The following is a 56,334-nucleotide window of genomic DNA, read 5'->3' on the forward strand; positions in this document are numbered from 1 at the left end:
GTGAGCCGCGTGGCCGGTGCGGCGGTGGTACTGGGCGGGGTCGGGGCCGTGCCGCTGGGACTGCTGATGCGGTCGCTGCTGACGACGGATCCGCTGCCGCTGCCCGCGCCGCTGTGGCTGCCGCTCGCGGCAGCCGTGGCCGCCGCGGTGTTCGTCGCCGGGGCCGCACGTCCGGTCTCGCTGCTCGCCGCCCGGTCGATCACCGGGATGCGGCCCGCCGCCGCGCTGAGTGCGGCGCGCGCACCCGAGCCGGGTGAGCCGGGCCGGCTGCGCACCGGTGCGGGCATGCTGCTGGCCGTGGGCGGGGTCGGTTCGGCGGTCGCGGCAATGGCGCAGGGCGGTCAGGCGGCCGCGGTGGCCGCGTCGGGTGCGGCGACGTCGCTGGTCATCGCGGTGGCGTTGCTCGGGCCGTGGATCGCGCGGGCGGCGACGCGGGTGCTGGGTGCGCCGCTGCGGCGGGCGGGCGGTGTCTCCGGGTTCCTGGCGGCGAAGTCGGCCGCTGCCCACAACCGGCGGCTGGGCGCGGCGATCACACCGATCGTGCTGGTGGTCGCGTTCGTCTGCGTCCAGCTGACGGCGGGGGCGACGCTGGAACGGGCCGCCGACCGGCAGGCGGCGGCCGCGCTGCGGGCGGACCTGGTGGTTACGGCTCCGGTGGGGCTGCCCGCGGACGCGGCGGCCGCGGTGCGCAGGGCGCCGGGCGTGGCGGCTGCGACAGGTGTGCTGCGGTCGTCGGTCCTGCTCGCGCACCACGAGATGGGCGACCCGAAGCTGGACCGCTACCCGGTGCTGGGTGTGACGGCGGGCGAGCTGGGCGGCACGGTCGATCCGGGCGTCGCATCGGGTGACCTGGCCGCCCTGACGGGGCGCTCCACCGTCGCGGTCGGCAGGGACCGGGCGGACGATCTCGGCGTCGGCATCGGCGACCGGGTGCGGTTGCGGCTCGGTGACGGTACGGAGAGGGGGCTGCGGGTCGTGGCGGTGTACGAACGGGCCCTGGGGCTCGGCGAGTTCATGCTGCCGCGCGAGGCGCTGACCGGGCATGTGTCGGCGGAGCGCGATGCCCGCGTCCTGGTCCGCTCGGAGGCCGGGTCGGCTGCGGCCTCGGTACGCCGCGCGGTCGCCCCGTACGCCGGTGCGGAGGTCCGGGCCGCGACGGCGGACGACGTACGGATCGCGCCGTCGTCGTCGGAGAAGGACGACGCGCTGATCGTCATCGGGGTCGGGGTGATCGGCGGGTTCGCGCTGCTGGCGGTGGTGAGCACGCTGACCCTGATCACAGTGGGCCGCCGGCGGGAGTTCCGCCTGCTGCGACTGGTGGGGGCCGGGCGCAGGCAGGTGACGCGGATGCTGTTCCTGGAGACGGGGCTGGTGGCCGTGGCGGGCCTGACGATCGGCACGGCGGTGGCGGCTGTCCCTCTGATGGCGTTCGCGGTGTCGGCCGCGGGGACGGCGCCGTACCTGGAGCCGGTGCGGTACGGCGTGCTCGCGGGGGCGGTGCTGATGGCTGCGATGGCGGGCCTGGTGATCCCGGGGGCGTCCGGGGGCCGCGTCAGGAGGCGGTGAGGGTGCGGTGGGCGGCCGGGGGCCGCTGTGTCCTCAAGCGCCGGACGGGCTGAAGGATGTCTACAGCACCCGCCCCGCCGCCGCCCGCAACGCGTCGAGCACCGGACGGATCAGGGGATGCCCCTCCGCCCCCTGCCGTACCGCGGCGAACACCCGCCGGGTCGGTGCGCTGCCCTCCACCGGGCGTACCACCACCCCCGCGAGTTCCATCCCCCGCAGCGCCGACCTCGGCACCAGTGCCACCCCGGCCCCCGCTCCGGCGAGTGCCACCACCGCGCGGAAGTCGTCCGAGGAGTGCTCCAGTCTCGGCTGGAAGCCGGCGAATTCGCAGGAGAGCACGACCACGTCGTGGCACGGGTTGCCGGGGTACGGGCCGATCCACGGGTCCTTCTCCAGGTCCGCGATCGCCACCTGGCCCTGGCCGGCCAGCCGGTGCCCCACCGGCAGCACGGCGTCGAACGGCTCCGAGTACAGCGGCACCCGGGTCAGCCGCCGGTCGTCCTCGCCGGGCGCGCCACGGTATTCGACGGCGACCGCCACATCGACCTGCCGGTCGAGCACCATCGGTACGCTCGCGTCGCCCTCCGCGTCCTGCACCCGGACCCGGATGCCGGGCGCGGTCAGCGTCAGTTCGGCGATGGCGGGGGCGAGCACGAGCCCGATGCCGGTGGCGAACGCGGCGACCGTGACCGTACCGGCGTCTCCCGCCCCGTACGCGGCAAGCTCCGCCTCGGCCCGTTCCAGCTGGGCCAGCACCGCATTGGTGTGGGTCAGCAGGATCTCGCCGGCCGAGGTGAGCCGTACGCCGCGGGCGCTGCGGTCGACCAGCCGGTGGCCGGTCTCCTGTTCCAGGGCTGCGAGCTGCTGGGAGACGGCGGACGGCGTCAGATAGAGCGCGGCGGCTGCCGCAGTCACGGTGCGGTGGTCGGCCACCGCACGGAGAATACGCAGCCGCCGTGCATCGATCATGTGATCCATTGTCCCAGGCCCCGAGGGGTGTACGGGACCTGGGACCGCCCCGCTCGTGGAGCTACTCGCCGAGCGCGGCCCGCGCGTCGACGAACGCGTCCACCGCACGGTTCACGTCGTCCGTGGAGTGCGCGGCCGACAGCTGGACGCGGATGCGCGCCGCGCCCTGGGGGACGACCGGGTACGAGAACCCGATCACGTACACACCGCGCTCCAGGAGCAGCTCCGCCATCCGGCCTGCCTTCGCCGCGTCCCCGATCATCACGGGGGCGATGGCGTGGTCGCCGGGCAGGATGTCGAAGCCTTCCTCGGTCATCCGGTTACGGAAGAGCGCGGTGTTGGCGTTGAGTCGCTCGCGCAGGTCACCGGCGGACTCCAGCAGGTCGATGACCTTCAGCGAGGCCGCCGCGATGACCGGGGCGAGGGAGTTGGAGAAGAGGTACGGACGGGACCGCTGACGCAGCAGTGCGACGATCTCGGCGCGGGCCGCGACGTAGCCGCCGGAGGCACCGCCGAGCGCCTTGCCGAGCGTGCCGGTGATGATGTCGACGCGGTCCATGACGTCGTGCAGTTCGGGCGTGCCGCGGCCGCCGGGGCCCACGAAGCCGACGGCGTGCGAGTCGTCGACCATGACCATGGCGTCGTACCGGTCGGCCAGGTCGCAGATCTCGCGGAGCGGGGCGACGTACCCGTCCATGGAGAACACGCCGTCGGTGACGACGAGCCGGCGCCGTGCCCCGGACGCCTCCTTGAGCTGCTGCTCCAGGTCGTCCATGTCGCGGTTGGCGTAGCGGAACCGCTTGGCCTTGGAGAGGCGGATGCCGTCGATGATGGAGGCGTGGTTGAGGGCGTCGGAGATGACCGCGTCCTCCGGACCGAGGACGGTCTCGAACACGCCGCCGTTGGCGTCGAAGCAGGAGGAGTAGAGGATCGTGTCCTCCTGGCCGAGGAACGACGAGAGCCGCTGCTCCAGCTCCTTGTGGACCTCCTGCGTGCCGCAGATGAAGCGGACCGAGGCCATCCCGTAGCCCCAGCGGTCCAGTGCCTCGTGGGCGGCGGTGATCACCTCGGGGTGGTCGGCGAGGCCCAGGTAGTTGTTGGCGCAGAAGTTGAGCACCTCACCGGGGCGGCCACCGGCGGTGACGGCGACGGTCGCGGACTGCGGGGTGCCGATCACGCGCTCGGGCTTGTGGAGTCCGGCGGCCTTGATCTCGTCGAGGGTCGTGCGCATGTCGTCGCGTACGGAGTCGAACATGAGGGGTGTCTCCTGGTGTGTACGGGCCGGTACGAGGTCGGTCAGACGGTCCAGTCGAGGATGACCTTGCCGCCGCGGCCGCTGGCCGCGTCGTCGAAGGCCGCCTCGAAGTCGCGATAGCCGTACCGTCCGGTGACGACGGGGGCGAGGTCGAGGCCGCCCTCCAGCAGGACGGACATGGCGTACCACGTCTCGTACATCTCGCGGCCGTAGATGCCCTTGATCGTGATCATCGAGGTGACGACGCGGGACCAGTCGACGGCGAACCCCTCGGACGGCAGTCCGAGCATGGCGATCCGTCCGCCGTGCGTCATGTTCGCGATCATGTCGCGCATGGCCTCGGGGCGGCCGGACATCTCCAGGCCGATGTCGAAGCCCTCGCGCAGGCCGAGGTGGCGCTGGCCGTCGGCGATGGTCTCCTCGGCGACGTTGAGGGCGAGGCTGACGCCGACCTTCCGGGCGAGTTCGAGCCGGGCCTCGCTGACGTCGGTGATGACGACGTTGCGGGCGCCCGCGTGCTTGGCGACGGCCGCGGCCATGATGCCGATCGGGCCGGCGCCGGTGATCAGGACGTCCTCGCCGACCAGCGGGAAGGACAGCGCGGTGTGCACGGCGTTGCCGAACGGGTCGAAGATCGCGGCGATGTCGAGGTCGACGGGGACCCGGTGCACCCACACGTTGGAGGCGGGCAGCGCGACGTACTCGGCGAACGCCCCGTCCCGGCCGACGCCGAGCCCGAGGGTGGAGCGGCAGAGGTGGCGGCGTCCGGCCAGACAGTTGCGGCACTTCCCGCAGACCAGGTGGCCTTCGCCGCTGACCAGGTCGCCCACGGTGATGTCGACGACGTCGGCACCGATCGCGGCGACCTCGCCGACGAACTCGTGACCGAGGACGAGCGGCGTCTTCACGGCCTGCTGCGCCCAGCCGTCGTAGTTGCGGATGTGCAGGTCGGTTCCGCAGATGCCGGTGCGGAGGACCTTGATCAGCACGTCCGAAGGGCCGATCTCCGGCTCGGGAACGTCCATCAGCCAGAGTCCGGGCTCGGCCTTCTGCTTCACGAGTGCCTTCACGGCTGCGGCTCCCTGTACGTGGTGCGAGGTGAACGCCCCGGGCCGGGGGCAGCCTCGTAGGGAGCCTGCGGCCCGGGGAAGATGAGAGGGACGGCATGGGGGCAGCACGCACGGTGATCGGCTGCCGCGCACCATCCTCCGCCGTCACGGAGAAATCTGCCGTACCCCGCGCCCCAGGTCCATCGAGGTTTTCTTAAGCGCAGCCGCAGCTCCGCTTCATGCCCGCACCGGACGGAGGGGCCGGCCGCCCTTCGGTACGGGCGACCGGCCCCTGGAACCGAGCGTGCGATCGGTCGCCGATCTCCTGCGGCGGGGTGTCCCGGCCCGGCACCTCATGGGGCGCGAGGATCCGGTCGCCCCCCGGTTACGGCTTGGTCCATCCGGTGGATGCGTACCAGATGATCCGGTTCAGCTGCGCCGGTTTCACCTGGTCCTCGCGCGGGTGCGAGGAGCCCGTGGTCTTCGCCTGGATCGTGCTCCACGCCTCCCACTGCGCGGCGAACGGCACCGGTGGCCTTCCCCGCGGCGAAGTTGATGAGCCTGGTGGGCGGCATGGTCGCGGGTGCGGACAGTATCGAGGACATGGACCGGCTGCGGACGGCGGGCTGTCGCGCCTGCTCACCGGGGTGCGGGCCCCGCCGCGCCGCCGGGGGCACGTGCCCCGGTTGTACGCCTCGCCGGCATCACCGCCGCTGGAGCAGCCGAAAGGTTGAGAGGAACTCACCCTCCCTCTGGGGTGTTGAGGAGTGCCAGCCCGAGGGGGGTGAGGCTGTGAAGCACGGAGTTTCGGTGACGGAGGGAGTGGATCAGTCCGGCTTCGCGAAGAATGGTTGCGTGTTCGCTTGCGCTCGCGGTTGCGATACCTGCGCGAGCGGCCAATTCCTTGGTGGAACAGCCTTGGTGCTCTGCGATTGCGGTGAGCACCGTAGTACGCGTGCGGCCCAGCAGCGTCGACACACCGGGGGAGCGAGCCTGGCCGGGAACGGAAGCAGGGGTGGTGAGCTCACGGACGCGCTGGTCCTGGCAGGCGGGATAGCTCACCGAAACGGGCTGGCCGTCGGTGACGATGGCGCGTGTGCAGAACATCGATGGAATGAACAAGAAGCCTTCCCCTTCCAGGTAGATGTCACGATCGGCTCCGTTCACCATCCGGACTTCCAGAACTGGCGGGTTCCACCGCATCCACTGGGGGTTGGCCTGGGTCAGCAGCTCCTCGACACCACCGGTGAGCAACTGCTGCAGACGCAGAGTTCGATCGACCGCCAGGCGTTCCATGAACTGGGCCAAGTGCGGAGCAAGCAGGCATGTATGGAGATGGCCGAGTCCTGTGCAGAGCTCAGCAAACAAAGATGCATCGTCTGCCAGGCGGCGAGTCCACTCGGGGAGGGAAGGGTGATGACGCGCTGTTTCCAGCAGACTCGCCCTCACTCGCTCGCGAGGTGTGCTGCGTACCTGTTCCAAAAGGTCTTCGACAGTGCCCACTTTGGTGGGGCTGAGGAAGCCTGGCGAATATCCCACAGCAGGCATGAGGGTCAGGACCATGCGCGCTTGGGCAGACAGCTGCGCGCGAGCATGGTGCCGCCAGGCGTCGAGTCGGGCGGGCCGGCTGCGGCTCTGCAGGGCTCGCGCTGCAAGTTCCAGCTCGTGCAGCGGCCTCGGCCACACGAGTCCGGGCCAGATCCTGAACCGTGAAGTGTATGCGGTAGACCATGACAGCCTGAGGCGATCCTTCCGGAATGTCGTTCTTCGGTCCAGGCCGAATCACATCGAGTTCGTAGCGTTCGCAGGTGATGCTGAGCCCGCAGTCAGCAGGAGTCGACGGCGCACGGGTACCTGAGCAGCCACGAGTTGGTCATGCAGTCGAATGACCGACGCAACCCTGGGCCCGGCACACGGTCGACACACGCACTCCCATGTGGTGGCGACGGAGGACGCCCGACAAAGTACGCGCTCTTGCTTTTTCACCTCACTCGAGGGGTCTCCTTGCGCAGCATTCCCATGCCCCGACCAGGGGCAGGCCGCGCCGCGACGCCGCTCTGGTGGAGATCACCGACACGGTCGGCCTCGTCGGCCGGCCGCAGGGGCCACGGATCGTCGTGCGCCCCGAGCCGGCGTACCCCACGTACGCCAAGGATCTGAAGTCGAGCCGAAAAAACACCATAACGAGATCAGGCCTCATTTGGTGCAACCTGACGATGTGTAACACATCGGAAAAAATGGTTGCCATGCCCATAAAGGAATCAGTATGCCCTCCATACCCGCCCGCAGACGGGCGGCGCTGGCTATCGGTGTCGTGCTGGCCGTCTTCACGGCCCAGCAGGCGGTGTCTGCCACCGCAGCACCGGGGACCAACACACCGGACCGGTCCTCCGCCAGCACTGCGACACATCAGCCGACCTCACGTGCCGTCACCTTGCTGACCGGCGACAGAGTCACCGTCAACACTGCTGCCGACGGCAGGGTCACCCGCTCCGTACAGGGCGCGGACGGTCAGCTCACCGGCGCCACGACCCACAAGGTCGGCAAGGACACCTACGTGTACCCGGACGCCGCCCTTCCGTACATCGCCGCCGGAAAGCTGGACCGCGAGCTCTTCAACGTCACCAAGCTGCTGGCGGACGGCTACGGGGACGAGCAGAGCAGCAGCCTGCCCCTGATCGTCACCTACACCGACGCTGCCGTCCGCGCGCGGACCCAGGCCGTGCCGTCCGGCGCCACCAGGACCCGCACCCTGAGCAGCATTCAGGGCGCGGCGCTGTCGGAGCACCGGACGAAAGCCGCCGACTTCTGGTCCTCGCTCACCGGCGGGACCGCGGCGGCCGGCGGTCGCAGCGCAGGGACCAAGCCCCAGCTGCGCAACGGGATCGCGAAGGTCTGGCTGGACGGGAAGGTCAAGGCCGACCTGTCCGACACCACCGCGCAGATCGGTGCACCGCAGGTATGGGCAAGCGGTGACACCGGACAGGGTGTCGACGTGGCCGTGCTGGACACCGGTGTGGACACCCGCCACCCCGACATGGTCGGCCAGGTGACCGCAAGCACAAGCTTCGTGCCCGACCAGGACATCGAGGACCACAACGGTCACGGCACTCACGTCGCCTCGACCATCGCCGGCACCGGCGCCGCCTCCGACGGCAAGGAGAAGGGCGTCGCGCCCGGCGCGCGCCTGCACATCGGCAAGGTGCTGGACAACGACGGCAGCGGCCAGGCGTCCTGGGTGCTGGCCGGTATGGAGTGGGCCGCCCGCGACCAGCACGCCAAGGTCATCAGCATGAGCCTGGGCGCCGGGCCCAGCGACGGCCACGACCCGATGAGCGAGGCCGTCAACCAGCTCAGCGCCGAAACCGGCGCGCTGTTCACCATCGCGGCCGGCAACGGCGGCCCGCACACCGTCTCGACGCCCAGCGTCGCCGACGCCGCGCTGTCGGTCGGCGCGGTGGACACCTCCGACCGGCTCGCCGAGTTCTCCAGCACCGGCCCGCGCCAGGGCGACGCCGGGCTGAAGCCGGAGCTGACCGCACCGGGCGTCGACGTCCTGGCGGCCCGCTCGCAGTACGCCGTCGACGGCGAGGGCTACTACCAGACGCTGAGCGGGACCTCGATGGCCACCCCGCATGTCGCCGGCGCCGCCGCACTGCTCGCCCAGGCCCACCCGGACTGGACCGGGCAGCAGCTCAAGGACGGCCTGGTCAGCACCACCAAGGAAACCTCCGAGTACTCCCCGTACGAGGGCGGCAGCGGCCGCCTCGACGTCGCCGCCGCCGTCAAGGGCACGGTGTTCGCCACAGCCGGCGTCTTCGGCGGCTACCGCGACGCCACGGCGCCGGCCGACGAAAAGACCGAGAAGAAGGTGACCTACACCAACACCGCGGACACTCCGGTCACTCTCAATGTGGCGGTCCAGGCCCCCGGTGCGGCCGCCGGCGCGTTCTCGCTGTCCGCACAGCAGGTCACCGTCCCCGCGCACGGCAGTAGTACGGTCACCCTGACCACCAAGTTCGACCTGGTGAAGGCCGACACCGTCACCTCGGGGCAGATCCTCGCCACCGACGTGGCCGGCGCGTCACTGGCCCACACCATCATCGGGGCCTACAAGATGGGCTCGCGCTACACCCTCACGCTCCACGGCAAGGACCGTGAAGGCCGCCCGATGGGCGGCGAGGTGTGGGTGCTGGGCCAAGGCCTCGCGATGCCGCTGGTCCTGGACGATTCGGGCACCGGTACGGTCTCCCTGCCTGCCGGCGCGTACTTCGTGAGCCTGGAGAGCGATGTCCGGGGCTCTCACGGGCCGCACTCCCGGGGCAAGGCCATCCTGTCCGCTCCCGAGGTCGTCCTCGACAAGAACACCGCGGTGGACCTGGACGCCTCCAAGGCCAAGCAGATCTCTGTCCGGACCCCGCAGCAGACCACCCTCGCCGAGACCCGCATCGACCTCTTCCGGGGGTTCGACAACGGAAGCTCGTTGACCATGGGGCGGTGGCCCAATGCCATGTACGACAGCGTCTGGGCCCTGCCCACCAAGCCGGTCACCGTGGGCACCTTCGAGTTCGGGTCCAACTGGCGCCTGACCGAGCCGGCCCTGACGGTCACGTCCCGTACGCGCGCCATGGACGACCTGCGTGTCCAGCGCGGACGCACCCCGCTCAGCGAGGGCACGCGCCGGTACAAGGCCGTCTACGCCGGTGACGGCGGCCCCGCCGCCTACGCCGGCCTCGACGCCAGGGGCAAGGTCGTCGTGGTCCGCCGCAGCGATGCTGTCGGGTCGGCTGAGCAGGCCGAGGCGGCAGCCAAGGCCGGCGCGAAGGTGCTGCTCGTCGTCAACGACGGCGATGGACGTCTGGAACCGTGGGGCTCCGACCTCGACAACCCCTGGTCCCAAGCGGGGAACCCGCCTCCCCTGACCGTGGCCACGCTGACCGCGGACGAGGGCGACGAGCTGATCGGCCAGATCAAGCAGGGCCGCGGGACGGCGCTCCAGGTGACCTCCCACCCGACCACGGACTACCTCTACGACATCTCCCACCACGTGGCCGCCATTCCGGCGGACCCGACCTACCGGCCGCGGCCCCGTGACCTCGCCCGGGTGAATGTCTCCTTCCGCAACAACCGGCCCGCGCGCGGCATGGAGTTCCGTTCCGCTGTCTGGCGGGGCGACTACGGATACAACATGTTGCCCACCCCCACCCAGGGCGAGCGCACCGACTGGGTGTCCAGCGACACGGAGTGGGCCGAGTTCGCCGATGTCAACCAGCAGCTTCAGATCACCAGTGACGTCCTGAAGCGGTACCCGACCGGCAAGACCTCCCACCTGCAGTACTTCGCACCGATCCAGCGCCCTCGGTTGAACGGTTCCCACCGACCGTTCCGAGTGGATGACAAGGTGTATGCGCAGATCCTGGGCTGGGGCGACTCGGATGCCGGACACGTCGGCACGACGTACAACAACGCCGATGTCCAGAACAAGGTGAAGCTCTACCAGGGAGACACCCTGATCAGGGCCTCCGACACCGACACCCTGGGCAGCTTCCGGTTCCCCCTCGTCCTGGCTCCAGAGAAGTTGCGCTACCGCTTGCTGTCGGAGAACGCCCGGGGCACCTGGACGAACGACTACTCGACCACCACCAGGACCGAGTGGGGCTTCACCTCCGGGCGGACCGCCGCCGGCACCTTCGACGTCCTGCCGCTGATCCAGCTCGACTACGCGGTCGAGGGCATGAACATCTCCGGCAAGACAGGTCGCCACGCCGGCATCACCGTCACTCCCTCGCACCTCCCGGGCGCCCCCAGCTCCGACACCATCGGAAAGGTGCGCGTGGACGTCTCCTACGACGACGGCGCCACGTGGCACCACGCCGCGCTGACCCACACCGCCCGGGGCTGGAGCACCCAACTGAACGCCCCCGCCAAGGCGCGGTACGTGACGCTGCGCACCAGCGCCGGTGACACCGAGGGCAACAGTGTCATCCAGAGCATCACCCGGGCCTTCGGCCTGAAGTGAGTGCCCGCCCGGTCAGCCCTCGCTGACCGGCACGGGGGGCGGGGCCGCATCCAGCGGCCTCGCTCCTCTTCGTTGTTGTTGCCCGTTCAGAACTTCCGCAGAAATGCCCTGATGGCCGACGCGAGCTGCTGCGGCTGATCCTCCGGGATGAGCGTGCGGCTGTCTGCGATCTCGATGAGCTCGCCCTTGGGCAGCAACTCGGCGAGCCTGCGTCCGTGCTCGGGCGGCATGACCTTGTCCTCGGCCGCCCAGACGACGAGCGCGGGCCGGTCGAAGTCACGCAACTTCTCGGCCCACCGGAGCAGTTCGGTCCTGGGCGGCACCCCGAGCACGTACCTGCGCAGATCGCGGCGGATCTCCGCCGAGGTCCACAGCGGCCGGAACCACGCGTCCATCACACGGTCAGGCACGGGCCGCTTGCTCATCCGCCCCCAGGTCATCGGCAGCCGCCGCATCGGCTTGAACCTGAGCAGGGCGAACGCGAGGTTCAGCCCGCCCGGCACCTTGGCGGAGGCGTACAGCTGGGAGCCGGGCAGACCGGGCGGGAAGTTGTCGAACGCCTCGCAGGAGGTGATGACGAGCTTCCCGATCCGCTGGTCACGCCCGTCGGCGACGAGGGCCTGAGCCCCGCCCCAGTCGTTCATGACGAGAGTGACATCGGTGAGATCGAGCGCATCGAGGAACTCCGCGACCAGCCGGGCAACGCCGAGGACCGACAGGTCGGCGTCCGGCTTCATGGGGCTGCGGTGACCGCCGAGCGGCAAGGTCGGAACCACACACCGGTAGTCGGGGCGCAGATCGGCGACGACGTGCCGCCACAGCGAACCGTCCATGGCGACGCCATGCAGCAGGACGACGACGGGGCCGTCCCCACCGGTGTCCTGGTACGCCACCGGACCGGCGGAGAGCTGGACTTCCGAGGCCGACGACGGGGTTGATTGGGAGTGTTCGGTCACGGGGCGTGCACTCTCCTCGGTCGCCTGAGGGCAGGGGTGGCGCGCAGTCGACCCTACGCCGGTGGGACCGGTCAGTGAAGCAGGTCCAGCTCGGCACGGACCGTTTTCCCCGGCGGTACGCGGTCCACCACCGCCCACCGGTCGGCCAGCGCCTCCACCAGGATCAGCCCGTGCCCGCTACCGGAACCGGGAGGCGGCGTCACCAGCTCCCCCGGCCCCGGTGGGCGCCGCTCGCCCCGGGCGTCCGTGACCTCGATCCGCAGGACGCCGAGCGTGCGCCGGTCGCCCGGAACATGGACGAGCCTCAACTCGAAGTCCCGGCCCGGCACCCGGCCGTGCGTCACCGCGTTCGCCGCCAGCTCGGCGACGATCAGCGCGGCGGTCTCGGACGCGTCACCGCCGTACGGGATGCCCCACTCGTTCAGCTGGTGCAGAGCAAGCTGCCGGGCGAGCCGGGCTCCTCGGGGCGTGGAACTGAATCGCTGCACGAACACACGCACGGTGAACGGCGCTTGCGGGGACGCGAGTGCTTCCATGCGCCCACCCTGACGGCCGGGAGGACGGTCCCACCAGGTCAGAAACTCGTACGCTGAGTCGGCGTACGAGTACAGAGTGTGGACAGTACGCGTAACAGCCCGTGACCATGGGCGCGTTGCAAACCGGTACGGGCGGGCACGGGAGGTGGCCGGAACATGGCGGACGGCGCGGGTGGCACGGGCGGCACGACGGGCGCGGACGGGGAGCCGGAGCCCTCGGACACTCTGAAGGCGTTCGGCGAGGTGGTCAAGGTCTTCCGTAAACGGGCACGGCTCACGCAGGAGGAGTTCGCCCCGAGGGTGCGGTACTCGGTGCCGACGGTCGCCTCGATCGAACAGGGGCGCCGGTTCCCACCGCCCGCGTTCGTGGACCGGGCGGAGGACGTGCTGGACGCGTTCGGCGTGATCAGGGCTGCGGCGAAGCACTTGTCGCGGCGGCGGGGGCTGGCGAAGTGGTTCCACCATTGGGCGCAGCTGGAGGCGGAGGCGGCCAGCCTGTACACGTACGAGTGCCGGTTGATTCCGGGTCTGTTGCAGACCGAGGCATACGCACGGGCGCTGTTCAGGGACCAACTTCCACCGTTGGGTGACGAACAGATCGAGGCTCGGATGATTGCCCGGGTCGAACGAATGGCGCTGCTGACGGAGCGGCCGAACACCGCGTACAGCTTCATCCTCGAAGAGCACCTGTTCCTGCGCCGTGCAGGCGGAATCGAGGTCACCCTAGAGCTCATCAACCACATTTTCCTGCTGGCTCAACTCCGCAACATCGAGGTTCAGATCATGCCGCTCGAGCAGGAGCGTCACGCGGGACTGCACGGACCTATGCAGCTCTTGGAGACCCCGGAACACAAGTGGTTCGGCTATGGCGAGGGACAGGAGAGCGGCCACTTCCATACCGACCCAGCAGTCGTCAGCACGCTCCAGATGCGATATGCCAGGATGCGTTCACAGGCTCTCTCCCTGGAGGACTCCATGAGCCTGTTGGAGCGGATGCGAGGAGCAGCATGAGCACCACAGACCTGGCCTGGTTCAAGAGCAGCTACAGCAGCGGGTCGGGCGACTCCTGCGTAGAGGTGGCCGCCTCCCCCGACACCGTCCACGTCAGGGACTCCAAGATCGAAGAGGGCCCCCAGCTCGCCCTCTCCCCCACCGCCTGGACCGGCTTCGTCGCGTACGCCGTCCAGCGCTGACCACGTACCGGAGTTGAGCGCACCCGTCGGGCCGACGCGAGAGATGCCGCCGGACTGAACATCTCCGCGCACGTTATCGAGATCACGTTTCGGCAGCGTGCCTGCGGGAGCCGCGCACCTTGATAGCGTCGCTCACGCGATTGCGGACCGCTCCCCGCCGGGGTCGTCGCCGTGCCCGTACAGCCGGCCTCTGACGACGGCCGACGAGGGCGGGGTGTGCTGGCGCACGGGGACGTACGCGGCAAGGACGAAGAGGGCCGGCCCATGAGCCTCGCGCAGTTGCACTACACCTCTGCCTCTGCGGGGGACGACGGGGTCGGGGCACGGTTCACTGCGGTCGGTGGCGGCATCCCCACGCCGGTGCTGACCGAGGCGGAGAAGCTGCTCGGTTACGAGCCTCCGGCCGGGGCTCCGTATCATCCAACGAACGCCGAACTCCGTTCCTTTCCCGAGACGTTCAGCTTCAGCGAGCTGTCCGACGGCAGCCATCTGCTCAGCCGCACCGTGGCTCTCGGGGGTTCCGGCGTCGGTCGCTTCCACGCGCATGCGGTGCATCTGCCGGCCGGCACGCGCCTGCCGGGCGACGCGCTCCCGATCACGGCGTGGCGGTCGCCGAGCTGGGCATCGACCACGCCGGACAGCGGCACACCGGACCGCATATCCGCCCTGCCCGCCTCCGCCGCCTTCGGGCAGGAGGCACTCAACGACTTCGCGGTCTCCCGCAGCCCCTGGCTCGCGACGGTCTTCGCCGATCTGCGCCGTGTGAGCGAGAAACCGTCGTCGGCGCAGCTCATCCTTGTGGAGCGGCAGAGCGCGGACGTGGCCCGATGGATCGCGCTGGCCGGAGCCGTACTCCCGCCGGAGCACGCCCAGCGTCTGACGTTCACCACGTACACCCGCCGCCCGGCGCACTCACCGCACCAGGTCATCGGCGTACTGCCGGACGACGCACACGAGCTGACCGATCCCGGCTATCGCGTACACACCTGCGCCGGCCGCGCTCCTGAGAGTCCGGTGGACGACGCCTGGGCGGAGACCGTCGCGCGGGTCTGGCGCAACCGCGCACCGCACCTGTTCCGGGCAGCGGCCACGCTGCCGGGCGAACCCTTCGCCGCCGGACCAATCGCCTTCACCGCACTGCACGCGGGCATCACGCTCGGTCCCAACGGGCGGTCCGCAGCGGCTGATTGGGCCGCCCAGCGACCGTACGCGCTGGACGAACAGCAGATGCACCGGCTGACCATCGCGCTCACAGCGCCGGCCGACGACCGTACCGCCTCCGAATCGGCGTCCGTGGCCCGGCTGCTGGCAGCACTCGAAGGACGTGCCCCTGCCGCCACCACCGAACCGCTCGCCGAACTGCTGATGACGGAGGCGGTACGGCGCAGCGACGCCGCGCTCGCGCTCCCGCCGCGCTCGGCGTTCGCCGACCCCGCCGCGGTGAAGCAGTTGGCCGACGTGCTCGGCCCGGACCTGCTCGCCGAGCTGACCGCGGAAGCGACGGAATCCACGGGTGGAGCGACCATCGGACGCCACGTGCAGTTGCTCCGCATCGCCCGGCTGCTCGACATGGATCTCACGGACCAGCTCCCCTCCGTTGCACGGCACATGGCACGCACCTTGCTCGCAGCTCCGGCGCCGGCCGGCGCCCCCGCACTGCTCGACCTCCTGGACGAACAGTTCGACGTCCGCACGGCCCTCCTCGGCGAACTCGATCAACTCGCCCTGGGCGCGCCCTCCGCCGCCGAGCAGCTCCTCACTCGCGTTGCCCTCCCGTTCACCGGCGCGCAGGCACTGCCGCATCTGCGCATGTGCGCCGAGGCACCCCGCGCGAAGGAGCAGGGCTCCGACCGCATCATGGCGCTGCACACGGTGCTGCGCGCCGCCGGGTTCTCGCCGTTCGCGGAGCCGCTGGTCCTGCGCACCGCCGTCGGGCTGATCTGGGGCGACGCCACCCCGACGGCGGGCGAGGCACGGCTCCTGCTCGGCGAGTCCGGCTCGGACTCGCACCGGACGGCCGGTACATGGTCCCAGCTCGTCGACGCCGCACTCCACGCCCCCTCCGACGACGAGGAGGCGGCGGAACTCGCCCACGATCTGCTGCGCTGCTTCCCTCAGGAGATCGGCACACGGGTCCGCGGTGCACTGCAACTACTGGAGTTCGCCCGCGACGTCAGGTCCGGTGAGTCGGCGCCCGGCTGGCCCGACCGTGCAAGGGCTCTGCGCGCCCGCGCCGAACCGGTGGAGCCCACTGTGCTGGAGCACGCCTACGGCGCCCTTGCCCAGAGCCTGCTCGCGCAGGACCGGCCCGACGCGGAGCTGTACGCGTTCGTGCACAGCGACGACGCGGACCTGATCGCCGCCTACGGCCGGGCAGCCCGCCGCGGCGACATTCTGGCCCGGCTGCGCTCCGATCCGGCATACGTGGCCGACTGTTTCACTGTCTGGAGCGCCCACCCGCACGCGGGCCGGGCCTGGAACGAGACCCGGGCCGCGCTGCTGGAGGAGGTGCTGCGCCCGGTGGTGCGAGGGCTCTCCGGCAGCGACGTGACGGCGGTGGAGAAGGCTGTCGAGTATGCGGGGAACAGCCGCACGGCGGAGGCGTTCCGGGCCTGGAACCGGCCGGGCACGTTCGGCAGACGGCTGGGAAGCCGGCTGACCTCGCGGGTGCGGCGGTCCTAGGGTGCATATCGGGTTGTGGTCTTGGCTCGCGGGGCGTGGCACGGCACGCTCGCATGCCCCACGCCCCGCTCCCTGATCCGGATCACAACCCCAGCCAGGCCCTAACCGTCCATACCGTTCACTTGGGGGCTCGCCGTCCGTTTCGAGGTGGCGGGCCCCACCTTTGCTTGCGACATCGGCCGAATCTGTCCTGGTCAGGCACCTTCACGTAACCTCACGGCCTGTGAAGATCGCACGGATGATACGGGGCCGCTCGCGGGAAGCGGCCGCCTTGGAGCGCCTCCATCAGCTATGGCGGGAAGGCAAGTACGAGGAGGTCGAGGCCATCGCCCGGGGGAATCTGCCCCGAGCCGAAGGGAGCACGGTCGCTGCTCTGCACTGCGGCCTGGTGCACAGCCTGAATGGTCAGGGGCGGTACGACGAAGCGCTCACCGAGGCGCTCCGGTTCGCCCCATGTTGGGATCGGAGCCAGAGCGCGAGCCTCCGTATAGGCACGGCCGTCGCCCTGCATGGTCTGGGGCGCCGAAGCGAGGCAGAAGCGGCAGTCCGTGAGGCGCTGACCGACTGCGAGCGGTTTCTGCATCCGGACCACCCCCGTTTTCGGGAAGCCCGCATGCTGCTCGCCCGCATCACAGCCGACGACCCACCGGCGCCGACAGCCGAAGAGGCACGCAGCTGATCTGGACCAGGCCGCCAAGCGCAAGAACAAGGGCTCCGCAGGAGGGTAAGCGCGCTGACGGGCACCCGATTCATGCCTGGGACATCAAGGGCAGCCGGCGCTCGTTCGCGGCCGAGGAGCGGAGCGCATTCTGGGCGTGGGCTGCGATCGAGATCTGGAATTCCCACCTTCCGGGAGATCGTTGCTCGCACCACTGCGGTGGCCGCATCGTCGGAGCCTTCGTGACCTGGACGGTTGTCACCTCCGACGATGGTCAGAGGATGCCGACACCGATCGAAGCAGAACCCCACTCCAGATCAGCCAGAACGTGGCGCTTCAGACGAACTAAATCCACGCGGATGATCTACACTACTCCGTCCCAGGCACGGGGCACGCTCTACGGGCGGCGGGCCAGCAAGTGGGTGTCGAGGAAGCCCCGCTCGGACGCCGGGTCGTGGAGCAACCGAGCAACCATGACGAGCCCGGCCCCGGCCAGCAACTCGGCAAACCGCTCCGCCGGCCAGCTATAGGCGGGCGCCACCTTGTGATCGAAGCGGACCGGCTCCGGCCCCTCGGTCCCGAAGAAGGACACCAGGAGCAGGCCCCCTGATGTCAGGACACGCACCTGCTCAGCGAGCAGCGCGGGCAATCCCGCAGGTGGGGTATGGATCATCGAGTAGTGGGCCAGCACTCCGCCGAGCGCGCCGTCCTCGACGGGCAGGGCCTCCATTCGCGCTTCGTCGAACCGCAGCGCCGGATGGGCCCGCCGGGCGTGGTCGACCATGGCCGGGGAGAGGTCGAGCCCGAAGGCGTCCAGCCCCAAGTCGTGCAGCATGGCCGTCAGATGACCGGGTCCGCACCCGACGTCGGCTGCCCGCAGGTTCCCCGTTCCGCGCACGAGCTCGGCGAAGGTGCCGATCATGTTCCGCGCGAACGGCTGCGTCTCCAGCCGATTGGCGAACATCGACGCATAGAGCTCGACGACCCCGTCGTAGGCCGCCCTGGTCTCGTCCTGGTGTTCCAACACGGGAAGGAAAGTACACCCGCGCCGTTCACAGCCGTTCTCCGGCCCCATACCGGCCTGCTGGTCGAGCGCCGGGACCGGGTGGCGCAAGACAGGCATTCGGCGTGCCGGGCGGACTCCGAACGCCCGCCGCGCAAAGGTGCTCCTCGCAGTCGAGCCGGGACAGAAACCCATGTCCATCGTGATCACGGCCGGGCAGCGTGGCGACTCCCCGCAGTTCGAGCCCGTCCTGAAGGCGATCTGCGTGCCCCGCATCGGGCCGGGAAGGCCCCGCGTCCGGCCCGACCGCGTGCGAGCCGACAAGGCGTACGCCCGAGACGACCGTTCGCATCGCGGTCATCAACGAGTGGCTGTGACCAGCTGTCATACGAAACCGGCCAGGATGGCGTGTGAGCGTCAGGAATTCATCGCGGCTCGGTCGGACTCGCTGCGAAGAACGCAGAACTCGTTGCCCTCGGGGTCGGCAAGGACTGCCCAGCCAGAGCCATCGGGATTCCGGTGATCGGTGACAAAGGTGGCACCGAGGCCCAGCAGCCGTTCCACCTCCTGCTCACGCGAGGTCTCAGGGCGCAAACACAGATGGATCCGGTTCTTGATCTTCTTAGGCTCGGGCACCTGGTTGAAGTGCAGCACTGGGCCCTCCGCCAGCAGCACCTGAGTCTCGTGATCACCCGGTTTGTCCTCCGGATGCAGTGGACGGCCAGTCACCCTGCTCCAGAACCGGGCCAGCTCGTAGGCATCCGCACAGTCAATCGCCACGTTCTGCAGTACCGAAAACATGCGCGCGAGCCTTCCTGATTTCCACTCCGGACGCCACCGAATTGCGCTCATCCTTCGCGCACACAGCTCAGGCACATGGCAGCACGTTCGATACACGCCCTGGGCGCGTCCAGTTGGGGTCAATCTGCGGATTCGCCCTCGTGCCGGGGTTGTGATCCTGTAGATCATCTTGCATGACGCGAGTGCAACTGTCGGATGCGGGGTGGGAGTTCATCAGTTGCACTCTCGTCACGCAACGATGCACCGGATCAGTCCCCGCCGCGAAGGAAAATCCCGCAGATCACCACCCGATACGCGCCCAGGGGACTGTTGACCACCCGACTGCGGTGGTGGAGGACCCGCCGTCCGGCCTGGCACAGCCGATCGTGAAGGACCCGGGCCAATTCGGTTGGCAGCAGCGCGCCCATGTCGTGAACTTGAGCCCATGACAAACACAACTCAGGTGCGAGGTACGGCCATTGTCACTGGCGCAGCACGCGGCATCGGTTCCGCGGTGGCCCGGCAGCTGGCCCGCGACGGCCTGGCGGTCGGTGTGATCGACCTGGACGAGGCGGACTGCGCGGGCACCGTTCAGGCCATCAAGGACGACGGCGGGTCCGCGACGGCGGTCGCCGCCGACGTCGCGGACGAAGTGGCGGTGACCGCCGCCGTCGCCCGGGTCGTCGCCGAGCTGGGGCCCCCGACGGTGCTGGTCAACAACGCCGGCGTCGGTCCCCGTGCCAACCTCGTGGAGATGACCACGGAGCAGTGGGACGCTGTCCTGGGGGTCAATCTGCGCGGCCCGTTCCTCTTCACCCGGGCCGTCGCCCCCCATATGATCGCGGCCGGCTGGGGGCGGATCGTCACCATGTCGAGCATCTCCGCGGTCGGCGACGCCGCCCGAGTCGACTACGGCAGCGCGAAGGCAGGTCTGCTCGGCTTCACCAAGTCACTCGCCCTGCAGCTCGGCCGGCACGGCATCACCGCCAACGCGATCGCCCCGGGCTTCGTGGTGAGCGACATGACCAGGACCTCGGCCCGTCGGCTGGGCCTCGGCTTCGAGGAGTTCCAGCGCAACGCGGCGCAGTCCATTCCGGTCGGCAGAGTGGGTCAGCCGGAGGACATCGCCCATACGGCGTCGTACCTCGTGAGCCCCGGGGCGGGGTTCGTCTCCGGCCAGGTCATCTATGTGGCGGGCGGGCCGGTCGACTGAGAAGCCGGCGGCGTACCGATGAGGGCGCTTGGCCGGTCGGACCGGGTTGTGGTTCGGGCGGGCCGCGCACGACACGTGATCATCGACTGCCTCGGCCTGCTCCCGCTCGTCGAAGTCACCGCCGCGAACACCGGCGACCGCAAGGCCCCGGGAGGCCGTCGTCCCGGAGTTCCGGCGGAGTGGCGGGCGGGCCGCCCGCCACTCCGATGAACCGTCAGGCGAGGGTGACCTCGACCGGGAGCTTCTTGATGCCGTTGACGAAGTTGGAGCGCACGCGCGGCACGTCACCCGCCAGGCGGATGTCGGCGAGGCGCGGGATGAGCTCCTCGAACATGATGCGGATCTCGGTGCGGGCGAGGAGGTTGCCCAGGCACAGGTGGGGGCTCCCCTTGCCGAAGGTGACGTGGTCGTTGTCGGCGCGGGTGACGTCGAAGTCGTAGGGGTTGCCGAAGACCTTCTCGTCGCGGTTGCCGGAGGCGTACCACATGACGACCTTGTCGCCCTCCTTGACGTTCTTGCCGCCGAGTTCGACGTCGCGGGTCGCGGTGCGACGGAAGTGGTAGACGGGCGATGCCCAGCGCAGGAACTCCTCGACCGCGTTCGGGATCAGAGAGGGATCGGCCTGGAGCCTGGCCAGTTGCTCGGGGTGCTGGATCAGCGCGAGCATGGAGTGCGAGATGGTGTGCCGGGTGGTCTCGTTGCCGGCCACCACCAGCAGCAGGAAGTAGTTGTCGAAGTCCTGCGCGGACAGCGGGATGCCGTCGCGTGGGGTCTCGTTGACGAGTTTGGAGACCAGGTCGGTGCCGGTACCGCCGCGGCGCCGGCGGGCAAGTTCGCGGCCGTACTCGAAGACCTCGATGGAGGCGGGCGAGCGGAAGGGCAGGTCGCGGTACTTCTCGCTCTCCGCGCTGTGCAGGAGGACATCGGCGTAGTCGGGGTCGGTGTTGCCGATGATCCGGTTACCCCAGTCGATGAGCTGCTGGTTGTCCTCCGGCGGTACGTCCAGGAGGCGGGCCAGGACGTTGATGGGGAAGTCCGCGGAGACGTCGGCGACGAAGTCGAAGGTGCCCTTGGCCAGGGCTGCGTCAAGGGTCCTGGCCGTCAGGCCGCGCAGGAACTCGGTGTACTGGTTGATGACACCCTGGCCGAACTGGCGCTGCAGGAGGCTGCGCATCGCGCGGTGGCGGACGCCGTCCAGTTCCAGGATCGAGGCGCGCTTCTTGATCTGGTCCTCGTCGACTTCCTCGAGGTTGACGAACTTCGTCGAGGTGAAGGTCTCGGCGTCGCGGTCGACCCTGGCGATGTCCTCGTGCCGGGTGAGGGCCCAGAAGCCGGAGTTGGGGGCCTCCTCGGGCTGCCAGTGCACGGGGTCCTCGTGGCGCAGCGTGTGGAACATGCGCCATGGGGTGACGCCGTCCAGGAAGTTGTCGTTGTCGGCGAGGTCGACCTCGTCGAGGGGCATGGGGTCGAAGGGGTTCGGCATGCGGTGCTCCTGTGGATGGTGCGGATCGATCAGAGGTGGTAGGAGTACTCGGTGAACTCCCAGTCGGTGACATGGCGGTTGAAGCGGTCGAGCTCGTCACGCTTGTAGGCGAGGAAGGAGTCGGTGAAGTCCTTGCCGAGGATCTCGATGAGGGCCTCGTCTGCGGCCAGTGCGTCGAGCGCGGCGGGCAGGCTCATCGGCAGCATCTGGGACTTCCGCGGGTCGTAGCCGTAGCCCTCCAGCGGGGCCGGCGGCTCCTGGCCTTCCCGTACGCCGAGCAGTACGGCGGCGGAGAGGGCGGCGATCGCCAGATACGGGTTGGCACTGGCGTCGCCGAGCCGCACCTCCAGACGGGCGCCGGAACCGCGCTCGGGCGGGATGCGGACCATGGCGCTGCGGTTGTCCAGGCCCCAGTCGATCAGCCAGGGGGCGAGGGTGCCCGGTCCGAACCGTTTGTACGAGTTCACGGTCGGGTTCAGCAGCGCGGCCAGGGCCGGGGCGTGAGCCAGGATGCCGGCGATGGCGTGGCGCCCGGTGTCCGACAGCCCGAAGGCTCCGGACGGGTCGTCGAAGACATTGCGGCCCTGGGCGTCCTCGCCCGAGAAGTGCAGATGGAAGCCCGAACCGCCCGCGTCGTTGAAGGGCTTGGCCATGAAGGTCGCGAGCTTCCCCTCCTTTCGGGCCAGTTCCTTGACGGCCGACTTGAAGAGGAAGGCACGGTCGGCGGCGTCCATGGCCTCGGAGTGCGTCAGGTTGATCTCGAACTGCCCGGCGTCGAACTCGTGGTTCCCCGTGACGACACCGATTCCGAGGTCACGCAACTGCCGCAGTGTGCGCAGCAGATGGTTGTCGGCGTCGGCACGCAGCCCGGCGGTGTAGATGACACCCGTGGTGGCCTGCGCGTAACGACGCCAGCCACTCGGCGTTCCCGGGGCCCCGTCGAGCAGGAAGTACTCCAGCTCGGGGCCGACGACGGGGCGCAGTCCGGCCTCCGCGCATCGGGCCAGGACAGCGCGCAGCAGGTCGCGCGGTGACTCGGGGCTGGGCGCGCCGGTGGCGGGGTCGGTGGTGTCGCCGAGGCACCAGGCGACGCCGGGCTCCCACGGGAGGACGTGGACCGCGTCCAGGTCGGGTCGTACGGCGATGTCCGGCAGCCCGGCATCCAGTCCGCCCGGCACGGGGACGACGTCGCCCTGAGGACTGGTGTGGTACACGGCACGACAGAAGGCCAGTCCGTGTTCGCAGGCCGAGGGCAGGTGGTCCAGGAGGACGTCGCGGGCACGGTCGGTGCCGATGAGGTCGGGGTAGGTCACCCGGACCACGTCGATGCCGTCGGCGGCGAGCCGATCCATGTGCCGGCGGACTTCTGGGGTGTCTTGAGCGCTCACCGATGTCTCCTCGGCGGATGTGAACGGGCGTGATGGCCGACGGCCCGATGTCCTGCCAGTCCGGTGACGGTCTGGCGGGGGCGCTGAGCCGGGGACCAGAAGCGGGGGCGGCGCCCGAGCTTGTCGTTTGGCGTCAAACGGTATGGACTGCCGTCACCTTCCCGCAAGAGCCTGGACCAAAGAATTTATCCATCCGGATAGGTGTTGACCAGGGTCCGACTCGTTCCTATCTTGTTTGAAGCCAAACGAGTAGGGGGCTCTTCGGACCCCTTTGGCCGAGGGCCCGGCCGCGGGCCGGGCCCTCCTCCCCCGCCATCTGCGCCCCGATGCCCCTCACATCCAGGAGGACCGGCCATGAAGGTCGTCGTCGACATGAACAAATGCCAGGACCACGGCCAGTGCGTCTTCTCGGCCCCCGACGTCTTCCAGCTCGACGACAACGGGCGCCTGGCCTACGTCTCCGACCCGGACGACGCGCTGCGCGACGAGGTCGAGGAAGCCGCGGACGTCTGTCCGCTGCAGGCCATCCGGATCGAGGACTGACATGACCACGGAACGCATCGTCGTGGTCGGCGCCTCAATGGCCGGCCTGCGCGCGGCCGAGCAGCTGCGCGCAGCCGGCTGGACCGGAACGATCACGGTCATCGGGGACGAGCCCCACATGCCGTACAACCGGCCCCCGCTCTCCAAGGAGGTGCTCGCCGGCAAGGCGCCCTTCGAGTCCCTCGCCTTCACCCCGCGGGCGAGCACCGCCGACGTGGAGTGGCGGCTCGGCACCTCCGTCACCGCCGCCCGCCTCGCCGAGCGCGTCGTCGTCCTGGACGACGGCACGGAACTGGCCTTCGACGGCCTGGTCGTGGCCACCGGCATGCGGCCCCGACGGCTGCGCTGCGACGGCCCCTGCGGACCTGACAGCGGCCGCCATACGGTACGCACGCTCGCCGACGCCCAGGGGCTGCGGGACGAACTGACCCGGCCCGGCGTACGCGTGGTCGTGGTCGGCGCCGGTTTCATCGGCTGCGAGGTCGCCGCGACCGCCGTCGGGCTCGGCGTCACCGAGGTGACCGTCGTCGACCCCGAACCGCTGCCGATGCTGCGCCCGCTGGGCGAACTACTGGCGCGCGCGCTGCACAAGCGGCACGAGGAGCGCGGGGTGCGCTTCGCACTTGGCACCGGCGTCTTCGGCTTCGAGGGCGAGGACCGGGTCACCGGAGTCGTCCTGAGCGACGGGACGGTCCTTGCGGCCGACGTCGTCGTGGAGTCCGTCGGCTCGGTCGCCAACACCGAGTGGCTCGACGGCAACGGGCTGGACCTGAGCGACGGTGTGCTGACGGACGAGCAGCTGCGCGTCGGCGATCTCCCGTACGTCGTCGCGGTCGGCGATGTCGCCCGCTTCCCCAACGCGCGCTACGACGGCGTCCCCCGCCGCGTCGAGCACTGGTCGATCCCCGGCGACACCGCCAAGCACGCCGCGAGGAGCCTCGTCGCCCATCTCACCGGGGCCGATGCCGAGGCGGGCCCCTTCGCGCCGCTTCCCACCTTCTGGAGCGACCAGCACGAGTTCAGGCTGCAGTCCTTCGGCGCCCCGGCGCTCGGCATCGGCGATGTCCGGGTGCTCGACGGCGACCCGGACGGCGACGTCCTGGTCGGCTACCACGCCGACGGCCGCCTGGTCGGCGTCGTCGCCCTCGGCGGCCATGCCGCCACCACCGGCGCCGCTCGCTACCGCGCCCAGCTGCTCAAGCAGCCTGCCCTCACCTCGTAAGGAACACCTGTCATGGCCAGTGTCCGTGGTTACTTCCATCCCAAGACGGCGACCGGCGACTCGTCGCTGATCCCCTCGCCGCCCTGGCGCTACTCCGGCGACCTGCTCACCGTCGAGTACCGCACCGATCCCGCCCGCGTGCGCGAACTGCTCCCAGAACCCCTGGAGTTGGCGGAAGAGGACCCGGGTGCCGTCGCGCTGATCTGGGCCGACTGGCAGTCCTGCTCGACCAGCGGGCAGGAGCTGCTCGACCCGGTGCTCTCCCAGTACAAGGAGGCCTTCGCGGTCGTCCGCTGCTCCTACAAGGGACGGACATACTCCCGCTGCGTGTACATCTGGGTCGACAAGGACTTCGCGATAGCCCGCGGACTGCACCAGGGCTACCCGAAGAAGCTCGGCTCCATCCACCAGACGCGCCCCCACCCGTACGGGCCTGCCCCGCGAATCGAGGCAGGCGCCCGCTTCGGCGCCACGCTCGCCGCGGCCGACCGGCGGCTCGCCCAGGCCGTGGTCACCCTGCGGGAGGCGTCCGCGACCAACGGCTTCGTCAACGGCCATCCGATGGCCCACCACCGCTGGCTGCCCTCCGTCGAGAAGGGCAAGGGGCTCGCGCTCGACGAGCTGATCGAGACCGGCGCTGCGTCCTTCGAGGCCGGACAGCCCTGGACCGGCGACGCCGATCTCGAACTGTTCGAGGCCCCCACCGAGGAGCTGGCCCGCCTGGAGATCCGGGAACCGATCGCCGCGTACTACCGCCAGGTCGGTGTCGTCTGGGACGGCGGCACGCTGCTGGAGTCCGGCACCTCGGAAGCCGAATAACCCCTCTATGCCCCAGACCACTTGGAGACCGGACATGACCGAACACACCCTCACCGTGGCCGGGGTCACCGTCGACACCCGGCACTGGATCGGCGGCGAGCGCATCGCCTCCGCCGAGACCTTCACCGATGTCTCGCCCATCGACGGCAGCGCCCTCGGCGAGATCTCCCGGGGCACCGCGACGGAGGCCGCAGCCGCTGTCGCCGCCGCGAAGGCCGCCTTCCCCGGCTGGGCCGCCACTGCGCGCGCCGAGCGGGCCCGCATCCTGCACGCCATCGCCGACGGTGTCGACAAGCGCATCGAGGACCTGGCGATCGTCGAGACCCACGACAACGCGGCTCTGCTGCGCTCGCACCGCCGCGGCGTGATGCCGCGCGTGGCGCACAACTTCCGCTTCTTCGCCGACTGGCTGCTGAAGCTGGAGCACGAGGAATTCGAGACACGCGGCCACACCAACCGCGTCAGCTGGGACCCGGCCGGCCCCTGCGTGCTGATCACCCCGTGGAACGCCCCACTGATGCTGGCCACCTGGAAGATCGCCCCCGCGCTCGCCGCCGGGAACACAGTGATCCTCAAGCCCGCCGAGTGGACCCCGCTCACGGCATCGCTCCTCGCGGACATCGCCGCCGAGGCGGGCCTGCCGGCCGGTGTGCTCAACGTCGTGCAGGGCTACGGTGCCGAGGCGGGCAACGCGCTCGTCTCCCATCCCGACGTACGCCGGATCAGCTTCACCGGTTCCGTACCGACCGCGAAGGCCATCGGCGCCGCGTCCGCCGCGAACCTCGTGCCCACCAGCTTCGAACTCGGCGGCAAGTCACCCCTGTTGGTCTTCGCCGACGCCGACCTCGACCTCGCGGTCGACCTCGCCGTGGAGCAGTACGACAACGCCGGACAGGTCTGCCTGGCCGCGACCCGCATCCTCGTCGAGGAGTCGGTCGCCGACGAGTTCACGAAGCGGTTCGCGCAGAAGGCCGCCACCCTCCAGCAGGGCGACCCACGCGACGAGGCCACCGACCTCGGCCCCAACATCCACCCCCGCCAGCTGGAGAAGATCGACGGCTTCGTGCAGCGGGCGCTGGCGGCCGGCGCCCGCGCGGTCATCGGCGGCGCCCCCCACACAGACCTCGGCGGCCTCTACTACCGACCGACCCTGCTCACCGACGTCGCCCAGGACAGCGAGGTCGTCCAGGAGGAGGTCTTCGGCCCGGTCCTGACCCTCCAGACCTTCGCAACCGAGCAGGAGGCGGTCGCGTTGGCCAACGACACCCGTTTCGGTCTCGCCGCGACCCTTGCCACCGGCGATCACGAGCGCGCCGCGCGCGTCACCGCGCAGCTCGTCGCGGGCACGGTCTGGGTCAACTGCTTCTTCGTACGGGATCTGCAGGCACCGTTCGGCGGCTCCCGCCAGTCCGGAGTCGGCCGCGAGGGCGGCACCTGGAGCTTCGACTTCTACTGCGACCTCAAGAACACCGTCACCGCACCGAAGGGATGGCAGAACCATGGGTGAGATCGTCGGGGCGGGCCTGCTCGCCCATGTCCCCACCATCGTGCTGCCGGAGGCCGACCGGCTCGACCTCAACGAGGGCAAGGAGATCACCCTCGTCACCGGCCTGCACCAGCTGCGCCGCGACGTCTTCGAGCGCGACACCTACGACACGGTCGTCGTCCTCGACTCGCACTGGGCCACCACGGTCGAGTTCGTCGTCACCGCCCAGCAGCGCCGCGCCGGGCTCTTCACCTCCGAGGAACTGCCGCGCGGCATGTGCCGGATGCCGTACGACTTCCCCGGCGACCCCGAACTCGCCCGGAACATCGAGAAGTTCGCCGACAAGCACGGCACCTGGATCACCGCAATCGACGATGCCTACCTGCCGATCTACTACGCCACCATCAACCTCTGGAAGTTCCTCGGCGAGGGCCTTCCCGACAAGAAGTGGGTGACCATCGGGGTCTGCCAGACCGGCGACATGGAAGACCACCTGCGGCTGGGCCGGGCGCTGGCCGACGGCATCGCGGCCACGCCCGGCCGCCGGGTGCTCCTCATCGCCTCCGGCGCGCTCTCCCATACCTTCTGGCCGCTGCGCGAACTGCGCGACCACGAGGCGAGCGACCCCGCCCACGTCTTCACTGCCGAGGCCCGCGAGGCCGACCACGAGCGCATCGCCTGGTTCAAGGAGGGCCACCACGACAAGGTCCTCGACACCATGAACGAGTTCTGGAAGTACAAGCCCGAGGCGAAGTTCTTCCACTACCTGATGATGGCCGGCGCGCTCGGTGAGGGCGCGTGCACGGCCAAGGGCCGCCAGTACGGCGAGTACGAGAACTCCATCGGCACCGGCCAGGTTCACCTCTGGTTCGATCGCCCCGCCGACGGCTGGACCGGCGCCGGCCTGCCCGTATCTCCTTCCCCGCGCACCCCGCACAGCCGCTCCTAGAAAGGCCCGCCATGCCCGAGTACCGCCGCATCCTCCTCGACGGAGTCGCCGTCGAGACCCTCCGTGACGGAGACGAACTCGTCGCCGGCGACGGCCGCCGCGTCAAGATCGACGACGCCCGGCACCTGCCACCGGTCGTGCCGTCGAAGGTGGTCGCCGTCCACCTCAACCACCGAAGCCGCGTCGACGAGTTCCAGATCGACCTCACCCCGACCCCGACCTACTTCCACAAGCCGACCTCCGCCCTCAACTCCCACAAGGGCGCCGTCGTCCGCCCCGAGGGCTGCAAATGGCTCAACTACGAGGGCGAGGTCGCCATCGTCATCGGCAGGACGGCGCGCAACATCTCCCCGGTCCAGGCGGGCGACTACATCGCGGGCTACACCGTCGCCAACGACTACGGCCTGCACGATTTCCGCGACACCGACGCCGGCTCCATGCTCCGCGTCAAAGGCTCCGACTCCCTCTGCCCCCTCGGACCGGGTCTCGTCACCGACTGGGACTTCCACGGCAAGTACCTGCGCACCTACGTCAACGGTGAGGTCGTCCAGGACGGCTCGACCGACGAGATGGAGTGGGACATGCACTACCTCGTCGCCGACATCGCCCGCACCATCACCCTCCACCCCGGCGACGTCCTGCTGTCCGGCACCCCGGCCAACTCCCGCCCCGTACAGCCTGGCGACGTCGTCGAGGTCGAAGTCGAGGGCCTCGGCCGGCTCACCAACCACATCGTCGCCGGACCCACCCCCGTCCGCACCGACGTCGGCGCCCAGCCCACCGAGTCCGAGGAAGTGCTGTCCACCGCGCTCGGCGGCGACTGGGAGTTCCGTGGCGTCCGCCCGCCCAAGCGCTGAGAGCACCGCATGACGCGTGTACACCCACCCACAACCGGCGGGTAGGGTCCCTGACATGACCAAATCCGCCGAGACCACCGAAGACGAGGGCGAAGGCAAGCGGACCAAGCCCCGCAAGCGGGTGAACTACGGAGCGGGCCGCGAAGCCCTGCTCGGCGCCGCCGTGCGGGTGGTGGCCCGCGGTGGTCTGCGCAAGCTCACTTACCGCGCGGTCGCGGAGGAGGCCGGGGTCACCCACGGCCTGGTCGTCCACCACTTCGGCTCGCGTGACGCCCTCATCGAGGAGGCGCTGACCCACGCCGTGCGCACCAGCCTGAGCTCCAGCGCGCTGGAGCCTGGCACCGGCAAGGTGACGGACTTCTCGACCGGGCTGTCGGAGATGGTCACCGCTGATCCGGACATCCAGGTGTTCCAGTACGAGCTGCTCCTCGAATCCCGCCGCAGGCCCGAGCTGCTGCCACCGCTGCGTGCCCTGTACGACGAGTACTTCGAGGCCACCCAGCGCGAGCTCACCCGCATACTGCCGGGCGACGCGAACCCGGCGCTGATGCGGTTGGTCTTCGCCGCTCTGGACGGCCTCGTCCTGCACCAGCTCGTGTTCGACGAGCCGACGGTCACCGACGCCGCCCTGGAGGAACTGAGGGCTCTCCTGCGGCTGCTCGACACCGACGGGGGCGCCGCGGGGGACCTCTGATCCCCACCGGCACCTCGCGAGGCCCTGGACGCTCGGCGTCCAGGGCCTCGTTCGATTCCGCACCGGAGCCATCGCCGTACGCGACGAGGCGTGCACCGCACGTGAGGAGCGGCGCGTTTCAGGGGCTCGCCCGCCTCGCCGATGCCGCTTCGGTTTCGGCGCCGCGAGGGGCCGGCAGTGCGGCGGGAATCCTCTTCAACCCCTTGCCAAACGGATAGTTCCCGCCCAGGATGAGGCAACTCGTTTGGCCTGAAACAAACCACCCTCTCCTCATTCCCCGGCAGGTGATCCGAGTGGACAGTCAAACGGTCGCAAGGCAACAGACCGTGCAGGACGCGCCCACCGCAGGCAAGCTCAAGCCCAACGCCCTCGGCGTCCTGGGCATCCTCTTCTTCGTCCTCTCCGCGCAGGCCCCGCTGACCGGCATCGCCGGAGCCGCCCCCATCTCCGTCGGCCTCGGCAACGGAGCGGGCGTCCCTGCCGCGTACGTCGCCGCCGGTCTGGTGATCCTGCTGTTCTCGGTCGGCTTCGTCGCCATGGGCCGCCATGTCGTGGACACGGGCGCCTTCTACACGTACATCGGCAAGGGCCTGGGCCGGACCACCGGATCCGGCAGCGCGGGCGTGGCCCTGTTCGCCTACTGCACCATCCAGGCCGCCATGTACGGGCTGTACGGGGAGCTGGTGAGCGGTCTGGTCTCGCACTACGCGGACCTGGACACGCCGTGGTGGGTCTGGACGTTGGCCACGATGGTGGTCGTCCAGGCGCTCGGCGCGGCCGGCATCGAGATGGGCGCCAAGGTCCTCGCGGTCTTCGTCCTGGCGGAGTTCAGCATCCTGCTCGTCTTCGCACTGGTCACCCTGTTCAAGGGCGGCGGCCCCGAGGGGCTCGGCTTCACCGAGAGTTTCTCGCCGAAGGCTGCCCTGCAGGGAGCTCCCGGAGTGGCGATGATGTTCGCCGTGGCATCGATGTTCGGCTTCGAGGCCACCGCGATCTACGGCGAGGAGGCGCGCGAACCGCGCAAGACCGTCCCCCGGGCCACCTACCTGTCGGTCGCCGTCGTCACCGGCTTCTTCGCCTTCACCTCCTGGATGCTCATCTCCTCCTACGGTGCTTCGCACGCCACCGCAGCCGCCGGAAAGGCACTGGAGAGCGGCGACGCCACGGCGTTCGTCTTCAATCCCGTCGCCGACCAGTTCGGTGGATGGGCTTACGACGTACTGCCGATCCTGCTCGCAACCTCGCTCTTCGCGGGCATCCTCGCCTTCCACAACTCGGCCAACCGCTACCTGTTCTCGCTCAGCCGTGAGGGGCTACTGCCCCGCAAGTTGTGTGCGCTCAACCAGCGCCGTTCCCCCTGGGCGGCCGGCAGCGTGCAGACCGCGATCGCGCTGGTGCTGGTCGCCCCGTTCGCGCTGCTGGGCAAGGACCCCGTGCTGACGCTCTTCTCCTGGTTCAGCGGAGTGGCCGTCCTCGGGATCATGCTCCTGTATTTCCTGACCTCGGTTTCGGTGATCGTCTTCTTCCGACGCGAGCGCCTCGACACCCGCCCCTGGAACACCCTGATCGCCCCGGCCCTCGGCGCGCTCGGCATCGCGGGCGCCATCTGGCTGATCCTCGCCAACTTCACGACGCTCATCGGCGGTGACCCCGGCACGGCCACCTGGCTCGCGCTCAGCGTCCCGGCGGTCCTGGTCCTGGGCGCCGTGGCGGCACGGGTGGTGCGCGGCAAGGCGGCTGTGACCGCCTGATCCGCCGTTCCCCCGCGGCGCGCCCCCGGCGAACGGCCCCGGGCGCGCGCCGCGGGGGTGCCACCCCGTCCCGCAGGACGCGCATCAGCACGCCCACATCAGTCGGCGGCGTGGGCCACCTGGTCCAGGAAGCCGTCGACGAGGCGGCGGGCATGGGCGCGAGCGACGGATTCCATGGCGCGGCTGCGCATGAGCAGTTCATCCGGGTCGACTCCATGCCGTACGCACTGCTCCGCGCCGCCGAGGTCGATCCACCCCTGCACCATCGCCGTGGTGACCTCGGGGTGGAACTGCACGCCCAGCGCTCGCCCCACCCGGAAAGCCTGCGTGCACACGGCGTTGCGGGCCAGCGCCACGGCGCCGGGCGGCAGGACGCAGCGGTCGTAGTGCCACTGGAACCACGGCCCCGGCGGCACCAGGCCGGGAACCTCGGTCTCGACCTCCGTCCATCCGATCTCGGGCCGCGGGGAGGCTTCCACCGAGCCGCCGAGGGCGGTGGCGAGCGCCTGGGCGCCGAAGCAGACGCCGAGGACCGGGATGCCGAGGTGGTGGGCCTTGCGCAGCAGCGCGAGCTCGCCGCCGATCCAGCTACCGACGGCCGAGTCGTCGTAGACCGACCAGGGGGCGCCGAGGGACACGATCAGGTCCCAGCCATCGGCGTCGGGGAAGTCGAACTCCACATTCGGCGCGTGATGGCGGGACTCGGGCACGACCGTCACCGTGGTGAGTTCGTACCCGTGCTCGGCAAGGCGGTCCCCGACCCGCCCGGGCTCTGTCACGTGGTCGTGCTTGATGACGAGTGCTCGCACGATGGGCGCTCCGTTCCTCTGTCCATGGACCCGCCGGATCACCCCGACCGGTAAATCGTATGGATCCAAATGATACGTGGAACCCACCTCCCGGGAACCCTTGTGAGGGGCCGCGCATCGCCATATCGTTTGAGCCCAAATATATTGGATCTGACCTGGAGGCCACCCATGCCGGATGTCACCCATGAGGAGTGGCTGCGCCGAGCCGAGGAGCTGGATCTGTCCGGGGTCCACCACATCGACGGCGCCGACGAACCCGGTGGCGGTGGGAGCTACGCCGTCGTCTCTCCACGCAACGGCCAGGTGCTGACCCAGGTCGCCGACGGAGGCCACGCGGAGGTGGACGCGGCCGTGGCCGCCGCCCGCCGGGCCTTCGACTCCGGCCCCTGGCCGCGCATGGCGCCCGCCGACCGCGGCCGGGCGCTGCTGCGGATCGCCGATCTGCTGGAGGAGCACCGCGACCGGCTCGCGCTCACCATCAGCCTGGAGATGGGCAAGCCCATCACGGACGCGTATGCCATCGAGCTGCGCGCCGCGATCAATACCTTTCGCTGGTACGGACAGTTGGCCGACAAGGTGACCGACGAGTCCCCCCACACCGCCCCGGACGCGCTCGCGCTCGTCACCCGGGAGCCGGCGGGCGTCGTCGGCGCGGTGGTGCCGTGGAACTTCCCCCTGACGCTCGCCTCCTGGAAGGTCGCGCCCGCGCTCGCGGCCGGCTGCACCGTCGTACTGAAGCCCTCCGAGAACTCCCCGCTGTCCGCCCTGCTGTTGGGCCGCCTCGCAACCGAGGCCGGGCTGCCGCCGGGCGTCCTGAACGTCGTCACCGGCGACGGCCCCACCGCCGGGCGGGCGATCGGCCTGCACCCCGACGTGGACGTCCTGGCCTTCACGGGGTCGACCGCCGTGGGACGGCACTTCCTGCGCTACGCCGCCGACTCCAACCTCAAGCGTGTCTGGCTGGAGTTGGGCGGCAAGTCGCCCAACATCATCCTCCCGGACGCCCCCGACCTGGAGAAGGCCGCGGCCACCGCCGCCTGGGGCATCTTCTTCAACCAGGGCGAGATGTGCACGGCACCCTCGCGACTGCTCGTCCACTCCTCCGTAGCCGAACGCGTCACCGAGGCCATCGTGGAGCGCGCGCGGAAACTGCGCGTCGGTGACCCCCTCGACCCCGCCACCGAGATGGGCGCACTGGTCGGCGAGGGACACCTGGAGCGCGTACGGAAGCACATCGGGACCGGCCTCCACGAGGGCGCCCGGCTGCGGACCGGCGGTGACCGCACACTGGCCGAGTCCGGGGGCAGCTTCCTGCGGCCCACCGTCTTCGACCGGGTGGACCCCGGCATGCGGTTGGCCCGGGAGGAGATCTTCGGCCCGGTGCTGTCCGTCCTCACCTTCGAGGACCTCGACGAGGCCGTCGCGCTCGCCAACGCCACCGAGTACGGTCTCGCGGCCGGGCTCTGGACGTCCGACCTGTCCACCGCACATCGGGTCTCCCGCGCCCTGAAGGCCGGGACGGTCTGGGTCAACTGCTACGAGGAGGGCGACCTGACCGTGCCCTTCGGCGGGATGAAGCAGTCCGGCAACGGCCGCGACAAGTCCGCGCACGCCCTGGAGAAGTACACCGAACTCAAGACCACATGGATCCAGCTGTGAGACCGCTCATCGCCATTCCGGCCCGTTTCTCCGCGTCCACCTCCGCCCTGCGGTACGCCGCCGAGGTCAACGCCCGGGCGCTCGTCGACGCGGTGTGGCGGGCGGGCGGCGAACCCGCAACCATCCACCCACACGCGCCCGGCGGCACCGCCGACCCCGCCGAGGTGGCCACCCGGCTCACCCGCTTCGACGGCGTCCTGCTCCCCGGCGGCGGCGACCTCGCCCCGCACCGCTACAGCGATGGCGAGGCCCACGACAGCGTCTACGACGTGGACGACGAACAGGACGGCTTCGACCTGGAACTCGCCCGCCAAGCCCTGGACGCGGGCCTGCCGACGCTCGCGGTCTGCCGCGGCCTGCAGGTCGTCAACGTCGCCCTGGGCGGCACCCTGGAGCAGGACATGGGCGGCCCGCAAGGCGAGCACCGCCACGTCGTGCATCCGGTGGCGATCCAGCGCGGCTCGCTCCTGGCGCAGGCCACCGGGGCCGAGAAGGTGGAGGCGTCCTGCTACCACCACCAGCGGGTGGACCGTACCGGCGTCGGCCTCACGGTCGCCGCCCGCGCCGTCGACGGGACCGTGGAAGCCCTCGAACTCCCGGGCCTGCACGGCTGGTTCGCCGCCGTGCAGTGGCACCCGGAGGACACCGCCCACGAGGACCCGGCCCAGCAAGGACTCTTCGACGCCCTCGTCCGCGCCGCCCGCGGCCGCCGCTGACATCACCATGAGGCCGCCCTGCGGACCCGGCTTCAGCCTTGGTTCACGAGCCCTGGTTCACGAGCCCTGGTTCACGAGCCCTGGTTCACGCCTTGGGGCGGCGTCCGCTGCGGCGCGGCGCGGGTTCGGCGCCGTCCAGCAGGGCGAGGCGACGCTCCTCGCCCTGCTCCTCCACCTGGAGCACGACCCGGCGCAGCCCCTCCGCGACACTGCGGCACTCCTCGTCGCTGAGCCGCTCGGTGACAAATGCCTCCTCCTCGTTGAACTGGGGAAACACGCGTTGCATGAGCTCCTCGCCCTCGTTCGTGAGGCTGAGCAGCACCAGCCTCCCGTCGGTGGGATGCCCGGACCGCCGCACCAGCCCCCGCGCCTCCAGAGTGCGCGAAACCCCGGTGAGGGTCCCCTTGGAGATGCCCGCCTCCTCCGCCACGTGCCGTGTCTCGGACTCGCCCCAGATCCACACCACCCACAGCACGACGAACGCCGTCCAGGTCAGCTCGGACCCGCGCAGCACCGAGTTCTCCAGGTGCTGCCGGACCGCGGAGGCCGCGCGGTAGATATTGGCCACCACGGCCATCTGCTCGTGCCGGACCGGAATGCCGCCCAGCTTCGCACCTGCCAGCTTCTCGGCTTCGGTGATGGATCGTTGGCCGGGCACGGGCACACTCCTTCGACGCCGTTGCGGCGCGTTGGATCGACGATATCGTTCGGGATCAAATTGTACGGAGTTCCGGGCGACGGGGCATGAGGCCTGCCCGGTACATCTTGTGGCCGGCGGTCGGGACACCTGCGGCATCGGCTTGCGATCAAGCCGCCGTAGGCTGCCCCACCGTGGTCGATCGGTGGGATGCCGCAAGGGCGGCAGGATCGGCCGTGGGGCTCTCCCCCCGAACCGTCCCCGTCCTGAGCGCCCGCCCCCGGCCGGGCAGGTGGCACGGCCCGACCGGGGCGCCGGGTACCGTGGAGCCTGCCGATCTCGTGGACCTCCTTGCGGGCTGCGTGACTCCCCGTAGGAACAGATGAGGAACCGATGACGACGAACCGCGGACGCAAAGACGTCATCCGCGACCGGATGGCCGCCACCGGCGAGTCGTACAACGTCGCCGCCCGCAATCTGAAGGCGATGAAGGACATGGGCGCCACCCGTGACGCCGTCCTCACGCAGCGCTGGCGCCCGGCGGACTCACTCGACGTGCCGTGCCCCTGCGGCGGGACCTGCGAGCCCGGCGAGACGTGCGACCACTGCCATGCCCGGCACCGGCACGTGGTGCGCTACCCCGGCAGCGTCACGGACGTGGAGACCTGGGCCGACCGGTACGACTGCATGGGGTGCTCGTCCTCGTACACGCTGACCGTCGTCCTGCGCGGCCGCCCCTGGGGTGTCGCCGAGACGGTGGTCCAGGGCGGGGCGGCCGAGCCGGTGGTCAGAGCACGGGTGTTTCCCGGCGTCGCCCACCCGCTGCTGCGCCCCGAGAGCCCCGAGGACGACTGACCGGCGGCGGGCGGACCTGCTCCCGCAGCCGTACCCCGCCTGCCCTCGTCCGGTACCAGGCGCGGCGAAATCGAGTCGATGCGGTACCGCTCGTCGGTCGGGGTCCGTGGGACGGGGTGAACGCGGCTCGCCGACTCGCAGCACCAGCCAAACGAGAGCCAAAAAAAATCGGACGGCGATGTCGAGAACCCGTGACTGGCTCCGTCCCCGCGGTGAACGCGACCACAATGGGTCGCACCAGCACCGAGGAGAAACACGATGGCCAAGTACTTGCTGCTCAAGCACTACCGAGGCGCCCCGACTGCGGTCAACGACGTGCCCATGGACCAGTGGACACCGGAGGAGATCTCGGCGCACGTGCAGTACATGAACGACTTCGCGGCCCGGCTCGAGAAGACCGGCGAGTTCGTCGACGGTCAGGCGCTCGCCCCCGAGGGGACGTTCGTCCGGTACGACGGCGAGGGGCGCCCGCCGGTCACCGACGGCCCGTTCGCCGAGACCAAGGACCTCATCGCCGGCTGGATGGTGATCGACGTCGACAGCTACGAGCGCGCCGTCGAGCTGGCCGGGGAACTGTCGGCCGCCCCCGGTGCGGGCGGGAAGCCGATCCACGAGTGGCTCGAAGTGCGCCCGTTCCTGGCCTGCCCGCCCACCATCACGGAGTGACCTCCCCGATGAACGAGGCCCTGCTCCGGAGCCTCACACCGAGCGTGCTCGGGATCCTCGTCCGCCGCGGAGCCGACTTCGCGGCGGCCGAGGACGCCGTGCAGGACGCGCTGGTCGAGGCGGTCCGCGTCTGGCCGGCCGACCCCCCGCGGGACCCGAAGGGCTGGCTGGTCACCGTGGCCTGGCGCCGGTTCCTCGACGCGACCCGGGCGGACGCCGCCCGCCGTCGGCGTGAGGACCTCGTCGACGAGGAGCCGGCGCCCGGGCCCGCCGCCGCGGTGGACGACACGCTCCAGCTCTACTTCCTGTGCGCCCACCCGTCACTGACGCCGTCGTCCGCGGTCGCGCTCACACTGCGCGCCGTCGGCGGGCTGACCACCCGCCAGATCGCCCAGGCCTACCTGGTGCCCGAGGCGACCATGGCGCAGCGCATCAGCCGGGCCAAGCGCACCGTCTCCGGCGTGCGGTTCGACCAGCCCGGCAACGTCGCCACCGTGCTGCGCGTCCTCTACCTGGTCTTCAACGAGGGCTACTCCGGCGACGTCGACCTCGCCGCCGAGGCCATCCGGCTCACCCGGCAGCTCGCGGCCGCGATCGACCACCCCGAGGTGGCGGGGCTGCTCGCCCTCATGCTGCTCCACCACGCCCGGCGTGCCGCCCGGACCGCGCCCGACGGCAGCCTGGTGCCGCTCGCCGAGCAGGACCGCGGCCGGTGGGACACCGAGTCGATCGCCGAGGGCGTCGGGATCCTGCAGGCGGCCCTCGCCCGCGACCGGCTGGGCGAGTTCCAGGCCCAGGCCGCCATCGCGGCACTCCACGCCGACGCGCCCACTGCCGAGGAGACCGACTGGGTGCAGATCGTCGAGTGGTACGACGAGCTCGCGCGCCTGACCGACAGCCCGGTCGTCCGGCTCAACCGCGCGGTCGCCGTCGGGGAGGCCGACGGACCGCGCGCCGGCCTGGCGGCGCTCGCGGCGCTGGACGCCTCACTGCCCCGCCACGCCGCGGTGGCGGCGTACCTCCACGAGCGCGACGGCGACCTGGCGACGGCGGCACGCCTGTACGCCGAGGCGGCCCACAAGGCACCCGACCTCGCCGAGCGCGACCACCTGACGCGCCAGGCCGCCCGGCTCAACGCCCGCCGGTGTCGCTGACGGGTCGCGCTCGGATTTTCCCGCGGCCCCGTGGCCGGAGCGGTCGCCTCCCAGTGAGTAGGAAGGTCGAGACCAGGCCCTGTCCGGCCGATCTTCGTGGGCCCGCGGCGTCCCGCACGGCACCTCGCCGCGTTGTCTTCAGTCGCCCAAGCACGCCCAGTACGAGGACGATCCTCCGCCTTGCGACGCACCGCACCGGACGCCGCAGGCTGATCCACGAAGATCGACCGGACGGGACTCGGGCCTGCGGGTCCCCTAGCCCTCGTCCGGTGCCAGGCGCAGCGAGATCGAGTTGATGCAGTACCGCTGGTCGGTCGGCGTGGGGTAGCCCTCGCCCTCGAAGACATGACCCAGGTGCGAGCCGCAGCGGGCGCAGCGGACCTCGGTGCGGACCATGCCGTGGCTGCGGTCCTGGATCAGTTCGACCGCGTCGGTGTCCTTCGGGTCGTAGAAGGACGGCCAGCCGCAGTGCGACTCGAACTTCGTGTCCGAGCGGAACAGTTCGGCGCCACAGGCCCGGCAGGAGTAGACGCCGGCCGTCTTGGTGTCGGTGTACTCACCGACGAAAGCCGGTTCGGTGCCGGCCTGGCGCAGGACCGCGTACTCGGCGGGCGTCAGCTCCGCGCGCCATTCCTCGTCCGGCTTCTCGATGTCGTACGACACGGTGGCTCCCTCAGCTCGACAGGTGGTCCAGGATCTGCGGGCCGAGGTCTGTGACGTCGCCCGCCCCCATGGTGAGAACCAGGTCCCCGGGCTTCGCCATTCCCGCGATGACCTCGGGGACCGCCGCCTTGTCGTGGACGGCGGTGACATCGGCGCCGGCCGCCTTCGCCGCGTCGATGATCAGGGCGCTGGTGATGCCCGGGATCGGGTCCTCGCGGGCCGGGTAGATGTCCAGGACCACGGAGGCGTCGGCGAGGGCGAGGGCCTGGCCCATCTCCGTACCGAGCTCCTGGGTGCGGGAGAAGAGGTGGGGCTGGAAGACGACCAGGAGGCGCGAGTCGGCGGCGGCGCCGCGCATCGCTTCGAGGTCGGCGGTCATCTCGGTCGGGTGGTGTGCGTACGAGTCGATGACCTGGACTCCCGCCGCCTCGCCCTTGAGCTGGAGGCGGCGCTTGACGCCGGTGTACGTGCCGAGGGCGGAGGCCAGGTTGTGGGCCGGGATGCCCAGCGCGACACCGGCGACGAGAGCGGCGACCGCGTTGAGGGCGTAGTGGCGGCCGGGGACGGACACCGTGAAGGTGAGGTACTTGCCGTTCAGGACGACCGTGACTTCGCTGGTCAGACCGCGCGGGGTGACCTTGTGGACCCGTACGTCGGCCGTCTCGGACTCGCCGTACGTGACGATGTTGAGCGACGCCAGGTCGCGTACCCGCCGCGTCAGCTCGACCGCGCCGGACTGGTCGGCGGAGACGACCAGGGTGCCGCCGGGGACGATCTTCCCGACGAACGTCTCGAAGGAGTCGTAGATCTCTTCCATCGAGGCGTAATTCGCGTGGTGGTCCAGCTCGGCGTTGAGGACGATCGCGACCTCGGGGTCGTACTTCTGGAAGCTGCGGTCGCTCTCGTCGGCCTCGGCGACGAAGATGTCGCCCTCACCGTGCCTGGCGTTCGTGCCGGGGCCCGCGAGGTCGCCCCCGATGGCGTACGACGGGTCGAGGCCCAGCTCGGACAGGGCGACGGCCAGCATCGACGTGGTGGTCGTCTTGCCGTGGGTGCCCGCCACGGCGATCGCACGCAGGCCCTGCATCAGCGAGGCGAGCGCGTCGGAGCGGTGCACGACGGGGATCGACAGCTCGGCGGCGCGCAGCAGCTCCGGGTTGTCGGCGCGGATGGCACTGGAGACGACCACGCAGGACGCGTCGTCCGCCAGATGGGCGGCGGCGTGCCCGATGTGGACGGTCGCCCCCAGCGCCCGCAGTGCCTCGGCCGTGCCGGACTCCTTGGCGTCGCTGCCCGCGACCTTCGCGCCGCGCCGGGCGAGGATCTGTGCGATGCCCGACATTCCGGCGCCGCCGATGCCGATGAAGTGCGGCCGTTCCATGGCGGCAGGAATACCGGGTGCCATGCGTGTGTCTCCCCAGAAGTCGTTGTGAGTGGCCCCCAGCCTATTCGCTGTGCGCGAAGAGCTTGAGCACCGGTACGCCGACCTTGTGCCGGGCCCGGGAGGCCCAGTCGCGGTGGAAGAACTCCTCCACGTAGTGCGGGGCGGTCAGCACGATGACCTCGTCCGCCCCCGCCTCGTCGACGACGGACTTCAGCTTGTCCAGGGGGTGGTCCTCGACCACCTGTCCGACGGCCTCCGAGCCTGCCTGGCGCAGGGCGGCGAGGGATACCTCGAGTGCCAGTTCGGCGGGTTGCCTGGCGTCCTTGCCCTCCGGCTCCTCGAGCTCGCGGGCGGCTTCCTTCAGCTCGCCGATCGCCACGTCGTCGATGGCGCGCAGCAGTACGTCGGCCTGGTCTCCGCGTGGCTGCATCAGTACGACGAACGAGGTCTCTTCCTCCCCGTGCAGGGTGGTGACGAACTCGACGTCCTCGGAAGTGAGGGGCTTCTCGATCATCAAAACGCTGGTGAACACCTCGGGCGCCCTTCTGCCTCATCGACCCTCGACGGCCGTTGCTGAAACCATCCTTCCCCGTGCTCGCACGGGGTCTGCGTCAGTAATTGTGCCCACCGGGGGCTAACCGGAACGGGAAATTCCGCCCATTGTCAGATCCGACGGTACCGAGTGAAGAGGAACCCGGCCTCCTCCAGTATCGAAGCGAGGGTGAATCGTTCCGGCACCGCCACCGAGGGGCCGCCCGTGATCCGCTGGGCGTCGCCGGCGGTGAGCATGGGCGAGAGGGTGAGACAGAGCTCGTCCAGCACCCCGGCGGCCACGAACTGACCGAGCAGCCGGGGCCCGCCCTCCGCCAGCTGCCGCCTCAGCCCGCGGCCCGCGAGCTCCCGCACGACCCTGGTGGGGTCCACCCTGGAGCCCTCCCCCGCGATCACCACCTCGGCGCCCGCGCTCCGGGCCGCCTCGATCCGGTCCGGCGGCGCACCGGCCCCGGTGACCACGAGGGTCGGGACGAGCGGCGAGACGAAGAGCGGCAGCGAGAAATCCAGGTCCAGGCTCCCGCTGACGACGGCGATCGCCGGAGCGGGCCCCTGCCCTGCCGCCGCCCGCCGCGCGGCGAAGGCGTCCCGGGCCCTGGCGGGCCGGTACCCCTCCATCCGTACGGTCTCCGCACCCACCACGACCACATCGGCCAGCCCGCGCAGCGTGCCGAAGATCCGCATGTCCGTGTCGGACGAGATCGGCTGCGAGCGTCCGTCGTGCTGCGCGGCGCCGTCGAGTGTGGAGACTATGTTGGCGCGCAGCCAGGGGCCGTCACCTGCCGGGTACGCATAGGCGTCGGCGAGCTCGTCCAGACTCCACTCCCCTCCTTCGGCAGCCGGTGTCGGGTCGGTCACAGGGAAGAGGCGTCGCATCCGTGCAGTCTCGCACGGCGCTTAAGCTTGAGAGCTGTGTCGTCATCCACCGCCGTGCCGGGGCAGAGCCCCATAGCCGAAACGGCCCCGCTGTCCCTGTGCGCCCTTGAGCCGCACGTCCCCGCCGACCGCCTGGTCGCCGAGATGGTGCCGCCGCCGCGCTTCGACACGGTGCGCTTCGACACGTACGTCCCCGATCCCGACCAGCCCAGCCAAACCGACGCGGTGAAGGTTCTCGACGAGTTCGCGCACGGGCTCGGCGGGGCGCACGCGACGGGTGCGGGCAAGAAGGGGAGCGCGCGAAGCGGATCCTCTGAGGGGTGGTGGCGGTTCGGCAGGAAGGCGGCACCGGCCTCCGGGCCGCGCGGTGTCTATCTCGACGGCGGGTACGGCGTCGGCAAGACGCATCTCCTCGCCTCGCTCTGGCACGCCACGCCCGCCGCTCCCTCGCTGAAGGCGTTCGGCACCTTCGTCGAGCTGACCAACCTGGTGGGCGCGCTGGGCTTCCAGCAGACCGTGCAGACGCTCAGCGGGCACCGGCTCCTGTGCATCGACGAGTTCGAGCTCGATGACCCGGGTGACACCGTTCTCGTGTCGTCGCTGCTCAGCAGGCTGGTCGAGGCGGGGGTCGCACTCGCCGCCACGTCCAACACACTGCCCGGCAAGCTCGGCGAGGGGCGCTTCGCCGCGGCCGACTTCCTGCGGGAGATCCAGGGGCTGTCCTCGCACTTCCGGCCGCTGCGGATCGACGGCGAGGACTACCGGCACCGCGGACTGCCCGAGGCACCGGCGCCGTACTCCGACGAGCAGGTCACGAGGGCCGCGTACGCCACCGAGGGCGCAAGCCTGGACGACTTCCCGTCGCTGCTCGACCATCTGGCGCGTGTCCATCCGAGCCGGTACGGCGCGCTGACGGACGGCATCCAGGCGGTCTGCCTCACCGACGTGCAGCCGGTGCCGGATCAGTCGACGGCGCTGCGGCTCGTCGTGCTCGCCGACCGGCTGTACGACCGGGAGATACCGGTGCTCGCGTCGGGGCTCCCGTTCGACCGGCTGTTCAGCGACGAGATGCTGAACGGGGGGTACCGGAAGAAGTACTTCCGGGCGATCTCCCGCCTGACGGCGCTGGCGCGCGACGCAAAGGGACTGGTGGCGCAGTAGGTTCGGGTGCGGTAACTCCACCCATCCGAAGGGATCCAGCATGGCAACCACGCGTCAGGCACACACGGTCTGGGAAGGCAACCTGATCGAGGGCAAGGGCGTTGTCACCTTCGACTCCTCCGGCATCGGGGACTACGCGGTGTCGTGGCCGTCGCGCGCGGAGAAGGCGAACGGCAAGACCAGCCCGGAGGAGCTCATCGCGGCGGCGCACTCCAGCTGCTTCTCGATGGCCCTGTCCAACGGTCTGACCACGGCCGGCAACGCGCCGACCCAGCTGAACACCCAGGCCGAGGTCACTTTCCAGCCCGGCACCGGCATCACCGGCATCCACCTCACCGTGCAGGGCGAGGTGCCCGGTCTCGACGAGGCGGGCTTCATCAAGGCCGCCGAGGACGCCAAGGCGAACTGCCCGGTCAGCCAGGCCCTCACGGGCACGACGATCACGCTGACCGCGTCGCTCGTCTGACCGCACGGGCGGCCCCGCGGGTGATCCCACGGGCCCCTGCGGGCCCGTGACGCGCACGAGGCTCAGTGACCCGCATGGTTCCCGCGCGACGAAACGCGTGGTACACACATGCGGGTCACTTCTCCTGTCCGCCAGCAGGGAGTTGCCTCATGTCATCAACCGCACCTCGACGACTCGCAACACGACGCCAGGTCCTGGCCGGCAGCGGTGCGACCGCTGTCTCGATCGCTTTCGCCGGGGCCTTCTCCGAACTCTTCGCGGGCACCGCGGCCGCCCGTGGCCACAGCGGCTACGGTCCGCTGGTCCCCGACCCCGACGGTCTGCTCGATCTGCCACAGGGGTTCCGCTACCGGGTCCTGTCCCGCGAGGGCGACCAGCTCCGCTCCGGCGAGGGCCGGGTCCCCAGCAACCACGACGGCATGGCGGCGTTCACCGGCCACCGAGGCCGCGTCCATCTCGTCCGCAACCACGAGAACCGGGTCACCGCGAAGATCCCGGTCCCGACCGTCGACGGCCTCACCTACGACCCGATGGGCAAGGGCGGCTGCACGGCCCTGGAGCTCGACAGCCGGGGCGCGGTCCTCGGTGAACGCGTGGCCATCGCCGGCACGGCGGTGAACTGCGCGGGCGGCCGGACCCCGTGGAACACCTGGCTGACCTGCGAGGAGACCGAGGACCGGGCCGGCACCAACGGCTACACCAAGGACCACGGCTTCATCTTCGAAGTGGACGGCGCCGACCCACGCCGCACCGGAGCCGTGCCGCTCACCGCGATGGGCCGCTTCCAGCACGAGGCGATCGCGATCGATCCGGACAATGGGATCGTGTACGAGACGGAGGACGCGTTCGACAAGCCGTTCGGGCTCTTCTACCGCTTCCTTCCGGAGAAACCGCTCGGCGGCACCGGCTCGCTACGGGCCGGCGGCGAACTGCAGGCCATGCGGGTGCCCGGCGTCCCCGACCTCTCGGTCATCCAGGAGACCGGTGCGAGCTTCGACCGGATCGAGTGGGTCCCCGTACCGGATCCGCAGGCCGCCACAACGGCGATCCGGTTCCAGGACTTCGGCCCGAAGGGCATCACGCACGCCCAGAAGCTGGAGGGCTGCTACTGGGGCGGCTCGTCGGTCTACTTCGTCTCCAGCTTCGCGCACAGCGCGGCGGGCTCGGCTGCCGACCACTTCGGGCAGGTGTGGCGGTACGAGCCGAAGCGGCGCCGCCTCACTCTGGTGGTCGTCTTCGGTCCGGGTACGGACGTGCAGTTGCCCGGTGAGTCCCCCGACAACATCTGTCTGACGTCCGACGGCGGGCTGATGGTGTGCGAGGACGGCAACGGCGCCCAGCATGTGTTCGGCGTGACGCGGCACGGCGAGGTGTACGCGATGGCGCGCGGCCGGCAGAACATCGGGACGGCGGAGGATCCGGAGTGGGGCGAGTTCGCCGGGGTCACGTTCGCGCCGGACGGCGGGACGATGTTCGTGAACTGCTACACACCGGGAACGACGTTCGCGGTGACGGGTCCTTGGCGCTGACGCGTTGAGCGGTACGGGGGCGGTGCGGTCCGCCGCCCCCGTACCGGACCGGGCGTCGGTCGCCACCAGGTGGTGAAAGCTCCGTCCGCGGTGCGCAGGCGCGGCCGCTCGGCCGCGGTGGCCTGGTACTTCCGTGCCTCGTCCCGGTCGATGACGACGCCGATCACCGGCAGGACCGTGGACTGTTCGGCTAAGAGGGCGGCAACGGCAGCTCGACGACAGGACCTTGGACAAGGCCGATATGCGCGCCGCCGCGGAGCGGGCCTTCACGGCGATCCGGAAGACGGGTGCGCTCCATGCGGTCCCGTACTTCCACTGTCGCCGGTGGCGTCCAGGACCACAGGGCTCTCCCGTCGTCCCGGGTGGGACAGCCATCAGCCGGAGCAGGCCGTGCGCTGTGCCTCCTGCCATTCGCAGACCGGGCAGAGCGTGATGCCCTTGACCGACTCCGGGTACTCGGTCGGCTTCCGGCACAGCACGCATTCGGCGTACGGAGGACCGGAATCCGCCGGCACGGGCCTCGTGTCGGGCGTCTCGCAGTACGGCTCGTCCAGGCGCTCGTCCATGCCCAGGAGCCTACTCATCCGCGCAGCGAAGTGAGCCTGCAGACGACCGCCGCCACCGCGCAGGCCGCCGCGGCGGCGCAGATCAGGGGCAGGACGGGGATGTGTACCGCTCCGGTCAGCGATCCGGTGACCAGTCCCGTGACCGCGTACTTCGCGGGGGATCCGGTGGTCACCAGGGACAGCAGGGCGGCGAGCGCGGTGGTCGCGACCGACCAGCCGCGACGGTGCACCACCGGGCGGGTGCACAGGGCGCCGACCGCCGCTCCCAGCAGCGCGCAGCAGACGGCGGCGAGCAGCCCGGCGAGCGCTGCGGGCAGCAGCGGCACGCGGACGGTGTGGTCGACGTTGGCCGGGTCGCTGATCAGCAGCACGATCACGGTGCCCGCCGTGCCAAGCAGCCCGGCAGAGCCCGCGGCGGTGAGCAGCGATGCCAGATGGACCCGCGGCTGCCCGGCCACCGCGGCGGCGACGGTCCGGGCGGCGGGTGGTTCCTGGGTGGCACAGAGCTGGACGAGCCAGGCGGTGACGGGCAGGAGCGCGGCGGCGGCGTAACCGAGCGAGTCGAGCACGGGCTGCCCCGACTGGACTCCCACGGCGAGGAAGACGGCGTACAGGAGAACGGGGGCGAGCCAGCGCTGGGAGCGGAGCAACAGAGCGGCCTGGTAGCGGATCAGGGCGGTCATCGTGCCTGCCGGGTCCCTGACGGTGCCGTCCGGGGTGTCGGTTCGGGTGCCGCTGCCGCCGACACGTGGGTGATGTGCCAGGGCGGGCGGGCTGTGAGCAGAGTGCGCAGGAGTGCGTCGGAGTGCACGGCCGCGACCGTGAGCCGGACGGTTCCGTCGGTCCGGGGCTCCTGCACCGGTGCGCCGGGCAGCCCCGGGGGGAGGGCGGCCCCGGACGCGCCTGTGACCTCGATGCGTACCCGCGGCCCGGCCGTCCCGTCCCCGGTCTCCGCCGCCGTCACGGGGACGAGCCGGTGCCCCTCGATCCGGTGGGTGACGTCGACCGCCCCGGCCAGCCGGCGCGGATCGTGGTCGACGAAGACGACGGTGGCCCCGGCCGTGACCCGTTCCACGACCGCGCGGTCCAGTTCACCGCGGGCCGCCGTGTCCAGGCCGGTCCAGGCCTCGTCCAGGACCAGGAGCTCCGGTTCGGCGAGCAGCGCCTGGGCGACGGCGACCTTCTGGCTGGTGCCCTTGGAGAGTTCGGACAGGGGGGTACGGGCGTGGCCGGCGGCTCCGAAGCGCGCCAGCCACTCCTGCGCCCGCCCGGTCGCCTCACGGGTCCGCAGACCGTGGATCCGCCCGAGGTGGACGAGGTACCCGGCGGCGGTGAAGGGCAGCGCCGCCGGGAAGCGCTCGGGGACATACGCCGTGCGCGGCCGTCGGCCGGTGACGCGGCCCTCCGTCGGGGCGTCGATCCCGGAGATCAGCCTCAACAGCGTCGACTTTCCCGTGCCGTTGGCGCCCTCGATCCGAACCAGGGTGTGCGCGGGCAGGTCGAGGTCGACCCCGCGCAGCACCCATGGTCCGCCGAGACCGTACCGTCGGCCCACTCCTGTCAGGTTCAGTTGGCCGACGCCTTCTCGGGCTTGAGCTCGCTGGGCCGGACGATCACGAACCCCTCGCCCTGCAGCATCAGTTGGACCGCCTCGCCGGAGCCGCCGCGGATCATCGAGCCGATGCTCTGCGAGCGGTGCAGCGAGGTGCTGAGCTGGGCGCTCCAGCCGACGACCGCGTCCGTGTCGACGTACACTGGCTGCTGGGCCGTGACGGGGATCACGATCGGGTGGCCCTCGCAGATCAGGCCGAGCTTGCCGTAACCGCTGAAAACGCTGTTGAAGAGCCCGCCACCGGCTATCCCGGCGCCCTTCACGGTCTTGATCTCGTACGCGAGGGTGGGGTCGAAACAGAGGACGTTGCGGCCGTTGACGGTGAGGACGTCGCCCTGCTCCATGTCCACGATGAAGCAGTTGGCGGCCTCGTGCGCGAACCACGCCTCGCCCTGCCTGCGGACCGCCATCAGCGGCAGCCCCTCGCCGGTGACGGCGCGCTTGAGCATGCCACCGAGGCCCTGGCCCTTGCGCTCGAACTGGAGATTGCCGCGGAAGGCGATCATCGATCCCTGGCGGGCGTGCATCTCGCCGTTGACGGCGTACTTGATGGATTTGGCGTTCTGCAGGGTCATCCCAGGGGCAGTTGCCGGCTGGACCATGTTCTCGCTGGAAAAGAGATCGCTCTTCATGCGGTGCATCCTCACCCGGACCGTTTCATTCCGCCAAGGAGCCGGGGCCGGGCGACTGGCAGACTGGGACGAGTGAGCAGCAACGACACCTTCGCACCCCAGTCCCCGTCCGGCGCCCCGGCCCCCTCGGACTCCCCGTTCCACTCCGAGCCGACCAGCCGCGACGAGGCACCGCAGTACGTGCTTCCGCTGGTGGTGCACATCGAGAAGACCGACCCCCCGGCCCGCACCGACGCGCTGCGGACCGCCGCCCGCGCCGTTCTCGTGATGCTCTCCGACGAGCGGTCGGCCGGCGAGGGCGAGTGGGCGCAGGTGATGCGCGACTGGCAGGACGCCCGGATCCGCAAGGTGGTGCGGCGGGCGCGCGGCGCGGAGTGGCGCAAGGCGTCCGCGCTGCCCGGCATCACTGTCACGGGCGAGAGCGCCGAGGTGCGGGTGTTCCCGCCGGTTCCGCTGGACGGCTGGCCGAAGGAACTCGCGAAGCTCCAGGTGTCGGGGACGGACCTGGACGACCCCGAGCCGCCTGCCGCACCCGACCCGTCCGGCCCGGTGCTCTGGCTGAACCCGGAGCTCGACATGTCCGCGGGCAAGGAGATGGCACAGGCCGGACACGGCGCGCAGCTCGCGTGGTGGGAGCTGTCGGATATGGAGCGCAAGGCGTGGCGGGAGGCGGGCTTCCCGCTCTCCGTCGCCACCCCGGACGCCACCCGCTGGGCGGAACTCACCATCAGCGGACTGCCGGTGGTGCGTGACGCCGGGTTCACGGAGATCGCCCCGGGATCCTGCACGGTGGTCGCCGACCATCCGGCACTGCGCCGCTGAACACTTCGGTGCGCCGATACGTATCTCCCAGTACCGCCGTCACTGGCACTACTGCCCAGTATCTTGAACGACCAGTCAGCCGCCGGTCGTTGGAACCGGACGGTTGATTCGACGCCGTCACGCCTCGGCCCGGGAGAAACCTTGTTGCGACGCATCAACGGAACGGCCCTCATCATCGCGGCACTTGTCGCCACGCTCGGCGCGCTCGCCTACCCCGTCTGGTCCTACGCCGACCGTTCCGGCACCGGTCAGGCCAACCTCAACGCGTCGTCCGTCGCGACGCAGTGGGGACCGCTCTCCGCGACCGACCGGGACTTCCTCGTGAAGGTGCGCCTGGCCGGCCTGTGGGAACTGCCCGCCGGGCAGGAGGCCATCCAGCGCGCGCCGAGCGAGGCGGTCAAGGCCGCCGGGGATCATCTGGTGGTCGGGCACACGGATCTGGACCGCCGGGCCCGGGACGTGGCCGCCAAGCTCGGGGTGGAACTGCCGAACCAGCCGAACGAGCAGCAGCAGGGATGGCTGCGCGAGCTGACGGCGGCAAGCGGCGAGGACTACGAGCGGAAGTTCGCCAATCTGCTGCGGGCCGCGCACGGCAGGGTCTTCGCACTGATCGCCCAGGTCCGGAACGCCACCCGCAATTCGCTGATCCGTCAGCTGGCGACCGACGCCAACCAGACCGTGCTCGACCACATCACCATGCTGGAGGGCACCGGCTTCGTCGACTTCGACGCGATCGCCCGCGAAGCGGCGGGCGCGGCGACGGCCAGCCCGACCGGGCCGCCCCCGCCGTCCGGGGGCGGGGTGCTGCCGCTGCCGGTGCCCGCGGAGCCGACCGGGGACCAGTCCTTCACCTCGCGTCCGTCCACGATGCCGATGCCGATGCCCTGAGAGCCTGTCGGGTGACCTCTGATCGGGACCGCACCGGTCCACGCGCCGGTCCCCCCCTGGCCGGAACCTCAAATCATGCTCTGAACGTCCCCCTCTTCGGGTTGGCCACTGCCCGTAGGGGCCATGACCCCTGCACGTAGTGGAGGAGGGGGACACCATGGAGCTGGGAATCGGCATCGGCTGGCGGCCGGAGATCGCGGATGCGGTGGAGGCACTGCCGGGGATCGACTGGGTGGAAGCGGTCGCGGAGAACCTCTGCACCGACCATCTGCCCGACTCCCTGGTACGGCTCCGCGCCCGCGGCGTGACCGTCGTCCCGCACGGCGTCTCGCTCGGCCTCGGCGGGGCCGACCGCCCCGACCCCGGCCGGCTCGCGGACCTTGCCGCGCGGGCCACGCTGCTGGGCACACCGCTGGTCACGGAACACATCGCCTTCGTACGGGCCGGGGGGACACGCACCGCGTCGCCGGGGCTCGAAGCGGGCCACCTGCTGCCCGTGCCGCGGACCTGGGACGCGCTGGACGTCCTGTGCGAGAACGTCCGGATCGCGCAGGACTCGCTGCCGGTGCCCCTGGCGCTGGAGAACATCGCGGCGCTGATCGCCTGGCCGGGCGAGGAGCTGACCGAGGGCCAGTTCCTGGCCGAGCTGGTCGCACGCACCGGGGTCCGGCTGCTGATCGACGTGGCCAACCTGCACACCAACCACGTCAACCGCGGCGAGGATCCCGCGAGGGCGCTCGACGAGCTGCCGGTGGAGGCGATCGCGTACGTGCATGTGGCGGGCGGCATCGAGAAGGACGGCGTCTGGCACGACACGCACGCCCACCCGGTGACCCGGCCCGTCCTCGACGTGCTCGCCGAACTGCGCGCACGTGTCGACCCGCCCGGCGTACTGCTGGAGCGCGACGACGCCTTCCCGCCCGCGCAGGAGCTGGCGGGCGAACTGACGGCGATCCGCGCCACGCTGGACGCGGCACGGAAGAAGGGGCCCGGACGAGGGCAGGGAGCCGGGACGTCCGGAGACGGCGTCGCCCGGATCGAGCCCGCCGGGCACCCCACCGCCCCTCCCGCCGCACATCCCACCGCTCCTTCCCCCGGCCCCGCGACCGACGCCGCCCGCGACCGCGCCGCCGTCGCCCAGACCGCGCTGCTCTCCGCCCTCGTCGCCGGCACCCCCGCCCCCGAGGGCTTCGACCACCGCCGCCTCGGTGTCCAGAGCCGCGCGCTGGCAGCCAAGCGGGCCGATGTCGTCGCCAAGGTGGCGCCCGAGCTGCCCGAAATCCTCGGGGACGGCTACCGGCGCGCCTTTCTCGCGTACGCCAGGACCCGCCCCATGGCCGCCGGATACCGGCGCGACGCACTGGACTTCGCCGAGCAGCTGCTGATCGCCGGGCGCCCCACCGACGACGCTGCCCGGCGCCGGCTGACCACCTGGTGGCGGGACCGCGCGGCCGCCAGGCCGCCCCGCCGCACGACCCGGCTGGTACGGGCCGCCCGCGCCGCGCTTGTCGGGAGGTGACCGGAATGAACATCGTCGCCCTGCTGGTGACGCTGGCCGTCGCGGTCTCCTCGACCCTCCTGATCGTGGGGGTCTCGAAGGCCCGGCGCGGCCCCGGTGGCCCCGCCCACGACCTCTACGAAGTGGCATTCCTGAACGGCGGGCCCGGCAGGGTCGTGGACACCGCACTCGCCGCCATGCAGACGGACGGACGCCTGGCGGTCGGCGGTCCCGGCATCGTCTCCGTCCAACGGCCGGTCGCCCACGACCCGGTGGAGCGAGCCGTTCTCCAGGAGCACGCCGCCGCCCCCAGCGGTGCGCTGCACACCCTGCGGGATGCGGTGATGCGCCACCCGGCGGTGCAGGAGATCGGTGACGGGCTCGCGGCCCGCGGGCTGTTGGCCGCACCGGAGGACACCGTGAAGTGGCGCCGCTGGGGCCTGTTCCAGGGGCTGGGCTGCCTGCTGGCCATCCCGGTCTCCTTCGCGGTGACGGTGTCACAGTTCATGGCGGAGTCCGACGAGCTCGACTTCTCCCTTCCCTTCATCGTCAAGGTGTTGCCTGCCCTGTTCGTCGGCTTTCCGTTCGGGCTGATCTGCGCGGGCGTCGCTCGCGCCCGGATCACCCAGGCGGGACGGCGCGCCGCCGAGCAGTACCGCGCCGCCCATGCCTGCACCGCCGAACCCGCCCACCTCGTGGCGAATCTGGGGCTGCGCGCACTGCCCGATCCCGTACTGCGGGCGCAGTTGGCGGCGGCCGCACGGATGCGGACGGCCGGCGGGGTGCGGCCGATGTCGCCCTCTCACTCCTCCTCCGGCAGCAACGACCACTTCGTCGCGACGGTGTGGTGCGCCGGTTCGGGCGGTGCCGGCTCCGGCTGCGGGAGCTCCAGCGGTACGCCGGGCGGGGGCAGCGGCTGCGGAGGAGGCAGCGGGTGCGGTGGCAGTTCCGGATCCAGTTGTGGCGGGTCGGGCGGCTCCAGCTGTTCCAGCAGCAGTTGTTCCAGCAGCAGTGGATCCAGCTGCGGGGGGTCGAGCTGCAGCAGCAGCTCCTGACACCGGCACCTCGCACGCGGGTCCGGATTCCGAATACTGAACAGGCCATGGCGCTCCCCCGCCCGCCTCGCATAGAACTCGGACATGCTCTGGGTTCTGTTGCTGCTGGTCGCATCGGGTGCGGCGGCTCTCTCCTGCCTCCGGCTCTGCCTCGCCGCCGCAGTCGTCGACCGGGCCCGGGACCCCGGTGATGTCGAACTGACCTTGTACGAGACGGCGTTCCTGGCCGGTGGCCCGCACCGGGTCGCCGATCTCGCGCTCGTCACCATGCATCTGCGCAGGCGCCTGCTCCTCGCCCACACCGGGTGGGCGACGGTCGTCGACCCGGAGGGCCGGGACGAGGTCGAACGGACGGTGATCCATGCCATCGGGCCGGCGGGGCAGTCGCTGATCCCTCCGATACGTGCGGCCACCGCCGCAGCCGGTGCCGTTCGCGCTCTCGCCGACCGGCTCGTCGCCGCGGGTCTGGCGCTACCAGGCGGCGAACGGACGGACCTCGCATCGGCGGTACGCACGGTGCGCGGCGCGGCGCTGCTGGAGGTCGCGATGGCCGGTGCGGCGCTGCTGCTGCCCGGTCAGGAGCAAGGTCACGGCGGCCCGTTGACGACCGAGTGGGTCTGGTTCGGACTGCCGCTCGTCCTGACGCTCGGCTGCCTGGTCATCGCCCGGTTGGAGATCCATCCGTGGGACTCCTGGGCCTCTCCCACGGGACAGCGGCTGCTGGACTCGTACGCCGCCCCGGCGGGCGGCGCGGACCGTGACGTGCTGGCGGCGGTCGCCGTACGAGGGGTCGGCGCGGTCGACGATCCGGCGCTGCGGGCCGCGCTCACGGGCGACGGCCGCGCGGCACACCGGGGCCCTCACCTCTGACGCGAACACTCCGGCCGGTGAAGTGGCCGGCCGGGGCCGCGAACAGCGCCTCGCGCTCGATGTCCGCCGGTGCCTCCCCCAGTCACTCAGCGATTTCCCAGATGTGCCCGCCGGGGTCGCGGAAGCTGGCGGTCCGTATGCCCCAGGGCCGGTCCATCGGTCCGTTGAGCAGCGTCACACCACGCGTGGCCAACTCCTCGCACATCGCGACCACGTCGTCCACGGTGAGGGTGAGCTGGAGTCGGGATCCCGTGTCGGCAGCCGCGACACGCGCGGGCTCGATCAGCTCGTGCGCGGCAGAGGCCCTCAGCAGGTTGATGAGGGTGTTCGCGAAGCCGAATACGGCCGAGTCGTCGTCCTCGTAGGTCACCGGCAGCCCGAAGACCTCCCGGTAGAAACGCTTCGTGGCGTCCAGGTCCTCGACGAACAGGGTGATGGCGCTGATGCCCCCGGGCCACGCCGCATCGCTTTTCTTGTCGGTCACAGTCACTGAGGATCTCCGAATGGGCGATGCCGTGTACAGGGGGCGGTTCGAAGTCTTCCCGCGAGGACCTGCGGCGGCGCCGGTCACACGGCAGCTCGACTTCGTCCGGGCCGGGGCGGGCCGGGGGACAGAGGCGGTGACAGGACCGGACCGGACACGCCACGGTTCGGCGCATGGGCGATCCATGGCTCATCTCATCTTCCGCAGCAAGGATCCAGTCGACGCGTACGAGCGGGCGCAGCCACGGTGCGCCGGATCGGCGACGATGAACGGGCGCACCGGCCGGCCACGCAGATCGGCGGCGAGGTACGGGGCGAAGCCGTTCCTGGCTGGTGAGCGCTCGTGCGGCGGGACGGCACGGACCGTCGTGCCCCCGCGGGAACATGCGACCGGCCCACGCGGAGGCGGGCCGGGGACCTGCGGGGAAGGGCGGTGCGCTTCCCCGCAGGTCTCGGGAACGCCGCAGGTCGGAGCCCTCGGCGAACCCGAAGCCGAACCCGGTGTCGCTGGAGCGGCAGGCAGCGCACAGCCGTGCGCCGGCGCCCGCCGTCTGATCTTCCGGGTTGGGGTGGTCGGAGCCCGCTCGCTACGCGAGCCCGGCCACCAGGTCTGCGACGGACTTCCTGCGGCCCGTGTAGAAGGGAACCTCCTCGCGGACGTGCATCCGCGCCTCGGAGGCCCGCAGATGACGCATGAGGTCGACGATGCGGTGCAGCTCGTCGGCCTCGAAGGCGAGGATCCACTCGTAGTCGCCGAGCGAGAACGAGGCCACGGTGTTGGCGCGGACGTCGGGGTAGCCGCGGGCCATCTTGCCGTGGTCCGCGAGCATGCGGCGGCGGTCCTCGTCGGGCAGCAGGTACCAGTCGTAGCTGCGCACGAAGGGGTACACGCTGATGTAGTTGCGCGGCGTCTCGTCGGCGAGGAACGCCGGGATGTGCGACTTGTTGAACTCGGCGGGGCGGTGCAGCGCCATGTTCGACCAGACCGGCTCCAGCGCCAGGCCCAGCTTGGTGCGCCGGAAGAGGTTGTACGCCTCCTGCAGCTCGTCCGCCGTCTCCGCGTGCCACCAGATCATGACATCGGCGTCGGCACGCAGGCCGGACAGGTCGTAGGTGCCACGGACGGTGATGTCCTTGGCCGCGAGCTGGTCGAACAGCTCCTGGACCTCGTCGGCGTAACCGGCACGGTCGACGGGCAGCACATCGCGCAGCTTGAAGACGGACCACAGCGTGTAGCGGATGACCTCGTTGAGGTCCTTGGCCTTCTTACCGGCGTTCGGAATCTTCTCGGGCGCACTCATACGGCTATTGTCCCGCCTCGCTCCGTGTGCCCTGAACCAGGGTCGGAGTGGCAATGATCTCTCCCGCGGTCCCGCCCGCGATGTCCGCGACGATCTCGTCCGCGGCCCGGTGGGCGCCGGCGATGCAGGCGGGGATGCCGACCCCGTCGTACACCGCTCCGCAGACCCGCAGGCCCGGCAGCTTGGCGACCTCGTCGCGGATCCGGGCAACCCGGGTCAGATGGCCGACGGGATACTGGGGCAGGCCGCCGATCCACCGGGTGACCTCGGTGTCCACCGGCTTCGCGGCGAGTCCGGTGGCGTCGGCGAGGTCACGCAGCGAGACGTCGACGAGTTCGGTGTCCTCGCGGTGGAGATGGTCCTCCTCGCCGTACCGGCCGACCGAGGTGCGCAGGATGAACAGGTCGGGGGCGGCGTCGGCGACCCACTGCCACTTGTGCGTGGAGAAGGTGGAGGCCTTGATCGTACGGCCGTCGACGGGCGGTACCAGGAAGCCGGAGCGCCCGTCGAGCGCGCCCGTGACCGCCACGTCGGAGCGCCGGAACGCCAGGGTGACCAGCGCCATCGACGCGTACTCGACGCCCGCGAGCTCGGCGGAGGCGGCCGGGGACTCGGCGGCCAGCAGCGTCGACGCGGACCAGGCGGGGGCGGCGAGGACGATGCCGTCGGCGGCGATCACCCGGGTGTCGGTGCGGACGTCCCAGCCGTCGGCGGTACGGGTCAGGCCCAGGACGGGCGTGGCGGTGAGGATCTCGCCGCCTCCGGCGCGCACGGCGTCGGCAACCGCGTCCGGCAGGGTGCCGAGGCCGCCGTCGATGCCCTGGAAGACCGGGCCGGTCTGCTGCCGGGCTGCGGCCTGCCGCTGGATGCGCTGCACGCCGTCGAGCAGCGAGCCGCCCTCCTGGACCACCTCGAAGAGCTGCGGCACGGCGGCGCGCATCGAGATCCGGTAGGCGTCGCCGGCGTAGACGCCGCCGAGCAGGGGCTCCACGAGCCGGTCGACGACCTCGCGGCCCAGCCGGTCGGCGACATACGCGCCGACCGCGACATCGTCGCCGACCGCGGTCGGCGTGAGGTCCCGTTCCTGCGCGATGCGGGCGAGGCCCTCCGGGGAGATCACCCCACTGAGTACTGCGGGGTCGCCGGGGACACCCATCACATGTCCCTTGGGCATCGGCCGCAGATCGCCCCGCGTCCAGACCGACGCGGTGGCGGTGGCGGGCGGCTGAAGCCGGTCGCCGAGCCCGACGGCGCGCGCCAGGTCGACCGCCTCGGGTCGTCTGGCCAGCATCGACTCCGCACCCAGATCGACCCGGGTGCCGGCGATCTCACCGGTCATGAGTTTGCCGCCCAGCCGGTCGGTCGCTTCCAGGAGCGTGACCCGCAGTCCTGCGCCGATGAGCCGGTGGGCGGCCGCGAGCCCGGCGATGCCGCCGCCGATGACGACGACATGACCCGTACCTGTGTCCGCGCGGTGTGTTGAACGCTGCATGCCTCCACTCTCTCAAACCTCTTCCGAGTCATGACCGTGACCGCTTCGAAACCGGTAAAGGGCAACCCTCACCCCCGTCTCGCACGTCGAACCGGCACCATCAACCACCCACCGCGGGGGAGCAGTTATGCAGAGAGAACGTCATTCGAGCCGTTCGTCCACCCGTCGTTCGCGCACGGTGCTCGCCGCCGGGATGCTTGCCGCGCTGCTCGCGCTGAGCGGCTGCGGCGGCGCCGACGACAGCTCCGACAGCAAGAGTGCGGCGGACTCCGCGAACAACAAGGCGGCAGCTCCTGCGGGGCGCGCCGACTCCGCCGGCGGGGAGTCGGACCGGGGTGCCACCGACGGCAGTCCGGCTCGGTCGACCAGGTCCCCTGCGCTGACCACCACCCATGTCATCCGGAAGGCCTCGCTCTCCGTGGAGGTGAAGAGCGTGCCGAAGGCGGCCGCGGCGGCCCGTTCGGTCACGGAGGATGCGGGCGGGCTGGTGGCGAACGAGTCCACCGACCGGGTCGACGACACGCACGAGATGTCGCACCTCGTGCTACGGGTGCCGCAGGCCGAGTACGACGCCGTGCTGCGGAAGCTGGCGGGCGGCGGGAAGCTGCTGTCCCGTACGTCGGAGGCCAAGGACGTCACCGATCAGGTCGTCGACGTGGAGAGCCGGATCGCCACCCAGCGGGCGAGCGTCGCCCGGGTCCGGAAACTGATGGACCGGGCCGAGAAGATTGCCGATGTGGTGGCCCTGGAAGGGGAACTGAGCAATCGCCAGGCAGAGCTGGAGTCGCTGCTCGCTCGGCAGGAGTCGCTCAAGGACCGCACCACCCTGGCGACGATCACTCTCGACCTCTCCGAGCCGGAGTCCGCGGCGCAGGGCGCGGACGACGACGATCCGGGGTTCGTGGACGCGCTCGGCG

The 56,334-nt window shown here is 70.7% G+C and carries 54 protein-coding genes (2 of these 54 cut by a window edge); 30 read left to right on the top strand and 24 right to left on the bottom strand.

What is annotated here, in order from left to right; all coding sequences use genetic code 11:
* A protein-coding gene (locus tag OG972_RS09805) for an ABC transporter permease (protein ID WP_266980158.1) crosses the window boundary here: on the top strand, positions 1 to 1,566 show its 3' portion. Its footprint begins 1,023 nt before the window's first position; only the last 1,566 of its 2,589 coding nucleotides appear in the window; its start codon lies beyond the left edge, outside the window; the stop codon is at positions 1,564 to 1,566.
* Between the two features lie 60 nt (positions 1,567 to 1,626).
* Here the strand turns inward: OG972_RS09805 and OG972_RS09810 are convergent, their stop codons facing one another.
* The 5 genes from OG972_RS09810 to OG972_RS09830 form a co-directional block, all read right to left on the bottom strand.
* Positions 1,627 to 2,535, bottom strand: coding sequence for a LysR family transcriptional regulator (locus tag OG972_RS09810; RefSeq protein WP_266980160.1), 909 nt, complete (start codon positions 2,533 to 2,535; stop codon positions 1,627 to 1,629).
* 61 nt (positions 2,536 to 2,596) lie between these two features.
* Positions 2,597 to 3,790 carry a glycine C-acetyltransferase gene (locus OG972_RS09815; RefSeq protein WP_266980162.1) on the bottom strand — a complete coding sequence of 398 codons (1,194 nt, stop codon included), beginning with the start codon at positions 3,788 to 3,790 and terminating at the stop codon, positions 2,597 to 2,599.
* 41 nt (positions 3,791 to 3,831) lie between these two features.
* Entirely contained in the window at positions 3,832 to 4,860 is a 1,029-nt protein-coding gene (tdh, locus tag OG972_RS09820; protein ID WP_266980164.1) for an L-threonine 3-dehydrogenase, read from the bottom strand.
* 364 nt (positions 4,861 to 5,224) lie between these two features.
* Entirely contained in the window at positions 5,225 to 5,368 is a 144-nt protein-coding gene (locus OG972_RS09825) for a hypothetical protein (RefSeq protein ID WP_266980166.1), read from the bottom strand.
* A gap of 212 nt (positions 5,369 to 5,580) precedes the next feature.
* The gene (locus OG972_RS09830; protein ID WP_266980168.1) at positions 5,581 to 6,147 is read right to left on the bottom strand and encodes a helix-turn-helix transcriptional regulator; all 567 of its coding nucleotides are present in this window, start codon (positions 6,145 to 6,147) and stop codon (positions 5,581 to 5,583) included.
* A 958-nt stretch (positions 6,148 to 7,105) separates the two neighbouring features.
* Between OG972_RS09830 and OG972_RS09835 the strand changes: the two genes are divergently transcribed.
* Positions 7,106 to 10,858: a S8 family serine peptidase gene (locus OG972_RS09835; RefSeq protein WP_266980169.1), complete on the top strand. Its 3,753-nt coding sequence runs from the start codon at positions 7,106 to 7,108 to the stop codon at positions 10,856 to 10,858.
* An 86-nt stretch (positions 10,859 to 10,944) separates the two neighbouring features.
* Here OG972_RS09835 and OG972_RS09840 read toward each other — a convergent pair whose 3' ends face one another.
* On the bottom strand, positions 10,945 to 11,814 hold the full coding sequence (locus OG972_RS09840; protein ID WP_266980170.1) for an alpha/beta fold hydrolase: 870 nt from the start codon (positions 11,812 to 11,814) through the stop codon (positions 10,945 to 10,947).
* 71 nt (positions 11,815 to 11,885) lie between these two features.
* Entirely contained in the window at positions 11,886 to 12,350 is a 465-nt protein-coding gene (locus tag OG972_RS09845; protein WP_266980171.1) for an ATP-binding protein, read from the bottom strand.
* A 156-nt stretch (positions 12,351 to 12,506) separates the two neighbouring features.
* Here OG972_RS09845 and OG972_RS09850 point away from each other — a divergent pair, with 156 nt between their 5' ends.
* The 4 genes from OG972_RS09850 (at position 12,507) to OG972_RS09865 (ending at position 16,904) form a co-directional block, all read left to right on the top strand.
* Positions 12,507 to 13,361, top strand: a complete 855-nt coding sequence (locus tag OG972_RS09850) for a helix-turn-helix transcriptional regulator (RefSeq protein ID WP_266980172.1) — start codon at positions 12,507 to 12,509, stop codon at positions 13,359 to 13,361.
* A complete protein-coding gene (locus OG972_RS09855) occupies positions 13,358 to 13,543 on the top strand; it encodes a DUF397 domain-containing protein (protein WP_266980173.1) in 186 nt (61 codons plus the stop codon). Before OG972_RS09850 ends, OG972_RS09855 begins: the two co-directional genes overlap by 4 nt.
* A 264-nt stretch (positions 13,544 to 13,807) precedes the next feature.
* Entirely contained in the window at positions 13,808 to 16,225 is a 2,418-nt protein-coding gene (locus tag OG972_RS09860) for a GTPase-associated protein 1-related protein (RefSeq protein WP_266990378.1), read from the top strand.
* Between the two features lie 238 nt (positions 16,226 to 16,463).
* Positions 16,464 to 16,904, top strand: coding sequence for a hypothetical protein (locus OG972_RS09865; RefSeq protein WP_266980175.1), 441 nt, complete (start codon positions 16,464 to 16,466; stop codon positions 16,902 to 16,904).
* A gap of 376 nt (positions 16,905 to 17,280) precedes the next feature.
* On the opposite strand, the gene OG972_RS09870 is transcribed toward OG972_RS09865, so the two are convergent.
* A complete protein-coding gene (locus OG972_RS09870) occupies positions 17,281 to 17,910 on the bottom strand; it encodes a class I SAM-dependent methyltransferase (RefSeq protein ID WP_266980176.1) in 630 nt (209 codons plus the stop codon).
* 94 nt (positions 17,911 to 18,004) lie between these two features.
* Between OG972_RS09870 and OG972_RS09875 the strand changes: the two genes are divergently transcribed.
* Entirely contained in the window at positions 18,005 to 18,409 is a 405-nt protein-coding gene (locus tag OG972_RS09875) for a hypothetical protein (RefSeq protein WP_323135949.1), read from the top strand.
* Here OG972_RS09875 and OG972_RS09880 read toward each other — a convergent pair.
* On the bottom strand, positions 18,304 to 18,687 hold the full coding sequence (locus tag OG972_RS09880) for a VOC family protein (protein WP_266980179.1): 384 nt from the start codon (positions 18,685 to 18,687) through the stop codon (positions 18,304 to 18,306). The two genes, OG972_RS09875 and OG972_RS09880, sit on opposite strands and share 106 nt — an antisense overlap.
* A gap of 424 nt (positions 18,688 to 19,111) precedes the next feature.
* On the opposite strand from OG972_RS09880, the gene OG972_RS09885 reads away from it, so the two are divergent.
* On the top strand, positions 19,112 to 19,879 hold the full coding sequence (locus tag OG972_RS09885) for an SDR family NAD(P)-dependent oxidoreductase (protein ID WP_266980181.1): 768 nt from the start codon (positions 19,112 to 19,114) through the stop codon (positions 19,877 to 19,879).
* 214 nt (positions 19,880 to 20,093) lie between these two features.
* Here the strand turns inward: OG972_RS09885 and OG972_RS09890 are convergent, their stop codons facing one another.
* On the bottom strand, positions 20,094 to 21,362 hold the full coding sequence (locus OG972_RS09890) for a cytochrome P450 (RefSeq protein ID WP_266980183.1): 1,269 nt from the start codon (positions 21,360 to 21,362) through the stop codon (positions 20,094 to 20,096).
* A 29-nt stretch (positions 21,363 to 21,391) separates the two neighbouring features.
* Positions 21,392 to 22,750: a glutamine synthetase family protein gene (locus OG972_RS09895; protein WP_266980185.1), complete on the bottom strand. Its 1,359-nt coding sequence runs from the start codon at positions 22,748 to 22,750 to the stop codon at positions 21,392 to 21,394.
* 354 nt (positions 22,751 to 23,104) lie between these two features.
* Between OG972_RS09895 and OG972_RS09900 the strand changes: the two genes are divergently transcribed.
* From OG972_RS09900 to OG972_RS09935, 8 genes are all read left to right on the top strand, one after another.
* Positions 23,105 to 23,293: a ferredoxin gene (locus OG972_RS09900; RefSeq protein WP_266980187.1), complete on the top strand. Its 189-nt coding sequence runs from the start codon at positions 23,105 to 23,107 to the stop codon at positions 23,291 to 23,293.
* A gap of 1 nt (position 23,294) precedes the next feature.
* Positions 23,295 to 24,515, top strand: a complete 1,221-nt coding sequence (locus OG972_RS09905) for an NAD(P)/FAD-dependent oxidoreductase (protein ID WP_266980189.1) — start codon at positions 23,295 to 23,297, stop codon at positions 24,513 to 24,515.
* 12 nt (positions 24,516 to 24,527) lie between these two features.
* Entirely contained in the window at positions 24,528 to 25,334 is an 807-nt protein-coding gene (locus OG972_RS09910) for an acetoacetate decarboxylase family protein (RefSeq protein WP_266980191.1), read from the top strand.
* A gap of 34 nt (positions 25,335 to 25,368) precedes the next feature.
* Positions 25,369 to 26,841, top strand: a complete 1,473-nt coding sequence (locus OG972_RS09915) for an aldehyde dehydrogenase (RefSeq protein ID WP_266980193.1) — start codon at positions 25,369 to 25,371, stop codon at positions 26,839 to 26,841.
* Complete coding sequence (locus OG972_RS09920) at positions 26,834 to 27,769, top strand: 3,4-dihydroxyphenylacetate 2,3-dioxygenase (RefSeq protein WP_266980195.1); 936 nt, start codon at positions 26,834 to 26,836, stop codon at positions 27,767 to 27,769. The genes OG972_RS09915 and OG972_RS09920 overlap by 8 nt, the downstream gene beginning before the upstream one ends.
* A gap of 11 nt (positions 27,770 to 27,780) precedes the next feature.
* Entirely contained in the window at positions 27,781 to 28,626 is an 846-nt protein-coding gene (locus tag OG972_RS09925) for a fumarylacetoacetate hydrolase family protein (RefSeq protein WP_266980197.1), read from the top strand.
* Positions 28,627 to 28,681: 55 nt separating this feature from the next.
* Positions 28,682 to 29,320: a TetR/AcrR family transcriptional regulator gene (locus OG972_RS09930; protein ID WP_266980199.1), complete on the top strand. Its 639-nt coding sequence runs from the start codon at positions 28,682 to 28,684 to the stop codon at positions 29,318 to 29,320.
* A 293-nt stretch (positions 29,321 to 29,613) separates the two neighbouring features.
* Entirely contained in the window at positions 29,614 to 31,071 is a 1,458-nt protein-coding gene (locus OG972_RS09935) for an APC family permease (RefSeq protein WP_266980201.1), read from the top strand.
* Positions 31,072 to 31,169: 98 nt separating this feature from the next.
* Here OG972_RS09935 and OG972_RS09940 read toward each other — a convergent pair whose 3' ends face one another.
* Positions 31,170 to 31,880, bottom strand: a complete 711-nt coding sequence (locus OG972_RS09940) for a type 1 glutamine amidotransferase (protein ID WP_266980203.1) — start codon at positions 31,878 to 31,880, stop codon at positions 31,170 to 31,172.
* 168 nt (positions 31,881 to 32,048) lie between these two features.
* On the opposite strand from OG972_RS09940, the gene OG972_RS09945 reads away from it, so the two are divergent.
* Positions 32,049 to 33,539: an aldehyde dehydrogenase gene (locus OG972_RS09945; RefSeq protein ID WP_266980205.1), complete on the top strand. Its 1,491-nt coding sequence runs from the start codon at positions 32,049 to 32,051 to the stop codon at positions 33,537 to 33,539.
* Complete coding sequence (locus OG972_RS09950) at positions 33,524 to 34,255, top strand: gamma-glutamyl-gamma-aminobutyrate hydrolase family protein (protein ID WP_266980207.1); 732 nt, start codon at positions 33,524 to 33,526, stop codon at positions 34,253 to 34,255. Before OG972_RS09945 ends, OG972_RS09950 begins: the two co-directional genes overlap by 16 nt.
* 85 nt (positions 34,256 to 34,340) lie before the next feature.
* On the opposite strand, the gene OG972_RS09955 is transcribed toward OG972_RS09950, so the two are convergent.
* Entirely contained in the window at positions 34,341 to 34,913 is a 573-nt protein-coding gene (locus tag OG972_RS09955; RefSeq protein ID WP_266980209.1) for a MarR family winged helix-turn-helix transcriptional regulator, read from the bottom strand.
* Positions 34,914 to 35,285: 372 nt separating this feature from the next.
* Between OG972_RS09955 and OG972_RS09960 the strand changes: the two genes are divergently transcribed.
* The 3 genes from OG972_RS09960 to OG972_RS09970 all read left to right on the top strand — a co-directional run bounded on the left by OG972_RS09960 (position 35,286) and on the right by OG972_RS09970 (position 37,567).
* Complete coding sequence (locus OG972_RS09960) at positions 35,286 to 35,747, top strand: hypothetical protein (protein WP_266980211.1); 462 nt, start codon at positions 35,286 to 35,288, stop codon at positions 35,745 to 35,747.
* A gap of 258 nt (positions 35,748 to 36,005) precedes the next feature.
* Positions 36,006 to 36,413 carry a YciI family protein gene (locus OG972_RS09965; protein ID WP_266980213.1) on the top strand — a complete coding sequence of 136 codons (408 nt, stop codon included), beginning with the start codon at positions 36,006 to 36,008 and terminating at the stop codon, positions 36,411 to 36,413.
* Between the two features lie 8 nt (positions 36,414 to 36,421).
* Positions 36,422 to 37,567, top strand: coding sequence for an RNA polymerase sigma factor (locus OG972_RS09970; protein ID WP_266990380.1), 1,146 nt, complete (start codon positions 36,422 to 36,424; stop codon positions 37,565 to 37,567).
* A 255-nt stretch (positions 37,568 to 37,822) separates the two neighbouring features.
* Here OG972_RS09970 and msrB read toward each other — a convergent pair whose 3' ends face one another.
* From msrB to OG972_RS09990, 4 genes are all read right to left on the bottom strand, one after another.
* Positions 37,823 to 38,230, bottom strand: coding sequence for a peptide-methionine (R)-S-oxide reductase MsrB (msrB, locus tag OG972_RS09975; RefSeq protein ID WP_266980215.1), 408 nt, complete (start codon positions 38,228 to 38,230; stop codon positions 37,823 to 37,825).
* A gap of 10 nt (positions 38,231 to 38,240) precedes the next feature.
* Positions 38,241 to 39,635 carry a UDP-N-acetylmuramate--L-alanine ligase gene (gene murC / locus OG972_RS09980; protein ID WP_266980217.1) on the bottom strand — a complete coding sequence of 465 codons (1,395 nt, stop codon included), beginning with the start codon at positions 39,633 to 39,635 and terminating at the stop codon, positions 38,241 to 38,243.
* Positions 39,636 to 39,675: 40 nt separating this feature from the next.
* Entirely contained in the window at positions 39,676 to 40,128 is a 453-nt protein-coding gene (locus tag OG972_RS09985; protein WP_266980219.1) for an indole-3-glycerol phosphate synthase, read from the bottom strand.
* Positions 40,129 to 40,277: 149 nt separating this feature from the next.
* On the bottom strand, positions 40,278 to 41,042 hold the full coding sequence (locus OG972_RS09990) for a pyrimidine reductase family protein (RefSeq protein WP_266980221.1): 765 nt from the start codon (positions 41,040 to 41,042) through the stop codon (positions 40,278 to 40,280).
* Positions 41,043 to 41,078: 36 nt separating this feature from the next.
* Here OG972_RS09990 and zapE point away from each other — a divergent pair, with 36 nt between their 5' ends.
* The 3 genes from zapE to OG972_RS10005 all read left to right on the top strand — a co-directional run bounded on the left by zapE (position 41,079) and on the right by OG972_RS10005 (position 44,198).
* On the top strand, positions 41,079 to 42,203 hold the full coding sequence (gene zapE, locus OG972_RS09995; RefSeq protein ID WP_266980222.1) for a cell division protein ZapE: 1,125 nt from the start codon (positions 41,079 to 41,081) through the stop codon (positions 42,201 to 42,203).
* 40 nt (positions 42,204 to 42,243) lie between these two features.
* Positions 42,244 to 42,669, top strand: a complete 426-nt coding sequence (locus OG972_RS10000) for an OsmC family protein (protein ID WP_266980223.1) — start codon at positions 42,244 to 42,246, stop codon at positions 42,667 to 42,669.
* Positions 42,670 to 42,818: 149 nt separating this feature from the next.
* Positions 42,819 to 44,198, top strand: coding sequence for an alkaline phosphatase PhoX (locus OG972_RS10005; RefSeq protein ID WP_266980224.1), 1,380 nt, complete (start codon positions 42,819 to 42,821; stop codon positions 44,196 to 44,198).
* A 374-nt stretch (positions 44,199 to 44,572) separates the two neighbouring features.
* Here the strand turns inward: OG972_RS10005 and OG972_RS10010 are convergent, their stop codons facing one another.
* The 4 genes from OG972_RS10010 to OG972_RS10025 are packed head-to-tail and all read right to left on the bottom strand — an operon-like array spanning position 44,573 to position 47,008.
* Positions 44,573 to 44,764 carry a hypothetical protein gene (locus OG972_RS10010; protein WP_266980225.1) on the bottom strand — a complete coding sequence of 64 codons (192 nt, stop codon included), beginning with the start codon at positions 44,762 to 44,764 and terminating at the stop codon, positions 44,573 to 44,575.
* A 14-nt stretch (positions 44,765 to 44,778) separates the two neighbouring features.
* The gene (locus tag OG972_RS10015; RefSeq protein WP_266980226.1) at positions 44,779 to 45,447 is read right to left on the bottom strand and encodes an ABC transporter; all 669 of its coding nucleotides are present in this window, start codon (positions 45,445 to 45,447) and stop codon (positions 44,779 to 44,781) included.
* Positions 45,444 to 46,334 carry an ATP-binding cassette domain-containing protein gene (locus OG972_RS10020; protein ID WP_266990382.1) on the bottom strand — a complete coding sequence of 297 codons (891 nt, stop codon included), beginning with the start codon at positions 46,332 to 46,334 and terminating at the stop codon, positions 45,444 to 45,446. The genes OG972_RS10015 and OG972_RS10020 overlap by 4 nt, the downstream gene beginning before the upstream one ends.
* Positions 46,331 to 47,008, bottom strand: coding sequence for an AIM24 family protein (locus tag OG972_RS10025; protein ID WP_266980228.1), 678 nt, complete (start codon positions 47,006 to 47,008; stop codon positions 46,331 to 46,333). The genes OG972_RS10020 and OG972_RS10025 overlap by 4 nt, the downstream gene beginning before the upstream one ends.
* 72 nt (positions 47,009 to 47,080) lie before the next feature.
* On the opposite strand from OG972_RS10025, the gene OG972_RS10030 reads away from it, so the two are divergent.
* The 5 genes from OG972_RS10030 (at position 47,081) to OG972_RS10050 (ending at position 52,141) form a co-directional block, all read left to right on the top strand.
* Positions 47,081 to 47,830: a peptidyl-tRNA hydrolase gene (locus OG972_RS10030; protein WP_266980230.1), complete on the top strand. Its 750-nt coding sequence runs from the start codon at positions 47,081 to 47,083 to the stop codon at positions 47,828 to 47,830.
* A 144-nt stretch (positions 47,831 to 47,974) separates the two neighbouring features.
* Positions 47,975 to 48,718: a DUF4142 domain-containing protein gene (locus OG972_RS10035; protein WP_266990384.1), complete on the top strand. Its 744-nt coding sequence runs from the start codon at positions 47,975 to 47,977 to the stop codon at positions 48,716 to 48,718.
* Positions 48,719 to 48,875: 157 nt separating this feature from the next.
* Complete coding sequence (locus tag OG972_RS10040; protein WP_266980232.1) at positions 48,876 to 50,237, top strand: DUF692 domain-containing protein; 1,362 nt, start codon at positions 48,876 to 48,878, stop codon at positions 50,235 to 50,237.
* Positions 50,238 to 50,242: 5 nt separating this feature from the next.
* Positions 50,243 to 51,271: a TIGR04222 domain-containing membrane protein gene (locus OG972_RS10045; protein WP_266980234.1), complete on the top strand. Its 1,029-nt coding sequence runs from the start codon at positions 50,243 to 50,245 to the stop codon at positions 51,269 to 51,271.
* A gap of 84 nt (positions 51,272 to 51,355) precedes the next feature.
* Complete coding sequence (locus OG972_RS10050; protein ID WP_266980236.1) at positions 51,356 to 52,141, top strand: TIGR04222 domain-containing membrane protein; 786 nt, start codon at positions 51,356 to 51,358, stop codon at positions 52,139 to 52,141.
* A gap of 82 nt (positions 52,142 to 52,223) precedes the next feature.
* Here the strand turns inward: OG972_RS10050 and OG972_RS10055 are convergent, their stop codons facing one another.
* The 3 genes from OG972_RS10055 to hemG all read right to left on the bottom strand — a co-directional run bounded on the left by OG972_RS10055 (position 52,224) and on the right by hemG (position 55,417).
* Positions 52,224 to 52,625 (bottom strand): VOC family protein, encoded by a 402-nt coding sequence (locus OG972_RS10055; RefSeq protein WP_266980238.1) that lies wholly within the window; start codon positions 52,623 to 52,625, stop codon positions 52,224 to 52,226.
* 586 nt (positions 52,626 to 53,211) lie between these two features.
* Entirely contained in the window at positions 53,212 to 53,925 is a 714-nt protein-coding gene (hemQ, locus tag OG972_RS10060) for a hydrogen peroxide-dependent heme synthase (protein ID WP_266980240.1), read from the bottom strand.
* A 4-nt stretch (positions 53,926 to 53,929) separates the two neighbouring features.
* Positions 53,930 to 55,417, bottom strand: coding sequence for a protoporphyrinogen oxidase (hemG, locus tag OG972_RS10065; protein WP_266980242.1), 1,488 nt, complete (start codon positions 55,415 to 55,417; stop codon positions 53,930 to 53,932).
* A gap of 127 nt (positions 55,418 to 55,544) precedes the next feature.
* Here hemG and OG972_RS10070 point away from each other — a divergent pair, with 127 nt between their 5' ends.
* Positions 55,545 to 56,334, top strand: partial view of a DUF4349 domain-containing protein gene (locus OG972_RS10070; RefSeq protein ID WP_266980244.1) — the 5' portion only. The gene runs 221 nt beyond the window's last position; 790 of the gene's 1,011 nt are visible here — the first part of the coding sequence; it begins with the start codon at positions 55,545 to 55,547; the stop codon falls past the right edge of the window.

Origin of the sequence: Streptomyces sp. NBC_01669 (genome assembly GCF_026339735.1) — a bacterium.
GTDB lineage: Bacteria > Actinomycetota > Actinomycetes > Streptomycetales > Streptomycetaceae > Streptomyces > Streptomyces yanii.

Excerpts from the sequence above, each read along its gene's own strand:
- OG972_RS09920 (WP_266980195.1), top strand. The coding sequence starts at position 26,834 with ATGGGTGAGATCGTCGGGGCGGGCCTGCTCGCCCATGTCCCCACCATC.
- OG972_RS09815 (WP_266980162.1), bottom strand. The coding sequence starts at position 3,790 with ATGTTCGACTCCGTACGCGACGACATGCGCACGACCCTCGACGAGATC.
- OG972_RS09880 (WP_266980179.1), bottom strand. The coding sequence starts at position 18,687 with ATGTTTTCGGTACTGCAGAACGTGGCGATTGACTGTGCGGATGCCTAC.
- OG972_RS09865 (WP_266980175.1), top strand. The coding sequence starts at position 16,464 with ATGATACGGGGCCGCTCGCGGGAAGCGGCCGCCTTGGAGCGCCTCCAT.
- OG972_RS09845 (WP_266980171.1), bottom strand. The coding sequence starts at position 12,350 with ATGGAAGCACTCGCGTCCCCGCAAGCGCCGTTCACCGTGCGTGTGTTC.
- OG972_RS09970 (WP_266990380.1), top strand. The coding sequence starts at position 36,422 with ATGAACGAGGCCCTGCTCCGGAGCCTCACACCGAGCGTGCTCGGGATC.
- murC (WP_266980217.1), bottom strand. The coding sequence starts at position 39,635 with ATGGCACCCGGTATTCCTGCCGCCATGGAACGGCCGCACTTCATCGGC.
- OG972_RS09810 (WP_266980160.1), bottom strand. The coding sequence starts at position 2,535 with ATGATCGATGCACGGCGGCTGCGTATTCTCCGTGCGGTGGCCGACCAC.
- OG972_RS09850 (WP_266980172.1), top strand. The coding sequence starts at position 12,507 with ATGGCGGACGGCGCGGGTGGCACGGGCGGCACGACGGGCGCGGACGGG.
- OG972_RS09950 (WP_266980207.1), top strand. The coding sequence starts at position 33,524 with ATGGATCCAGCTGTGAGACCGCTCATCGCCATTCCGGCCCGTTTCTCC.
- OG972_RS09910 (WP_266980191.1), top strand. The coding sequence starts at position 24,528 with ATGGCCAGTGTCCGTGGTTACTTCCATCCCAAGACGGCGACCGGCGAC.
- OG972_RS10000 (WP_266980223.1), top strand. The coding sequence starts at position 42,244 with ATGGCAACCACGCGTCAGGCACACACGGTCTGGGAAGGCAACCTGATC.
- OG972_RS10005 (WP_266980224.1), top strand. The coding sequence starts at position 42,819 with ATGTCATCAACCGCACCTCGACGACTCGCAACACGACGCCAGGTCCTG.
- OG972_RS09985 (WP_266980219.1), bottom strand. The coding sequence starts at position 40,128 with ATGATCGAGAAGCCCCTCACTTCCGAGGACGTCGAGTTCGTCACCACC.
- OG972_RS10040 (WP_266980232.1), top strand. The coding sequence starts at position 48,876 with ATGGAGCTGGGAATCGGCATCGGCTGGCGGCCGGAGATCGCGGATGCG.
- OG972_RS09890 (WP_266980183.1), bottom strand. The coding sequence starts at position 21,362 with ATGCCGAACCCCTTCGACCCCATGCCCCTCGACGAGGTCGACCTCGCC.
- OG972_RS09860 (WP_266990378.1), top strand. The coding sequence starts at position 13,808 with ATGAGCCTCGCGCAGTTGCACTACACCTCTGCCTCTGCGGGGGACGAC.
- hemQ (WP_266980240.1), bottom strand. The coding sequence starts at position 53,925 with ATGAGTGCGCCCGAGAAGATTCCGAACGCCGGTAAGAAGGCCAAGGAC.
- OG972_RS09965 (WP_266980213.1), top strand. The coding sequence starts at position 36,006 with ATGGCCAAGTACTTGCTGCTCAAGCACTACCGAGGCGCCCCGACTGCG.
- OG972_RS09960 (WP_266980211.1), top strand. The coding sequence starts at position 35,286 with ATGACGACGAACCGCGGACGCAAAGACGTCATCCGCGACCGGATGGCC.
- OG972_RS10045 (WP_266980234.1), top strand. The coding sequence starts at position 50,243 with ATGAACATCGTCGCCCTGCTGGTGACGCTGGCCGTCGCGGTCTCCTCG.
- OG972_RS10015 (WP_266980226.1), bottom strand. The coding sequence starts at position 45,447 with ATGACCGCCCTGATCCGCTACCAGGCCGCTCTGTTGCTCCGCTCCCAG.
- OG972_RS10010 (WP_266980225.1), bottom strand. The coding sequence starts at position 44,764 with ATGGACGAGCGCCTGGACGAGCCGTACTGCGAGACGCCCGACACGAGG.
- OG972_RS09905 (WP_266980189.1), top strand. The coding sequence starts at position 23,295 with ATGACCACGGAACGCATCGTCGTGGTCGGCGCCTCAATGGCCGGCCTG.
- hemG (WP_266980242.1), bottom strand. The coding sequence starts at position 55,417 with ATGCAGCGTTCAACACACCGCGCGGACACAGGTACGGGTCATGTCGTC.
- OG972_RS09885 (WP_266980181.1), top strand. The coding sequence starts at position 19,112 with ATGACAAACACAACTCAGGTGCGAGGTACGGCCATTGTCACTGGCGCA.
- OG972_RS09900 (WP_266980187.1), top strand. The coding sequence starts at position 23,105 with ATGAAGGTCGTCGTCGACATGAACAAATGCCAGGACCACGGCCAGTGC.
- OG972_RS09855 (WP_266980173.1), top strand. The coding sequence starts at position 13,358 with ATGAGCACCACAGACCTGGCCTGGTTCAAGAGCAGCTACAGCAGCGGG.
- OG972_RS10050 (WP_266980236.1), top strand. The coding sequence starts at position 51,356 with ATGCTCTGGGTTCTGTTGCTGCTGGTCGCATCGGGTGCGGCGGCTCTC.
- OG972_RS09925 (WP_266980197.1), top strand. The coding sequence starts at position 27,781 with ATGCCCGAGTACCGCCGCATCCTCCTCGACGGAGTCGCCGTCGAGACC.
- OG972_RS09835 (WP_266980169.1), top strand. The coding sequence starts at position 7,106 with ATGCCCTCCATACCCGCCCGCAGACGGGCGGCGCTGGCTATCGGTGTC.
- OG972_RS10025 (WP_266980228.1), bottom strand. The coding sequence starts at position 47,008 with ATGAAGAGCGATCTCTTTTCCAGCGAGAACATGGTCCAGCCGGCAACT.
- OG972_RS09945 (WP_266980205.1), top strand. The coding sequence starts at position 32,049 with ATGCCGGATGTCACCCATGAGGAGTGGCTGCGCCGAGCCGAGGAGCTG.
- OG972_RS09990 (WP_266980221.1), bottom strand. The coding sequence starts at position 41,042 with ATGCGACGCCTCTTCCCTGTGACCGACCCGACACCGGCTGCCGAAGGA.
- OG972_RS09930 (WP_266980199.1), top strand. The coding sequence starts at position 28,682 with ATGACCAAATCCGCCGAGACCACCGAAGACGAGGGCGAAGGCAAGCGG.
- OG972_RS09915 (WP_266980193.1), top strand. The coding sequence starts at position 25,369 with ATGACCGAACACACCCTCACCGTGGCCGGGGTCACCGTCGACACCCGG.